General features: G+C 35.2%; 43 protein-coding genes and 2 CRISPR repeat arrays (2 of these 45 cut by a window edge). Of the genes, 39 read left to right on the top strand and 4 right to left on the bottom strand.

Annotated features, from left to right (window positions below):
• The 12 genes from EB239_RS01460 to EB239_RS01395 all read left to right on the top strand — a co-directional run.
• Positions 1 to 62, top strand: partial view of a 5'-methylthioadenosine/S-adenosylhomocysteine nucleosidase family protein gene (locus EB239_RS01460; protein WP_042835556.1) — the 3' end only. It extends 757 nt beyond the left edge of the window; 62 of the gene's 819 nt are visible here — the last part of the coding sequence; its start codon lies off the left edge, out of view; the stop codon is at positions 60 to 62.
• Positions 34 to 1,032, top strand: coding sequence for an SPL family radical SAM protein (locus EB239_RS01455; RefSeq protein WP_003870760.1), 999 nt, complete (start codon positions 34 to 36; stop codon positions 1,030 to 1,032). The genes EB239_RS01460 and EB239_RS01455 overlap by 29 nt, the downstream gene beginning before the upstream one ends.
• A gap of 586 nt (positions 1,033 to 1,618) precedes the next feature.
• The gene (locus tag EB239_RS01445; protein ID WP_003870761.1) at positions 1,619 to 2,203 is read left to right on the top strand and encodes a glutaredoxin domain-containing protein; all 585 of its coding nucleotides are present in this window, start codon (positions 1,619 to 1,621) and stop codon (positions 2,201 to 2,203) included.
• 91 nt (positions 2,204 to 2,294) lie between these two features.
• Positions 2,295 to 2,579, top strand: a complete 285-nt coding sequence (locus EB239_RS01440; protein WP_003868733.1) for a co-chaperone GroES — start codon at positions 2,295 to 2,297, stop codon at positions 2,577 to 2,579.
• Positions 2,580 to 3,034: 455 nt separating this feature from the next.
• Positions 3,035 to 4,447: a group II intron reverse transcriptase/maturase gene (gene ltrA / locus EB239_RS01430; protein ID WP_129545076.1), complete on the top strand. Its 1,413-nt coding sequence runs from the start codon at positions 3,035 to 3,037 to the stop codon at positions 4,445 to 4,447.
• Between the two features lie 231 nt (positions 4,448 to 4,678).
• Entirely contained in the window at positions 4,679 to 5,425 is a 747-nt protein-coding gene (sufC, locus tag EB239_RS01425; RefSeq protein WP_003871434.1) for a Fe-S cluster assembly ATPase SufC, read from the top strand.
• Positions 5,426 to 5,444: 19 nt separating this feature from the next.
• Positions 5,445 to 6,848 (top strand): Fe-S cluster assembly protein SufB, encoded by a 1,404-nt coding sequence (gene sufB / locus EB239_RS01420; RefSeq protein WP_003871433.1) that lies wholly within the window; start codon positions 5,445 to 5,447, stop codon positions 6,846 to 6,848.
• A 10-nt stretch (positions 6,849 to 6,858) separates the two neighbouring features.
• On the top strand, positions 6,859 to 7,908 hold the full coding sequence (gene sufD / locus EB239_RS01415; RefSeq protein ID WP_003871432.1) for a Fe-S cluster assembly protein SufD: 1,050 nt from the start codon (positions 6,859 to 6,861) through the stop codon (positions 7,906 to 7,908).
• Complete coding sequence (locus tag EB239_RS01410; RefSeq protein WP_003871431.1) at positions 7,905 to 9,134, top strand: cysteine desulfurase; 1,230 nt, start codon at positions 7,905 to 7,907, stop codon at positions 9,132 to 9,134. Before sufD ends, EB239_RS01410 begins: the two co-directional genes overlap by 4 nt.
• On the top strand, positions 9,131 to 9,544 hold the full coding sequence (gene sufU, locus EB239_RS01405; RefSeq protein WP_003871430.1) for a Fe-S cluster assembly sulfur transfer protein SufU: 414 nt from the start codon (positions 9,131 to 9,133) through the stop codon (positions 9,542 to 9,544). The genes EB239_RS01410 and sufU overlap by 4 nt, the downstream gene beginning before the upstream one ends.
• A 188-nt stretch (positions 9,545 to 9,732) precedes the next feature.
• Positions 9,733 to 10,488 carry a CRISPR-associated endoribonuclease Cas6 gene (gene cas6, locus EB239_RS01400; protein WP_003871429.1) on the top strand — a complete coding sequence of 252 codons (756 nt, stop codon included), beginning with the start codon at positions 9,733 to 9,735 and terminating at the stop codon, positions 10,486 to 10,488.
• Between the two features lie 19 nt (positions 10,489 to 10,507).
• Positions 10,508 to 12,250 carry a TIGR02556 family CRISPR-associated protein gene (locus tag EB239_RS01395; RefSeq protein WP_003871428.1) on the top strand — a complete coding sequence of 581 codons (1,743 nt, stop codon included), beginning with the start codon at positions 10,508 to 10,510 and terminating at the stop codon, positions 12,248 to 12,250.
• Between the two features lie 201 nt (positions 12,251 to 12,451).
• Here the strand turns inward: EB239_RS01395 and EB239_RS01390 are convergent, their stop codons facing one another.
• Positions 12,452 to 13,729: a transposase gene (locus EB239_RS01390; protein WP_003869920.1), complete on the bottom strand. Its 1,278-nt coding sequence runs from the start codon at positions 13,727 to 13,729 to the stop codon at positions 12,452 to 12,454.
• Between the two features lie 196 nt (positions 13,730 to 13,925).
• Here EB239_RS01390 and cas7b point away from each other — a divergent pair, with 196 nt between their 5' ends.
• Genes cas7b through EB239_RS01375 form a run of 3 tightly spaced genes read left to right on the top strand, consistent with a single transcriptional unit; the run spans position 13,926 to position 17,901 of the window.
• A complete protein-coding gene (gene cas7b / locus EB239_RS01385; RefSeq protein ID WP_003871405.1) occupies positions 13,926 to 14,837 on the top strand; it encodes a type I-B CRISPR-associated protein Cas7/Csh2 in 912 nt (303 codons plus the stop codon).
• 12 nt (positions 14,838 to 14,849) lie between these two features.
• The gene (gene cas5b / locus EB239_RS01380) at positions 14,850 to 15,563 is read left to right on the top strand and encodes a type I-B CRISPR-associated protein Cas5b (protein ID WP_003871404.1); all 714 of its coding nucleotides are present in this window, start codon (positions 14,850 to 14,852) and stop codon (positions 15,561 to 15,563) included.
• Positions 15,547 to 17,901 (top strand): CRISPR-associated helicase/endonuclease Cas3, encoded by a 2,355-nt coding sequence (locus EB239_RS01375; RefSeq protein WP_003871403.1) that lies wholly within the window; start codon positions 15,547 to 15,549, stop codon positions 17,899 to 17,901. The genes cas5b and EB239_RS01375 overlap by 17 nt, the downstream gene beginning before the upstream one ends.
• 181 nt (positions 17,902 to 18,082) lie before the next feature.
• Positions 18,083 to 22,380: direct repeats of the CRISPR family, unit length 30 nt; unit sequence GTTTTTAGCCTACCTATAAGGAATTGAAAC.
• Positions 22,381 to 22,531: 151 nt separating this feature from the next.
• Here the strand turns inward: EB239_RS01375 and EB239_RS01370 are convergent.
• Positions 22,532 to 23,752 carry an IS110 family RNA-guided transposase gene (locus EB239_RS01370; protein WP_003869923.1) on the bottom strand — a complete coding sequence of 407 codons (1,221 nt, stop codon included), beginning with the start codon at positions 23,750 to 23,752 and terminating at the stop codon, positions 22,532 to 22,534.
• 322 nt (positions 23,753 to 24,074) lie between these two features.
• A CRISPR array of direct repeats spans positions 24,075 to 24,638; the repeat unit is 30 nt; unit sequence GTTTTTAGCCTACCTATAAGGAATTGAAAC.
• Positions 24,639 to 24,753: 115 nt separating this feature from the next.
• Between EB239_RS01370 and EB239_RS01360 the strand changes: the two genes are divergently transcribed.
• From EB239_RS01360 to ltrA (EB239_RS01315), 8 genes are all read left to right on the top strand, one after another.
• Positions 24,754 to 24,999, top strand: coding sequence for a hypothetical protein (locus EB239_RS01360; protein ID WP_003871089.1), 246 nt, complete (start codon positions 24,754 to 24,756; stop codon positions 24,997 to 24,999).
• A 106-nt stretch (positions 25,000 to 25,105) separates the two neighbouring features.
• Entirely contained in the window at positions 25,106 to 25,603 is a 498-nt protein-coding gene (gene cas4 / locus EB239_RS01355; protein WP_003867574.1) for a CRISPR-associated protein Cas4, read from the top strand.
• Positions 25,600 to 26,592: a type I-B CRISPR-associated endonuclease Cas1b gene (gene cas1b / locus EB239_RS01350; protein WP_003871088.1), complete on the top strand. Its 993-nt coding sequence runs from the start codon at positions 25,600 to 25,602 to the stop codon at positions 26,590 to 26,592. The genes cas4 and cas1b overlap by 4 nt, the downstream gene beginning before the upstream one ends.
• Before the next feature lie 16 nt (positions 26,593 to 26,608).
• Positions 26,609 to 26,872, top strand: a complete 264-nt coding sequence (gene cas2, locus EB239_RS01345) for a CRISPR-associated endonuclease Cas2 (protein WP_003871087.1) — start codon at positions 26,609 to 26,611, stop codon at positions 26,870 to 26,872.
• Between the two features lie 120 nt (positions 26,873 to 26,992).
• Complete coding sequence (locus tag EB239_RS01340) at positions 26,993 to 28,918, top strand: NAD(P)/FAD-dependent oxidoreductase (protein ID WP_003871086.1); 1,926 nt, start codon at positions 26,993 to 26,995, stop codon at positions 28,916 to 28,918.
• A gap of 260 nt (positions 28,919 to 29,178) precedes the next feature.
• A complete protein-coding gene (locus tag EB239_RS01335; RefSeq protein ID WP_003871085.1) occupies positions 29,179 to 29,958 on the top strand; it encodes an MBL fold metallo-hydrolase in 780 nt (259 codons plus the stop codon).
• A gap of 454 nt (positions 29,959 to 30,412) precedes the next feature.
• Positions 30,413 to 31,825 (top strand): group II intron reverse transcriptase/maturase, encoded by a 1,413-nt coding sequence (gene ltrA, locus EB239_RS01325; protein WP_129545075.1) that lies wholly within the window; start codon positions 30,413 to 30,415, stop codon positions 31,823 to 31,825.
• Positions 31,826 to 32,324: 499 nt separating this feature from the next.
• A complete protein-coding gene (gene ltrA / locus EB239_RS01315) occupies positions 32,325 to 33,737 on the top strand; it encodes a group II intron reverse transcriptase/maturase (RefSeq protein WP_129545074.1) in 1,413 nt (470 codons plus the stop codon).
• Positions 33,738 to 33,818: 81 nt separating this feature from the next.
• Here the strand turns inward: ltrA (EB239_RS01315) and EB239_RS01310 are convergent, their stop codons facing one another.
• Positions 33,819 to 35,237 (bottom strand): amino acid permease, encoded by a 1,419-nt coding sequence (locus EB239_RS01310; RefSeq protein WP_003871550.1) that lies wholly within the window; start codon positions 35,235 to 35,237, stop codon positions 33,819 to 33,821.
• A 508-nt stretch (positions 35,238 to 35,745) separates the two neighbouring features.
• Here EB239_RS01310 and EB239_RS01305 point away from each other — a divergent pair.
• The 12 genes from EB239_RS01305 (at position 35,746) to EB239_RS01250 (ending at position 54,087) form a co-directional block, all read left to right on the top strand.
• Entirely contained in the window at positions 35,746 to 36,984 is a 1,239-nt protein-coding gene (locus tag EB239_RS01305) for an IS110 family RNA-guided transposase (RefSeq protein WP_201035670.1), read from the top strand.
• Between the two features lie 582 nt (positions 36,985 to 37,566).
• A complete protein-coding gene (locus EB239_RS01300; protein WP_003871326.1) occupies positions 37,567 to 38,007 on the top strand; it encodes an ACT domain-containing protein in 441 nt (146 codons plus the stop codon).
• Positions 38,008 to 38,018: 11 nt separating this feature from the next.
• Positions 38,019 to 39,275: a homoserine dehydrogenase gene (locus EB239_RS01295; protein ID WP_003871327.1), complete on the top strand. Its 1,257-nt coding sequence runs from the start codon at positions 38,019 to 38,021 to the stop codon at positions 39,273 to 39,275.
• A 3-nt stretch (positions 39,276 to 39,278) separates the two neighbouring features.
• Positions 39,279 to 40,334, top strand: coding sequence for a threonine synthase (thrC, locus tag EB239_RS01290; protein WP_003871328.1), 1,056 nt, complete (start codon positions 39,279 to 39,281; stop codon positions 40,332 to 40,334).
• Positions 40,324 to 41,250, top strand: coding sequence for a homoserine kinase (gene thrB, locus EB239_RS01285; RefSeq protein ID WP_003871329.1), 927 nt, complete (start codon positions 40,324 to 40,326; stop codon positions 41,248 to 41,250). Before thrC ends, thrB begins: the two co-directional genes overlap by 11 nt.
• Positions 41,251 to 41,366: 116 nt before the next feature.
• The gene (locus EB239_RS01280) at positions 41,367 to 42,740 is read left to right on the top strand and encodes a S41 family peptidase (protein WP_003871330.1); all 1,374 of its coding nucleotides are present in this window, start codon (positions 41,367 to 41,369) and stop codon (positions 42,738 to 42,740) included.
• A 397-nt stretch (positions 42,741 to 43,137) separates the two neighbouring features.
• Positions 43,138 to 49,095, top strand: coding sequence for a S8 family serine peptidase (locus tag EB239_RS01275; RefSeq protein ID WP_129545073.1), 5,958 nt, complete (start codon positions 43,138 to 43,140; stop codon positions 49,093 to 49,095).
• Positions 49,096 to 49,219: 124 nt separating this feature from the next.
• Complete coding sequence (locus EB239_RS01270) at positions 49,220 to 50,764, top strand: IS1182 family transposase (protein ID WP_318261421.1); 1,545 nt, start codon at positions 49,220 to 49,222, stop codon at positions 50,762 to 50,764.
• A gap of 148 nt (positions 50,765 to 50,912) precedes the next feature.
• Positions 50,913 to 51,995: a pyridoxal-phosphate-dependent aminotransferase family protein gene (locus EB239_RS01265; RefSeq protein ID WP_003870469.1), complete on the top strand. Its 1,083-nt coding sequence runs from the start codon at positions 50,913 to 50,915 to the stop codon at positions 51,993 to 51,995.
• Positions 51,996 to 52,008: 13 nt separating this feature from the next.
• Positions 52,009 to 53,610 carry a phosphoglycerate dehydrogenase gene (gene serA / locus EB239_RS01260; protein WP_003870468.1) on the top strand — a complete coding sequence of 534 codons (1,602 nt, stop codon included), beginning with the start codon at positions 52,009 to 52,011 and terminating at the stop codon, positions 53,608 to 53,610.
• A gap of 74 nt (positions 53,611 to 53,684) precedes the next feature.
• Positions 53,685 to 53,807, top strand: coding sequence for a hypothetical protein (locus tag EB239_RS14825; protein ID WP_003870467.1), 123 nt, complete (start codon positions 53,685 to 53,687; stop codon positions 53,805 to 53,807).
• Between the two features lie 121 nt (positions 53,808 to 53,928).
• Positions 53,929 to 54,087, top strand: a complete 159-nt coding sequence (locus EB239_RS01250) for a type II toxin-antitoxin system RelE family toxin (RefSeq protein ID WP_003870466.1) — start codon at positions 53,929 to 53,931, stop codon at positions 54,085 to 54,087.
• Positions 54,088 to 54,124: 37 nt separating this feature from the next.
• On the opposite strand, the gene EB239_RS01245 is transcribed toward EB239_RS01250, so the two are convergent.
• Positions 54,125 to 54,943, bottom strand: a complete 819-nt coding sequence (locus tag EB239_RS01245; RefSeq protein WP_003870465.1) for a histidinol-phosphatase — start codon at positions 54,941 to 54,943, stop codon at positions 54,125 to 54,127.
• A gap of 135 nt (positions 54,944 to 55,078) precedes the next feature.
• On the opposite strand from EB239_RS01245, the gene EB239_RS01240 reads away from it, so the two are divergent.
• From EB239_RS01240 to EB239_RS01225, 4 genes are all read left to right on the top strand, one after another.
• On the top strand, positions 55,079 to 55,384 hold the full coding sequence (locus EB239_RS01240; RefSeq protein WP_003870464.1) for a UPF0175 family protein: 306 nt from the start codon (positions 55,079 to 55,081) through the stop codon (positions 55,382 to 55,384).
• Positions 55,385 to 55,603: 219 nt separating this feature from the next.
• Complete coding sequence (locus EB239_RS01235) at positions 55,604 to 57,205, top strand: CTP synthase (protein WP_003870463.1); 1,602 nt, start codon at positions 55,604 to 55,606, stop codon at positions 57,203 to 57,205.
• Between the two features lie 105 nt (positions 57,206 to 57,310).
• Positions 57,311 to 57,592 carry a type II toxin-antitoxin system Phd/YefM family antitoxin gene (locus EB239_RS01230; RefSeq protein ID WP_003870462.1) on the top strand — a complete coding sequence of 94 codons (282 nt, stop codon included), beginning with the start codon at positions 57,311 to 57,313 and terminating at the stop codon, positions 57,590 to 57,592.
• Positions 57,580 to 57,671, top strand: partial view of a putative toxin-antitoxin system toxin component, PIN family gene (locus EB239_RS01225; RefSeq protein ID WP_003870461.1) — the start only. Its footprint extends 322 nt past the window's final position; the window shows 92 of its 414 coding nt (coding positions 1-92); it begins with the start codon at positions 57,580 to 57,582; its stop codon lies off the right edge, out of view. The genes EB239_RS01230 and EB239_RS01225 overlap by 13 nt, the downstream gene beginning before the upstream one ends.

The raw sequence follows: 57,671 nt of genomic DNA, 5'->3' as shown, positions 1-57,671 counted from the left end.
AGGTAAATAATAAAGAAGAAAGGAAGAAGGCTTTTGAAAAAATTCTCTCACATTTACGTTGAGAAGGAGGTACTTCCTAATCCTATAACGCAAAATATTTTAAAGAAATTTCCTAAAAGTAAAGTAGTGCTTATTGACAGATATAGTGAGGTTTTCAATAGACCTAATCAAAACTACCTTATACAAAAAGAAAGGCAAAATCTTATATTGGCCCAAAAAAGATATGATTTTATATATAAAGGTTCTAAGCTTTGTGAAGACTTTGGAAATATCAATTTTTACCATACATCAAATATATTCAATTGTATTTATGATTGTGATTATTGCTATTTACAGGGTATGTACCCTTCAGGACATCTTGTTATTTTTGTGAATATTGAGGACTATTTTAAAGAAATAGATAAACTTACACAGGACCAGAAGGTCTATTTAAGCATATCCTATGAGACGGATTTACTTGCTTTAGAATACCTTACAGGCTTTACTAAACAGTGGATTGAATATGCCAAAGGGAATAAAAACCTTGTAATAGAAATACGAACAAAAAGCGCCAATTTTTCTTCCGTAGAATTTATCGACATACCTTCTAATGTAATTTTCGCATGGACATTGTTGCCACAACCGGTCATCGATAAATATGAAAAACTAACACCTTCTCTCAGTAAAAGAATAGAAAGCATAAAAAGGGCCATATCAAAGGGTTTAAAAGTTAGAATTTCTATTGAACCAGTGATGTATATAGAAGGATTTGAAAAAATATATAAAAATTTTGTGGAATATGTTTTTTCAAAAATACCTAAAGAAGGTATACAAGATGTCAATATTGGAGCTTTTAGAATGGTAAAGGAGCAAGCTAAAAAAATAGAAAAATTAAAAGAATATTCTCCAATATTTTGCTATGATACGGTTTTGAAAGATGGAATATTTACCTATAAAGAGGCAGAATATTTTGAGGAATTTGTTTATAGAGAAGTAATAAAATATATTGAAAAGGAAAAAGTGTATGTATTAAACAAACTCCCCTCTAACTAAGGGGGGTCAGACTGTAGACAAACTTTCGTAAAGGAAATATTTTGCATAAGGAGCGACTTGTTACAAAGCGGCCCGGCACTCAAGTAAGTATGCTTGTCTTTTCTATTTTTGCTTTATAAACTTTCTTACTTGAGTGCCGGGAAACTTAGCAAGACCGAGGGTGGAGGCAGGGCCGAAGCCAAGGAGGGCGGAGGCGGGCACCTTAAGGCATGGATGCCACCTGACGTAGGTACCCTGCCGGAGCCCGAAGGTCGAGCTTTAGTTTTGTCGCTTTGGAACATCGGAGCGACGATGCAAAATATCTCCTTTGAATATTTTTTAACTTTGTCAACAAACTGACTCCCCTCTAACTAAGGGGAGTTTTTATCTGTCATTCTAAGAGCAGAGAGGCTCTTACTTAATTCAATAAGGAGGATTGTTAAAAATATCTTGATTTTTAAAATAGTTTTCCTTATAATATAAATTGCGACCCAATACTTATGGGGGGTAGCCGTAGTTTATAACGGTTTGTAATAAAAAGGAATTGCAATTTTGCTTATATAAATTTTTGATTTTGGATAACATAAATATTTAAAGAGGTGATTTGATGTTAGAGTTTATAAAGGATACTCAGCACTTTGAAGAAGTAAAAAATAAAGAAGAATTTTTTATGCTAATGTTTTATTCTAATTCTTCACAAAAGAGTCTTGAAGCTTTAGAGGTCATGAAGAAATTCAGTGAAGACAATCCTAAAGTGCCCGTTTATGTAGTAAATGCTTCTGAGATAAGAGATATTCATCCACAATATGGAATCAAAGTAGTGCCTTCAGTGATACTTTTCAAGGATAAAGAGCCCTGGCAGTTTGTATTTGGACTTCAAAGCAAAGAATATTATGAAAAACTTTTAGTTGTCGCTCCTTCAAAAGCTTCTGATGGGAAAGGTCAAAAGGCCCACAGAGTGACTGTTTACACCACTCCCTCTTGCCCCTGGTGCAATGCTACAAAGGCATATTTAAGACAACACAATATACCTTTTAGAGAAATAGACGTGAGCAAAAATCCAAGTGCGGCAGCAGAATTAGTAAGGCGGAGCGGCCAAAGAGGTGTGCCTCAGACGGATATTGATGGCACAATTGTAGTAGGGTTTGATAAAGCTAAGCTTAATAGATTGCTGGGAATTACTGAACAATAAGTTTTTGTTCTTGTACCTTTTCTTATAAGTGAGGTATAATAAATAATGTAATAATAGCGGTAAAAAATAATAAAAGAAAGGAGAAGGAGTTATGACAAAAATACAACCTATAAATGGCCATGCACTTATTAAATTGGAAAAAGAGCCTGAAGAGAAAAAGATAGGCGGAGTAATAATTCCCAAGACTGCTGAAGAAAAATTAAATCAGGGAGTAATTGAAGCTCTTGCAGCAGGTGCCTCCGATGAGCTTGCTGTAGGGGATAGGGTTATATATAAAGAGTTTTCAGGTACCAAGATAAAACACGAGGGAGAGGAATATCTCATAATTCCAGTAGATGACATACTGGCTAAGTTTGTGGAAGTTGACGAAATATAAGAAGTCGGGGAAATTGAAGTCCCGACTTCTTATATGTGCGCCCGGCATGGGCGATAACTAGGCGGTGAAAGTCCGCTGTGGGCTTGGTAGTGGGAACCACTAGCCAAGAGCAAGGGTGTCCATCGTGAGGTGGAATCTGAAGGAAGCTTAAGGCAAAATCTCGGTCTGATGAACAAGAACCAGATAAGAGGCTGAATTGGGATGGATGAGTTTGCGTAACAAAACGAAGTCCAACACTACCCGAATCCCATACAGTAAATCTGGCAGATATATGAGATGAAAGTTATCGTTCTTACCCGGGGAGGTCTCAAGGATAAGTCATGGAAGTAAAATCTGAAGTGACAACCCATGCAGTGATGTATGGCTGAACCTTGAGAAGTCAGCAGAGGTCATAGTACTTATCTAGACATGAATAGATAAGGAAGGACCGAACGTTAGGAGGTTTTGGAAATCTTATGGACTCGAAAGATATGCAGAGACTGCAGACAACTCAACAAAGAGGCTATCCGTTGAATAGAGAAATGGAATTTCAAAAGACAACGGAAGTGCATAGTATATCATCGGCGTCGGAAGATGGAAGAAACGAGGTACAAAGATATACCGGCAAGATGCTTGAAATGATAGTAGAACGAGGGAACATGGAAGCAGCATACAAGCGCGTTGTTGCAAATAAAGGAAGCCATGGAGTCGATGGGATGGGAGTAGATGAACTTCTACCGTATCTCAAAGAAAACTGGGCAACCATAAAACAACAACTGCTGGAGGGGAAATACAAACCACAACCAGTGCGAAGAGTAGAAATTCCCAAACCAGATGGAGGAGTAAGACTACTAGGAATACCTACAGTACTAGACAGACTAATACAACAAGCAATAGCCCAAATACTAAATAGAGTCTACAACCATACATTTTCTGATAGCAGTTATGGATTCAGACCAGGACGCAGTGCAAAAGACGCAATAAAAGCCGCAGAAGCATACATAAATGAAGGATACACATGGGTTGTAGATATGGACTTAGAAAAGTTCTTTGACAGAGTAAACCACGACATAATAATGTCCAAACTAGAAAAGCGGATAGGAGATAAAAGGGTACTAAAGTTAATACGAAGATACCTAGAATCAGGAGTAATGATAAACGGAATCAAAGTATCAACAGAAGAAGGGACACCCCAAGGATGGCCATTAAGTCCCCTATTAGCAAACATAATGTTGGACGAACTAGACAAAGAACTTGAGAAACGAGGGCATAAATTCTGCCGATATGCAGATGACTGCAACATATATGTAAAAAGCAGGTCTGCAGGAAACAGAGTAATGAAGAGCATAAAGAAATTCATAGAAAGCAAATTAAAACTAAAAGTCAACGAAGCAAAAAGTGCTGTAGATAGACCATGGAGAAGAAAATTTCTTGGATTTTCATTCTATACAAAAGAAAACGAAGTAAGAATAAGAATCCATGAAAAATCCATCAAAAGGTTTAAGGAAAAAGTAAGAGAAATAACCAATCGGAACAAGGGAATAAGCATGGAAAACAGAATAAAAAGACTAAATCAAATAACAACAGGATGGGTCAACTATTTTGGATTAGCAGACGCGAAAAGCATAATGAAAACCCTTGACGAATGGATAAGGCGAAGACTAAGGGCATGTATATGGAAACAATGGAAGAAGATAAAAACGAAGCATGATAACTTAGTAAAACTAGGAGTAGAAGAACAAAAAGCCTGGGAATACGCCAATACAAGGAAAGGCTACTGGAGAATATCCAATAGCCCAATCCTAAATAAGACTCTTACAAATAAATACTTTGAAAGCATAGGTTATAAGAGTTTATCCCAAAGATATCTAATTGTACACAATTCCTAATGAACCGCCGTATACCGAACGGTACGTACGGTGGTGTGAGAGGACGCTGAATAAAATAATTATTCAGCTCCTACTCGATTTTTATAGATAATTATTGACATATGTTTATTAAATGAAAATAATTATCAATTTTGTGTCTTTTTCTATTGATTTGGTTGTTTAGGTGGTGTATAATAGTATTGCTTGAGTATTCCTATTAAAATAGTCGGAATTAAAAAGGAGTTGTAAAAGATGAGAGAAACATTGTTAGAAATAAAGGATTTGCATGTAGAAGTTGAGGACAAATATATCCTTAAAGGGCTTAATTTAACAATAAAAAAAGGAGAAATACATGCAATTATGGGACCCAATGGTGGTGGTAAAAGCACATTGTGCAATTCCATCATGGGGAATCCTAAATATAAAGTGACTTCAGGACAGATTTTATTTGAAGGAGAAGATATAACAAATCTAAAAGTCAATGAAAGGGCAAAAAAGGGCATCTTTTTGTCTTTTCAGTACCCTGAAGAAATACCCGGAATAACAGTGGATAATTTTATAAGGACCTCTGTTAATATTGTGACAGGCCAAAATGTGTCGATGCTTCAATTTGCAAAAGACATGAAAAACACATTAGAGCTTTTAGACATGAAATCCGAGTACAGAAGTAGGTATTTAAATGTAGGTTTTTCTGGAGGGGAAAAGAAAAAAACTGAGATACTCCAGATGGCTTTTCTAAAGCCTAAACTTGTAATGCTTGACGAAATTGACTCTGGTCTTGATATAGATGCCTTAAAAGTTGTCGCGGAAGCGGTCAAAAAGCTAAAGACTGAAGAGATGTCTATCTTAATAGTCACCCACTACAACAGGATATTGGATTACCTTGAGCCAGATGTAATATCTGTTTTAATGGATGGAAAGATTGTAAAAAGTGGTGACAGGGACCTTGCAAAGATTCTTGAAGAAAAGGGTTATGACTTTGTGAGAAATGGCGTGTAACCCATAGGAGGCGAAAATAATGAAAAAACCAGATATAAAGGAAATAGATTTTAGCATATACGACGTCAAAGACAACGTAAAGTATGAGTATCAGACAGGTAAAGGACTTTCTAAAGAAGTTGTTTTAGAAATATCTGAGCAAAAGAATGAACCTTCCTGGATGAGGGATTTTCGATTAAAAGCCTTGGAGATATATCAAAAAATGCCTATGCCCACATGGGGTGTTGATTTAAGTCAACTTGACATAGATTCTATTATTGCCTATATACGCCCAAGTGCAAAAATGCAAAGGTCGTGGGATGAAGTTCCAGAAGAGATAAGGCGTACTTTTGAAAGGTTGGGGATTCCTGAGGCGGAAAGAAAAGCATTGGCGGGAGTAGGTGCTCAATACGACTCTGAAGTTGTATATCACAATATTAAAGAAAGCCTTACTCAACAGGGTGTCATATTTGAGGACATGGACACTGCAATAAAAAAATATCCTGACATAATAAAAGAGTACTTTATGACAAAAAACGTGACGCCTTATGATCACAAATTTGCAGCCCTTCACGCTGCAATATGGAGCGGAGGCACATTTGTTTATGTTCCAGAAGGGGTCAAAGTGGAGGTTCCACTTCAGGCTTATTTTAGAATGAATGCACCAGGAAGCGGACAGTTTGAGCACACTCTCATAATTGCTGACAAAGGCAGTGAAGTACATTTTATAGAAGGCTGTTCTGCACCACAGTATTCTGTTTCAAACTTACATGCAGGTTGCGTAGAACTTTTTGTAAATGAAGGGGCTCGCATAATTTATTCTACTATAGAAAACTGGAGTAAAAATACCTATAATCTAAATACAAAAAGGGCAATTGTTGAGAAAGATGGCATTATAGAGTGGATATCCGGCTCTTTTGGAAGCCACAAGACAATGCTTTATCCTGCTTCTATATTAAAAGGAGAAGGAGCAAAGGCGGAATACACCGGTGTGACTTTTGCTGCAAAAGGGCAGCATTTAGATACAGGTTCAAAAATGATACACTTAGCTCCTCATACTTCTTCAAAGGTTTTAGCAAAGAGTATATCAAAAGATGGTGGAATATCAAGCTATAGAGGACTTCTCAAAATAGGACCTAATGCGGAAGGTGCAAAGGCTTCTGTCCAGTGTGAAGGCTTGATGTTGGACGATATTTCAAGGTCTGACACAATGCCAGTAATAGAAATAGAAAATGACAATGTGGACATTGGTCATGAGGCGAAAGTGGGAAGAATAAGCGATGAACAGATATTTTACCTCATGTCCAGAGGTTTAAGCGAAGACGATGCAAGGGCTATGATTGTAAGAGGTTTTGTTGAGCCTATAGCTAAAGCTTTGCCATTGGAATATGCAGTGGAGATGAATAGGCTCATTAAACTTGAGCTGGAAGGCGCAATAGGATAGGAGTGAAAATATGTGTAAGAGAGTTAGTATGGAGGAAATACAACAGCCTTCTTATAAAGAATACACTTCAGCAGTAATAAAAGATTTGTCTCATGATACAGTAAAAATAAAAGAGACAAAGAAATTAGCTGGATTGCCGACAGAGATATTGGCTTTAAGGGATAAAGCTTTTGGTATAGAAGGCAAATTTATAAATATGGTAAAAGATTTTTACAATGCAGGTTTTCACATTGAGATTTCTCAAAACAGTAATGTTGAAAAACCTATAGTGATTGATTATATAACAAATGAACAAAATGACACATTGATTGATTATAACATAATTGAAGCGGAAGCTAATTCGCAAGTTACAATCGTTTTTGACTATAATTCAGGTACAAAAGGCTTTCACAATGGCATAACGCAGGTGATTGCAAAAGAAGGTTCTACTGTAAATATAGTAAAAATACAAAGATTGGGAGACGAATTCAACGACTTTGACAATAACCTTGTAATTGTAGGGAAAAATGCTATGGTCAACTGGTCAAATGTTGTGATAGGCTCGAAAGTAAGCGCTTTTGATGTGGCGGTATATCTTGATGAGGTAGGAGGTACCTTTACTTCCAAATCCATTTTTTTAGGTGTGGATAGTCAAAAATATGACATGGCTTATAAAGTATACCACCAAGCTCCTAAAACTACCAGCAGTGTGGACTTAAAAGGAGCCTTAAAAGGAAGTGCAAAGGCTACCTTTATAGGAAATATTGACATTAAAAAAGGTGCAAAAAAGGCAAAAGCTGAAGAAAATGAAACAGTACTTTTATTAGACAAAACTGTAAAATCCGTTGCAATTCCTGCTCTTTACTGCGGAGAAGATGATGTACAGGCAAACCACTCAGCCAGTGCAGGGCAAATAGATGAAGACAAACTCTATTATGTGATGAGCAGAGGCTTTAGTTTAGAAGAGGCAAGGCTTTTAATGGTTCAAGCCATATTAAATCCTGTTATAGACTTGATTCCTTATGACCCTGTAAGAGAAATCATCATAAAGGGTCATATAGGAAGGAGGATTATAAAGTGAAAAATATCGATATTGAAAGAATAAAAAAAGACTTTCCTATATTGAGTGTTAAGCCCCATGGAAAAAGGCTTGTATATCTTGACAATGCCGCTACAACACAAAAGCCAATTGAAGTAATAAAGGCTATGGATAAATATTATGAAGAGCTAAATGCCAATGTGTACAGAAGCCCCCATTATTTAAGTGTACTTTCAACACAAGCCTATGAAGAGGCAAGAGAAAGGGTAAAAAAATTTATAAACGCCAAAAAAGAAGAGTCTATAGTTTTCACAAGAAATACAACAGAGTCTATAAACTTTATAGCCTACACTTGGGGTATGAAGCATATAAACGAAGGAGACGAAATACTACTTACCATAGCTGAACACCACAGTAATATACTCCCATGGCAGATGGTAGCAGAAGCTAAAGGGGCAAAGCTTAAATATGTCTATCTTGATGAAAATTTTAGGCTTTCTATGAAAGACTTTAAAGAAAAAATGTCTGAAAAAGTAAAATTAGTTGCTGTGCAACACATGTCGAATGTTTTGGGAATAATAAATCCTGTGGAGGAGATTACACATATTGCCCACAAATACGGGGCAAAAGTATTAATAGATGGAGCACAAAGTGTACCTCATATGCCTGTTGATGTACAAAAGATAGATTGTGACTTTTTTGCCTTCTCTGGTCACAAGATGTTAGGACCTATGGGGATTGGGGTTTTATATATAAAAGAAGATTTACTTAAAGAGGTACCGCCATTTTTAAGAGGAGGAGAAATGATAGACGAGGTTTACGAGGACTATTCCACATTTGCACCTTCCCCTCTTAAATTTGAAGCAGGTACTCCTAATATAGAGGGAGCGTATGTGCTTATTTCTGCCATAGATTATATAGAAAAAATTGGGCTTACCAATATATATAAACACGAAGGCGAGCTTTTGGAGTATGGTCTTCAAAAAATGAAAGAATTAGACTTTGTAAAATTGTATGGCCCCAAAGACGCGAAGGAAAGAGGAGGAATAATTTCCTTCAATGTAGAAGGAGTTCATCCTCACGATGTTGCTACAATTCTCGATGAAGAAGGAGTTGCTGTAAGAAGTGGGCATCACTGTTGCCAGCCCTTAATGAGATACTTAGGCGTTCCTGCAACTGTAAGAGCAAGCTTTTATCTCTACAACGATTTTGAGGATATTGATGCCCTTGTGGAAGGACTAAAAAAAGTCAGGAAGTGGTTTAAATGAGCGATTTAAATCAGCTTTATTCTGAAGTTATAATGGAACACTATGAAAACTCCCCTCATAGGAGAGAGCTTAAAGATGCTACTCACAAAGAAAGGGGGCACAATCCTCTTTGCGGTGACGACATTACCCTTTATCTAAAAATGAATGGTGACATTATAGAAGACGCATCTTTTACAGGTCATGGATGTGCTATAAGCCAAGCTTCAACCTCTATGATGATAGACCTTATAAAAGGGAAAGACAAAAAAGAGGCCTTAAGGCTTGTTCAAGAATTTATAGACATGATACACAAAAAAGACGTAAATTTAGATGAATTAGGGGATGCACAGGTATTGCAGGGAGTATCTGACTTTCCTGCCCGTGTAAAATGTGCTTTACTGGCTTGGAAGACACTTCAGGAAATTTTGTAAAGAGAGAAAAGCTCAAAATGGGCTTTTCTTTTTTGTTTTATGGTTTACTATTTATTAAATAAATTTAGACAAAATCATTAAAAATTTTTTAAAAGTTAAGAAGGAAAAATGGGAATTAATGTAGAATTATATACACGTAAAACCAATATATCCATATCTTCACTGGAATAAATTTATGAGGTGTTATTATGAGAATTACTTTGGAATTTGTGGGAGAAAAAAATTTAGTATTGCCAATTCATTATAATTATATAGTTCAAGGCTTTTTGTATGACCTCATGGGGGACAGTGAGTTTGCAGCTTTTTTACATGATGAAGGATTTCAATATGAAAAAAGAAAATTTAAATTATTTACTTTTTCAAGAATTGAAGGGGAGTTCAAGATTTTAACAGATTCCAAAGGGCAGAAAAAAATAAGCATAAAACCTCCTTTTAAATTTACTGTTGCCTCTCCTTTAGATGAATTTATATTTGATATTTCAAAAAATGCGTTAAAAAAGGAGTATTGCCATTTTAATGGTCAAAAATTTATTTTGAATTCACTCAATATAGACAATCCTCCTGTTTTTAAAAATAAAGCAAGGATAAAATTTATTTCTCCAGTTGTGATGTATACTACTTTAAAGGATGGTGACATAAAGTATACTTATTATTATTCCCCTTGGGATGAAAAATTTTCTCCTCTTTTACTTAATAATCTGCTTAAAAAGTATGAATTAGTATACAAAATAAAAGCGAAAGATCCATATTTTAAGCTTTATCCCTTATCAGAAAAGGAAGATAGGAGATATTCAAAGATGATTAAATACAAAAATGTTTATGTGAAGGGATGGATGGGTATATACGACGTAGAAAGCAGTCCTGAATTATTAGAACTTGCTTACTATACAGGTTTGGGTGCAAAAAACTCCCAAGGATTTGGGTGTTTTGAGATAATTGGGTGAAAGAAAGGAGGGAGAGAGGATGATAACAGCAATAAAAGAGTTAGGGGAGATGGTGTTAAAATCTCAAAACAAAACTTTGCTGGACGTACTTATAGAAAATCCAAATCAGGATGGTAGATACTCTAAAATAATTGCTATAAATTTCATTGTAAAAGAAGATGAGATTGAATATGAAGGAATTAGACTTGAAGAGTATGACGATTCAAAAATAAGTAGATACATTTTTACAGATACAGGTGGTAATGCTCCTGGATATACCCCTGCTGCAAAAATAACAGAAGTGCCAAAAACATTTAATGGCAAAATAAAAAATTGGTTTAATAAGGTGCTAAAAGACAAGTCAATAAAAATCGATGAAAAAGATAGAGCTTTTCTTGAAAGAATAAAAGACATATTAGAAGAAAAAAGTGATGAAATTATCAAAGAAGCAGAGAAAATTCGAGGAGATTTTCCCAAAAAAGAAGGATTATCTCTTATACTCAAATTTAATGTAGATGGAGAGTACAAATATATTGGTGATTTTAATGTATTTAGAGATTTAATGTTACAATTAGACAGTCAAAAGTATCAGGAAATTTATGCAGAAGATAAAGTATGTTCAATTTGCGGACAAAAGAAAGATATTGTTTTTGGTACAGTTGATACATATAAATTTTATACAATTGACAAACCAGGATATATTGCAGGCGGCTTTAATGAAAAAGAATCATGGAAGAACTATCCTGTATGTGCAGAATGTAGACTTGCTTTAGAAGAAGGAAAGAGATACCTTGAAAATGAGCTTACTTTCAGATTTTATGGTTTGGAGTATCAGTTAATACCTAATTTCATTATAGGAAAAGAATTTGTAAGAAAAGAAGTACGAGAAATATTTGAGAGTTCGGAAAGACTTTTGTCTCTTAAGAGAGAAGTAAAAAAGAGATTTATTGGAGATGAAGATGAGATATTAGATTACCTGGCTGATGCAGAAGATTCTATGACTGTCAATTTGTTGTTTTTAAGAAAATCAAATTCAGCAGAAAGGATATTGCTTTTAATAGAAGATGTGTTTCCTTCTCATTTGAGAGAAATTTTTAATGCGAAAGAACAAGTAGATGAAATTTTTGGAAATAGTTTTACTTTTAAAAATATAAGAAGCTTTATGTCTAAATCTGACTCAAATAAAAGGGATAATGATTTGGACGGTTATTTTCTCGATATAACTGATAGGATTTTTAGAGGAAGGCCAGTGGATTTGGGATTTTTATACAACCTTATAATGAAAAAAATAAGAGAAGAGTTTGTGAAGGATGGTTATTATAAAGCTGCAACTGCAGATGGGTTAATGACGATAGCTTTTCTTGAAAAAATGAAATTGATAAAAATGGAGGTTATCCCAATGGAGGAAAGAATATTTGATAGCTTTTTTGCCAAATATGGTCCTACTTTTGAAATGCCTTTAAAAAGAGGACTTGTTCTTTTAGGGGCTTTAACAGAACTTTTATTGAGAAAACAGTACTCAGATAGAGAAGCTAAGCCTTTCATGAAAAATTTAAAAGGATTAAAAATGGATGAAAAAGACATAAAAGGTCTTCTTCCTAAAGTGCAAAATAAACTTGAAGAATACGATTCTTTTGACAAAGGTAAAAGACTCTTAGCGAAAGAAGCTTCTGATTATCTTCTCTTAGCGGGAGATAATTGGAATATGTCTGTTGACGAAATAAATTTTTACTTTGCTTGTGGTATTAATTTAGCTGATGAATTGACAAGTATTATTTATTAGGGATGTGCAAAATTAATTAAAATAATCATAATCAAAAACCAAAATATGTATTACATACAATATATAGTAATCAACACTGACAATCAAACATAAAGGAAGTGGTAAGGGAAAAGAAAAGACAAAAAGAGGAGCTAAAAAAGGGCATAAATATCCTGTAGAAGTCAAATGTTAAAAAATGGCATGAAATAGATTCAATAAAAATTAGGCCGATTGCATCAAAGCAACAAGAGATCTAAACTCATCAAATTTACCCAGTTTAATAGCTACAATAGCGACAGTAAGCAAAGTAATATGGCCAAAAGTATTAAGGTTGCTGACAGAATTAATATTTCTAACATAAGCTTTTTCAAAATCTAGAGCTTTAAAGCGGGAATTATATCTTTCTGATTCAATCCTCAATTTATAGACAGCCTTAAAATATAGGGAGTCTCTATTAATAGAGGACCTATAATCAGAAGATATAATAGCATACTTAGTACAGCCTCTATGCTTTTTGCCATTAAAATATTTAGGATGCTGAATAGGGCAGGCAGAGTCATCTTTAGAATTACAGAACTTGCAAACAAATTTTTGCTTAATAAAACCATCAAAATATTGCTTGCCATCTTTGAGCATTTTAATACCTGCTTCACAAACCATATAACCATCATCAGTCAGTGGGGGATTTTTAGAATTACGCTTGTTAAGAGGAATAAAACAATGACCATGGAGAGTATCTCTAACAAAATTATAAACTCTCTTAACATCATACCCCTTATCGGCAATAAAATTAACATACTTAAGGTTAAACCACTTATTAGTCTTCTCAAGCAAAGATAAAGCGGCTTCAAAATCAGGGGCATCAGCGGGGGTAGTAGTTTCAGCGATGGGTAAACCAGAGATAGCATCAACAATAATGTGATTTTTATAGCCCCAATAAAACTTATAGCGTTTATTAGAAGAATCGTTAGAAGCAGAATAAACGCCTAATTTACAATCCTTATCTGACTTAGGCTGATTATCTTTAGAGAATTTATTTTTAGAAAAAGACTTAGGGTTATTTAACTTAGTGTTAGCTTTAATAGGGGTAGAATCCATGGAAATAAACTCACCGGAGATAATACCCATATTTTTGAGGATATTGACCTGATTTTGAAAAATAGAGGTCAAATAATCATGAGAGAAGTCATTAATAAAACGGCGAAAAGTCCAATAAGAAGGAAGAGGTTTAGAAATGTCGAAGCCACAAAGATGAGCAATGATAAGATTATTGCGGAGATAATCTAAAAGGTCAGAAATTGTGCCGAATCTTTCAGCTTTCATGACAATAAAAGCTCTAAAAAGTGCATGGTGAGAATAACCCTTACGGCCAGGACTAGAGGAAGGGAATTCAGGTATTGAAGACAGGTCAAGATTTTCAAACATAGAAGAATAGAAATCAATTTTAGACTGAGAGGTAAAGAGTTCAGGTATATTTAAAAGCAATTGAAGCTGGTACATGTAGAATTTCCTCCTTCTTAAAAAATTTTTTATAGTGTATATATAATAATTCGACAAATGGGAGGGGAAATCCTACATAAAAGATAAAAAATTCAAGAGTGATAGGAAAAAAGTATGTCTGTAGAATGGCTTAAATTAAGGCTTCTGAATTTTGCACAAGTCTATTATTTATAAAAAAGAAGGGGAGGAAAAATAAATGGAAAATGTTATTAAAAATCGTGCAGAGATTTTATTTCTCTATGATGTGAGCTTTGCAAATCCTAATGGCGACCCGGTGGATGAAAACAAGCCGCGTATAGATGAAGAAACGGGAATAAACATAGTGACAGATGTAAGACTTAAAAGGACGATAAGGGATTATCTTGCTTATTACAAAGGCAAAGAAGTGTTTATAATTGAAACAAGAAAAGAGGATGGAAAACTAAGGACAAAAGAAGATAGGATAGGGGATTTTGGTAAAGATGAAGATATAATTGCCAGGTGCATTGATGTAAGGCTATTTGGAGCAACAACTGCAGTAAAAGACAAAGTAATGACCCTCACTGGCCCAGTACAATTCAAATATGGCAAATCTCTTCATAAGGTAGATTTAATGTATATAAAAGGTACAACAGTTATGCCATCTGGAGAGGGTAGAGGGCAAGGAACATTTACAGAAAAATACATATTACCCTACTCATTAATTGCTTTTTATGGGATTGTTAATGAAAATGCTGCAATAAATCAGAATATACCTTTGACAGTTGAAGATGTTGATTTGATGTTAGAAGGAATGTGGAATGGTACCAAAAATTTAATGTCAGGTTCAAAAATGGGACATATGCCAAGATTATTAATAGAAGTGGTATACCAAGAGAACAACTATCAAATAGGTGAGCTTGAAAAACGCATAAAATTTGTGCATGAGATGGAAGACGAAGAAATAAGAGATATACAAGATGGCAAACTCGATATAACAGAACTTGTGGCAGTGCTAAAACAAAACCAAGAGAAAATAAAATTGATAAAATACATTTACGATTATAGAGTTACATTTACATGTAATGGAGAAGAATGTACATTAGAGAAAGCTTTGGAAGGATTAAACATTCAAAAACTCCAATATTAAGGGGATATAGAGATGAAGACTTTAGTTTTTGATGTGTTCGGGGACTATGGACATTTCAGAAAATACTATACTACTTCTTCCCCGCTTACTTTTTCCTTTCCACCACCCCCAACTGTCAAAGGCATGTTGGGGGCGATAGCGGGGATTGACAAAAAAGAATATCTCAAAGTTTTTTCAGAGGAAAACTGCAAAGTTGCTATCAGGATATTGAACCCTATTAAAAAAATCAGATTGGGACTGAATTTAATAAATACAAAAGGGAATTACTGGATACCTTATAAAGCTAAAAATCATGAGGCGAGAACGCAAGTGAAGACAGAATTTGTAAAAGATGCAGCGTATCGGATTTACTTTATGCATAAAGATAATGATTTATTTGAAGACATAGTGGAAAAAATAAAAAATCGCCGAAATGTGTATACTTTGTCTTTAGGGTTAAGTGAAATGATTGCTGATTATAAGTTTATAGGGGTATATGAAGCAGAAGAAATAGAAAATGCAGAAGTAGATATTTTATCAGTACTACCATTTCAATCTATTGTAGAGGACAAAATTTATTTTGAAAATGGCAAAAAATATTTTAAAGAAAAGATACCTGCAGGTATGAATGAAGATAGGGTTGTTTTAAGTTACGAAGATGTTTTATATGAAGTAAATGGACAAAGCATAAAGTGTCATGTAAAGAAATGTTGGGAGGTTAAGGGTGAACATGTCATCTTTTTCTGAATTATACTCCCATCCTGACAAATTTTTAGAAGACCATCTCATCAATACTTCTAAAATAATTAGAAGCTACTTTAACGAAAAAAAGGTGGCGATAATAGATAAAGAGACTTTCTTAAAAACAGCTACTATAATTTCTTTATGCCACGACTTTGGAAAAGCGACAAATTATTTTCAAAAGTATTTGTTTACTGAAAACGAGAAAGAGAGAAATAAATTAAAAACAATGGAAGAAACGCACCATTCTTTATTATCTGCAGTTGTAGCCTTTTATTTGGTTAAAAATGAAATAAATGCTCAGGATAGAAAGGGGATATTGTTTCCTTTTATAGCTTTTTTAATTGTTAAAAATCACCATGGAGATTTAAAAAATGTTTTTAATGAAGTTATATTAGATGATAAAGAGTTAGAAGTACTTAAAAAACAGCTTAACAGTATAGATGATGAAAAATTACAAGTATTAAATGGAAAGCTTAGAAATGCTGGCTTAAATGAAAATTTGACTAAATCAGCGATAAATGATTATATTGATAGTATTAATTCTGAATTAAGAAAAATCAAAAGAGAATTAAGAAGACTTAAAGAGGAGCAAGATGTTTCTATATATTTATTATTAAACTTTTTGTTTTCTTTACTTGTTGATGCCGATAAAACTGAAGTTGTTGTTGGAATTGACAATATAAAACGGCCGGAAATAAAGTTTGAAGAGCAGCTTGTAAAAGAGTATAAAGCATCTTTTCCAGATAAAGAAAGTAAAATTAATTTATTGAGAGAGGAAGCCTATAAAGAAGTATTAGAGAAGGATATAGATATTAAACAAAAAATAATGTCTATCAATCTTCCTACAGGCCTTGGCAAAACGTTGACTACAATTGCTTTTGCGATGAAATTATGGGCCAAATTGTATAAAGAAACCGGTGTAAAATATAGAATTATTTATTCTTTGCCATTTTTAAGTATTATAGAACAAAATTCTAATGTGCTTGAAGATTTGTTAAGATATAATGGAATTCAACCAGATACAGAAATAATATTGAAACATCATCATTTGTCAGATATAAGATATACTAAAAATAATACTGAATTTGAAGATGAACAAGCCAAAATATTGATAGAAGGATGGAATTCAGAAATAATAATAACTACTTTTGTTCAATTTTTTCATACATTAGTGTCTGAAAAAAATAAAACTTTGAGGAAGTTCCACAGATTAGCGAATTCTATAATTATACTTGATGAAGTCCAATCAATACCATTTAAATATTGGCTTTTGACAAAAGAACTTTTAAAAGCGGTTGCAAATGAATTAAATTCATATATAATTTTTGTAACTGCTACTCAGCCGTTAATATTTAGAGAAGAGGAAATTTATCCATTAGTAGCCAAGACTAAATATTTTACTCAAATGGATAGGGTAGAAATTATTCCCAAATTGAGTCGAGATATTACCTTAGAAGAGCTAAGCGAAATGTTTGATTTAAATGATGGTAAAAGCTATCTTTTCATACTAAATACTATAAAATCTGCTCAACAATTTTATAATATATTAAGGGCTAAGATACCTAATGATGAAATAATTTACATGTCAACACATGTAGTACCTATGGAAAGGTTGGAAAGAATAGAAAAAATAAAAGAAGGTAAGATAAGGTTTGCTGTAACGACTCAATTAGTAGAAGCAGGGGTAGATATTGATTTTGATGTTGTTGTAAGAGATATAGCACCTCTTGATTCTATTAATCAATCAGCAGGAAGGTGCAACAGGAACTGGAGAGGAAAAGGAGAAGTCTATGTTGTATCATTGATAGATGAAAAAGGTCAAAAATATTCAAAATATGTTTATGATAAAATATTACTTGGCATAACGCGTGAAATACTAAGTAAATATGATACTATAAAAGAGCAAGAACTTTTGAAGATTATAGAGAAATATTATCAAGAAGTATCAGAGAGAATGTCCTCAAATGAAGGAAGAGAGCTATTAGATGCTATATACACATTGAGGTATGATAGCGAAGATGGAAATATGTGTATTTCCAAATTTGAATTAATTGAAGATGACTATTATAAAGTAGATGCATTTATTGAATTGAATGATGAAGCTAAAGAATTGTGGCATAAGTATGTTGAGCTTAAAGACATAAAAAATCTATTTGAAAGGAGAAATATTTTTAATCGATTTAAAGCTGACTTTTATAAATATGTAATATCAATACCTGCAACAGTGGAAAATATGCCTCCTGATATTTGGGGTTTTAAGTATGTAAATTATGATAGTTTAAATGATTATTATGACAAAGAAACAGGTTTTATAACAAAAGGAGTCACAAGTATATGGTAACAAATTTGTCGTCGATCCCCAATAAGGCAAAAACACCTGGGGATAGACGACATTTTTATTTTTCTGATTTTCATAAAGTAATTGATTTTATTGGACAATATGGTATAATAAAGTCAAGATACTTGACAGAAATTAAAAAATTGTAAGGTGTATAATGTGCTATTTATGCATGTTAGAATGAGTTTTTAGCCTACCTATAAGGAATTGAAACTAAAAGACATAAATATGTATAATGCCCCGTTATTGTGAGTTTTTAGCCTACCTATAAGGAATTGAAACTCTCTTTCAATTTCAAATACATGAAAAGCTCTGTTGTTTTTAGCCTACCTATAAGGAATTGAAACATCTCAATTCCAATAGGCTGATTAGTTTCATTAAGAACGTTTTTAGCCTACCTATAAGGAATTGAAACATAAGTTCATTTGCTATTGCTGCCGCAAGATGTGTTTGTTTTTAGCCTACCTATAAGGAATTGAAACTCTTTAAGCCTTTCTAAAGCTCTTTTATGTATGCGGTTTTTAGCCTACCTATAAGGAATTGAAACCTTTTCTCAACTCCCTTTGTGACTTTTTCTCGTGCGTTTTTAGCCTACCTATAAGGAATTGAAACAGATGAATTTCGCTAAAAGATTAGCAACACTTAGAGTTTTTAGCCTACCTATAAGGAATTGAAACGCCACATTAAACGGTATATCTTTTAATAATTCCGCCCAGTTTTTAGCCTACCTATAAGGAATTGAAACGCAAGAAACAGAAGCAATTTGTGAAGCTGGCGAGGAGTTTTTAGCCTACCTATAAGGAATTGAAACGAATACAACCCTAAACCCGAGAGAGAGGAGGTACAATCGTTTTTAGCCTACCTATAAGGAATTGAAACTCAAAATTTATGTCTTCCCATGTTAAGGCTAATAATTGTTTTTAGCCTACCTATAAGGAATTGAAACCTTGGTTCGATGTAATTCCCTTCTTTATAATCCACTGTTTTTAGCCTACCTATAAGGAATTGAAACCCATATCAGGAGCTCTTTTCCCAATCTCATATAACGAGTTTTTAGCCTACCTATAAGGAATTGAAACCAGCACAGCACTACACCTCACCATTACCGTACATTGCGTTTTTAGCCTACCTATAAGGAATTGAAACCTTTTGCTTGTTCTTCTACTTTTGCAAAACTTAGTGCGTTTTTAGCCTACCTATAAGGAATTGAAACTGTGATAAAACAGGAAATAGAGTACGATGGAACGCTAGTTTTTAGCCTACCTATAAGGAATTGAAACCAGTTTGAAACAGCTTGAACGCAAGCTTATGAATATCGTTTTTAGCCTACCTATAAGGAATTGAAACTTGCCCAGCTTCGTGGCCAGGACACAATGGAAGTCACCGTTTTTAGCCTACCTATAAGGAATTGAAACTCTTGTTGAGGTACTGGATGGCCTGGCTAAAGGCTTCGCCAAGTTTTTAGCCTACCTATAAGGAATTGAAACACAGCAGCGGAGGCATGGGGTGAAGTAATGTCTGCTGGTTTTTAGCCTACCTATAAGGAATTGAAACTAAAAACTTGCCCTCCTAAAAATATCCTTTATCTTGTTTTTAGCCTACCTATAAGGAATTGAAACGTTGGCGGTCTTAGCAATAACAGCGGCAACGAGACAACGTTTTTAGCCTACCTATAAGGAATTGAAACCCAACTTCGTAGATTAGAATTAAGCCTTCCTTATGTGTTTTTAGCCTACCTATAAGGAATTGAAACGCATCTGCATCAGCGATTTTCAATTGCTCTTCTAAAGTTTTTAGCCTACCTATAAGGAATTGAAACTGGAAATACTTTTGAGACTTACACAAGAAGAGGTGGGTTTTTAGCCTACCTATAAGGAATTGAAACTACTGTAGAAGAACAACAGGAAGAAGCAAAAGAAGAGTTTTTAGCCTACCTATAAGGAATTGAAACATCTTAGCCTCTGCCAGATGTCCGTGGATAGTTTTGATGTTTTTAGCCTACCTATAAGGAATTGAAACCTGCGTGCCAGGATGGTTTCAGCAGTTTTAATTTGTGTTTTTAGCCTACCTATAAGGAATTGAAACTATTGGCCGTGAATGCATCTGCCTGCCCCTGGAGCGTTTTTAGCCTACCTATAAGGAATTGAAACTCTTTTTCCAATCGATTGTGTTGTAGATAATTGCAAGTTTTTAGCCTACCTATAAGGAATTGAAACACAGCAAACTTGCTTACAAGGAACATAATGAGAAAGGTTTTTAGCCTACCTATAAGGAATTGAAACTCAGCTGTGCAAATCTAAAGCTTTTGTTGTGTATCCAGTTTTTAGCCTACCTATAAGGAATTGAAACCCAGTTTCTATATAGTGATAGCCGACTCCGGTTTTGGTTTTTAGCCTACCTATAAGGAATTGAAACTGTGATATAATTATATTGGTGTGTTTTTCTGTGCCTTTGTTTTTAGCCTACCTATAAGGAATTGAAACAGAGTATAAGAAACAGGGATATGGTGTGATAAAAGTAAGTTTTTAGCCTACCTATAAGGAATTGAAACCCTCCAGCCATTTCTAATGCTTTCTTTGCAATGTAAGGTTTTTAGCCTACCTATAAGGAATTGAAACTGTTCTTGTATTTTTCTAATCTCTGCCGCCTCTCTTCGTTTTTAGCCTACCTATAAGGAATTGAAACTTCCTCTATCTTTTCGTACCCTTCTTTTTCTGCTTGTTTTTAGCCTACCTATAAGGAATTGAAACAGATCTCGTAGCTGCTCTATTTCACGTTTTATTTTGTTGTTTTTAGCCTACCTATAAGGAATTGAAACCTATTTTTTTTATCATAAGCATAGCCCCCTTAAAACGTTTTTAGCCTACCTATAAGGAATTGAAACTCCAGTTGCTCTAGTTCCTGAGCAAGAGCTTCAAGGGTTTTTAGCCTACCTATAAGGAATTGAAACGAGAGTTTTTTCTCTGCTGCTTTTTTAAGTTCGGACGGTTTTTAGCCTACCTATAAGGAATTGAAACCCCCATCCGACAGTTACCTCGGTCAAGCTACGTCTCGTTTTTAGCCTACCTATAAGGAATTGAAACATTCTAACTTTTCTTGTTTTTCACTCATCCGTTTGTGTTTTTAGCCTACCTATAAGGAATTGAAACAAAGAAGGATGGACAACTCTACATAACCTAATCGACGGTTTTTAGCCTACCTATAAGGAATTGAAACCAGTACACCGCAAGGTCTCTGGCATCCATAGCTAATTCCGTTTTTAGCCTACCTATAAGGAATTGAAACTTCTTTACCTCCTAACAATTTATAAAGTCTATGCAACGTTTTTAGCCTACCTATAAGGAATTGAAACTTAGCAGCGCTTATCTTTTGCTGCTGAAAATATTTTGTTTTTAGCCTACCTATAAGGAATTGAAACAACAATACTTTTGTTTTTGTCATTTCTGTTTGTGCCTGTTTTTAGCCTACCTATAAGGAATTGAAACCAAACAACGGCACAGCAGCGGAAAGCGTAACGATTGGTTTTTAGCCTACCTATAAGGAATTGAAACTCTCTTGAATATTATCAACATACTTCTTGGCTTCATGTTTTTAGCCTACCTATAAGGAATTGAAACTCACTTTGGATACTTCGCTTGGTATCATCAATGCGAGTTTTTAGCCTACCTATAAGGAATTGAAACGAAAATGGGTAGTATCAGAGGTACTCCCTATTATTCGAGTTTTTAGCCTACCTATAAGGAATTGAAACGGTAATTCTCTGTAAATCTCTGATTCTAATTCCTCTGGTTTTTAGCCTACCTATAAGGAATTGAAACCCGCCTCTATCGCTCTGTTCCATACAGCCTCTCTGGTTTTTAGCCTACCTATAAGGAATTGAAACTTTGAATCCCACCTTGCATAAATAATCTGTGACTGCGTTTTTAGCCTACCTATAAGGAATTGAAACGGATTGGAGTACAATTTTTTTCACCTCGGCCAAATATGTTTTTAGCCTACCTATAAGGAATTGAAACAGTTCTATGTCTTTTAGCCAATCTTCTAATTTTTGCATGTTTTTAGCCTACCTATAAGGAATTGAAACTGGATGTAGTTTTGTAATTTTACTGCGTTTGCACTAGGTTTTTAGCCTACCTATAAGGAATTGAAACTATTCTTCTTCGTCTTCTTCTTCGTCTAAGCCTTCAGTTTTTAGCCTACCTATAAGGAATTGAAACTCTTCTTTTGTCGTGCTATAATATTTTTGTAAGGCTTGTTTTTAGCCTACCTATAAGGAATTGAAACTTGCCTGATGCTGACTATCAGATAGCGCTACAGCCAGTTTTTAGCCTACCTATAAGGAATTGAAACTAAGGTCCAACAGGGAACAATGTATATTCTCGAATAGTTTTTAGCCTACCTATAAGGAATTGAAACTTTTCATAATTAAATACTTGAGGCAAATTTGCCATTGTTTTTAGCCTACCTATAAGGAATTGAAACACTAAAGCTACAAACGAAATTGCCAAGGCAAGTATTGTTTTTAGCCTACCTATCCTGAAAATAGTGTCTCTCAAAAAGGCAACAAAAAACTAAACCCATACCGATGTAAAAATATGGGATAAATAAATGGTTAATAAAGTTAAATTAAAAGTTAAGACACTGCAGATTCGACCGTGACCTTAAGGCCTAAAGACTCTAGCTTTTTTAAAGATTGACGAATAATCATATTACGCTTTTTCTCTTCATAATAAGTAGGACCTAATTCAATATATGGTTGCTTTTGCTTGAGAATATGATAAACTATAATTAAAATGCTATGTGCCACTGCAACTGCTGCACGGTTTGCTCCTCTTCGAGCAGCGATGCGGTGGTACTGACTTGAAAGATAAGTATCTTTTGCCCTTGAGGCAGCTCTGGCAGCTTCAATAAGAGAGCTTCGCAATTTTTGGTTACCTTTTCGAGTTCTTGCAGACTTTTGTTTACCAGCACTTTCATTATGACCTGGACACAACCCTGCCCAAGAACACAAATGGGCAGCAGAGGGGAACTGTTCCATATTCGTGCCGATTTCGGCTATTATTTGTTCTGCAGTTCTTCTTCCGACTCCAGGGATTGTATCCAGCAGTGCCAGGTCTTTTTCAAAAGGGAGCATTCGATTTTTAATTTCTTCGTCTAATTTTGCTATTTCTTCATCAAGGTAATCAATATGTCTAAGCTGTATTTCCAGAAGCATCCTTTGGTGATGATTGATCAAGCCTTTTAAAGCGCGTTTTAGTTCATCCATTTTATTTTTTAGCTTGCCTTGAGAAAGCTCAGCCAGGGTTTCGGGATTTTCTTCACCATTTATAATAGCCTCAAGTATAGAACGACTGGATGCCCCGTTGATATCAGAGACTACCGAAGACAGTTTGATATTAGCTCCTTCTAAAACCTTTTGTATGCGATTAAGTTCTCTTGATTTTTCTTCAATGAGGCTTTTTCTATAGCGGACAAGTTCGCGAAGCTCTCTTTGTTCACGATCTGGCACAAAGCTGCCTTGCAAAAGGCCATGTTGCAAGAGACTTGCTATCCACTCAGCATCTTTTACATCGGTTTTTCTACCAGGGACATTTTTAATATGCTTAGCATTGACGAGTAGGATTTTAATGCTCTCAAGCTCAAGTAGATTGTAAATAGGTTTCCAATAAGAGCCGGTACTTTCCATAGCAACAACAGAACAACCTTTAGCTTTAATAAATTCTTTTAATGCAATAAGGTCATCGGTCATAGTTGAAAAAGTGCGGATTTCTTTACCTTCTGGTGTTATTATACAAGCTACGACATTCTTTTTATGGACATCTAATCCGCAAACGTGAGAGTAAACTAAATCCATGAAAGAGCCAACTCCTTTTTTAAAATTTGAACGATAGCGACTGTAAAATTGAAGAGCTGGTGCAACAACCATAAGGGGTTATTCTATCCTGCGTGCTTCCCGTAAAGGGAGCAACAATCTGTGGTGCACCTGGTCGTTGGAGTCTGTCTATGAGTCGGGCTCAAAGCACCAAGGTAAGAACGACCTTTCTTCACCAGCCGCTGTACTGATTATATCATCAAAAAAGGACATTTTCATCCTCTGCTGGTGCCGCATTTGCGGCATGGGAGTCTATAAGGAATTGAAACCCAAATCAATATCGAATTCCTTGCAGGCATTAATTGTTTTTAGCCTACCTATAAGGAATTGAAACTCTGGAGGCCACTTCTGTCCTACAGCAAAAAAATTCAGTTTTTAGCCTACCTATAAGGAATTGAAACTCTCGTCGCATATTTCTGCCCAGCTCTTGCCGTATATAGTTTTTAGCCTACCTATAAGGAATTGAAACTATTAATTGCTGGCAAACCCATTATTGCTCAACCTCCGTTTTTAGCCTACCTATAAGGAATTGAAACTGAAGGGATACTGTGGATGTTGAAGAATAGCTAATCTGTTTTTAGCCTACCTATAAGGAATTGAAACTGTAGATGAAAGATTAAGTGAGGATGAAGCATTAGAGTTTTTAGCCTACCTATAAGGAATTGAAACACTGCAAGGTATCAGTTTGTTACTCAAAATGATATACGTTTTTAGCCTACCTATAAGGAATTGAAACTACCTATAATACTTCTCTTTATTACCTATCTTTTCGTTTTTAGCCTACCTATAAGGAATTGAAACTCCATTAGTTCAAAATTTAACCACACTTGATTAAAAGGTTTTTAGCCTACATATGATGAATTGTACAAATAATTTACTAAAATTTTTTAATTAAATTTTTATTGCGAATAATTGTAGTACAAAGTAATTTAAACTTCGGGTAATTTTAAATAGGAAATTAATAAGATATGAAGGTGATTTAAGTGTATGATACTTATTCATCGCTGGAGGAGTTTATTGAGGATTTGAGTAAGGTGGGGGAAATAGGGTTTGAGTATGGAGGAAAAGATTATTCACTTTTGTATTATGACAAAATCTATATTTGTGAATATAATAAGCCAGAAACAGAAAAAAAGTATGATACAATCGAGGAATTTTTAAATGAATTCAAAATTGACGATATACCGATTAAAGAATTGGCTGCAAAAATTAATGTATTTGCACATTAAACTTTTTAAATAGTCTTAAAAGGTATATTATGATTTTTTATATTTATAAAAAAAGCCAATTTATGCAAATATTTATAAAATTAAAATTTAATCTATAGGTGATACTATGGAATTTGAGGTTACAGGGGCATTGATGCAAAGCTATACCATTTGTAAAAGGCAAGTTTGGCTTATGGCACATCAGATAGTGCCTGACCAAGAACATCCTTATATTGAAATAGGTAGGCTTATTGATGAAAATTCTTATCAAAGGGATAGAAAAAAGATTCATTTTGAAAATGTGGTATTAGACCTTGTGAGAATGGAAAAAGATAATATTTTAATTGGCGAGGTAAAGAAAAGTTCAAAAGCGGAAGATAGTGCTAAAATGCAACTTTTATTTTATCTCTACAAGTTAAAGCAAAGCGGAATAACTGCAAAAGGGCAACTTTTTTTTCCAGAAGAAAGGAAGAGGGAAGTAGTAGAACTTACACCAGAATTTGAAAGAGAAGTTATAAAGGCAATTGAAGAAATTAAAGATATAGTATATAAAGAAAAGCCACCTGCTTTTATAAAAATTCCATATTGTAAAAATTGTGGGTATAAGGAGTTTTGTATGTCATGAAAAAAACGATTTATATTTTTTCAGATGGGGAATTAAAAAGAAAAGATAATACTCTATTTTTTGAAGGAGAAAATGGAAGAAAATTTATACCAGTAGAAAATACTTCTGAAATAATGGTTTTTGGAGAAGTAAGCCTTAACAAAAGACTTCTTGAGTTTTTAACACAATCAGAGATTATACTTCATTTTTTCAATCATTATGGATATTATGTAGGGTCTTATTATCCAAGAGAACATTTAAACTCAGGCTATATGATATTAAGACAAGCTGAGCACTATAATGATGGAAGTAAAAGGCTTTATCTTGCTCAAAAATTTGTCGAAGGAGCTTATAAGAATATAAGGCAAGTTTTGAAATATTATTCAAATAGAGGCAAAGATTTGGAAGATGTCATTTATTCCATAGAAAAATTAGGGGAGAGCGTTGATTCAACTTCCACAATAAATGAATTAATGGCAATAGAAGGTAATATTAGGGAATATTATTATAAGGCTTTTGATGAGATAATTCAAAACCCAGATTTTAAGTTTGACTTTAGAAGCAAAAGACCACCTCAAAATTTTTTGAATACATTGATAAGCTTTGGAAATTCTTTGATGTATACGACAACTTTAAGTGAAATATACAAAACCCACTTAGACCCGAGAATAGGTTTTTTGCATGCGACCAATTTTAGACGTTTTTCTTTAAATCTTGATGTTTCAGAGATTTTTAAGCCTATCATTGTAGATAGGACTATATTTACCTTGCTTAGCAAAAAAATGGTTACTAAAGAAGACTTTGAAGAAGATGCAGAAGGATTATTACTTAAAGAAAAAGGGAAAAAAGTATTTGTGCAGGAATTTGAAGATAAGCTTGCTACAACTATTAAACACAGGAATCTTTCTAACAATGTTTCTTATAGAAGACTTATAAGGTTAGAGCTGTATAAATTGGAAAAACACTTGATTGAAGAAGAACAGTACAAGCCTTTTATTGCACAATGGTAAATTTAGGTGATAAGATATGTTTTTAATTTTAGTATACGATGTGAATGAAAAAAGGGTCAATAAAGTTTTAAAGACTTGCAGAAAATACCTTCATTGGGTCCAAAATTCTGTTTTAGAAGGCGAAATATCAGAAGCCAATCTTAAAAAACTAAAAATAGAGCTTTCAAGAATAATAGACAAAGATGAGGATTCAGTTATTTTTTATATTTTACGGACTACCAAATATTCTGAAAGAGAAATCCTTGGGCTTAGAAAAGGCGGAGAAGACATAATTATATAAAATTTACATTTCAGAGCAAACAAAGACAAAAATTTAACAAAGCAGGAATTGACTATTTTATGTCGAATTTAATAATTATGAACATTATTTTAAAATACACTGTACTAAAGGAGTGATATAATGGAGCTTACAAAGCCAGTAAAAATAGGTAATTTAAATTTAAAAAATCGGGTAGTAATGGCGCCTGTTAAAACTGGTTATGCTACATCAGAGGGACAGGTTACAGAGGACCTAATTCAATATTATGTCAATAGAGCAAAAGGGGGAGTAGGTTTAATTGTTTTAGAATCAGCATATGTAGACCTTTCAGGGAAAGAAATTCCGCGTCAATTAGGTATTTATGATGATTCAATGGTAGAGGGGCTTCGCCACCTTATTACCCCCATACAGGAGGCTGGTAGCAAAGTCGCAGTCTACATCAACCATGCGGGGCGGATAGCAAATCCAATGGTAACTAAATTACCCCTTATCGCACCTTCTCCAATAGCTTGTCCAACTATTGGAGTTGAACCACAAGGAATACCTCATGAGGACATAAAGAAATGGCAAAATACTTACGTAAAAGCTGCTGTCAGAGCTTATGAAGCTGGTGCAGATGCATTGGAAATTCAATTTGGACATGGTTATCTCATTCACCAGTTTTTGTCACCTCATACTAACAAAAGAGAGGATGAACATGGTGGCAGTTTTGAGAATAGAATTCGCTTTGGGATGGAAATATTAGATGAAATAAAGAAAGAGATAGGTGCTGATTTTCCAATTATTGTACGCATTAGTGCTGATGAATTTGTGCCAGGAGGTTGGACATTAGAGGATGCGATCCGTTTGGCTAAAGCATTAGAAGATAAAGGTGTTGCTGCTATTGATGTTTCTTTAGGAAGTAGCTGTGAGTCTGGTGCTATTACATTGCAAACTTTGGGAACGCAAAAAGGATTGGCATGGGAATTTGCTTCAAAAATAAAAGAACAGGTCAATATTCCTGTTATCGCTGTCGGGCGAATCAATACGCCAGAATTGGCAGAAGAAATATTGGTATCAGGCAAAGCTGATTTAGTTGCTCTTGGACGTCCTTTGGTGGCTGATCCGCTATTTGTAGAAAAGGCTATCTCAGGACGCAGCAAGGAAATACGCCGTTGTGCTGCTTGTCACCAAGGCTGTTTAGATGAATTAAGAGCAGGACGCCGTTTTGGTTGTAATTTCAACCCATCAGTTGGCAAGGAGGAGGAAATCGAAATACAAAAAGCACCTCAACCTGGAAAGAAAGTATTTATCATTGGTGCTGGACTTGCAGGCTTGGAAGCAGCTTATACTGCTGCTGCAAGAGGACATAAAGTATACATTTATGAGGAAAAAGGAGAGATCGGAGGTCAAGTTTTGCCCGGTTCTGTTCCTCCTCACAAAGAAGAATTGAAAGGCATCGTGGAATACTATAAAGAGGTACTTCCAAAGGTTGGTGTCACTTTAAATCTTAATCATAAAGTTACAGCAGAAGAAATAGCAAAATGGGAGGCTGACGAAGTCGTCTTTGCGACAGGAGGACAGCCAATTGTACCACCTATTCCCGGACTTAAAGAATACGGCTTTTTGACAGCTGTGGAAGTATTAAGAGGAGAAAAACAAGCAGGCGATAAAGTTGCTATAATTGGTGGCGGCTTGATAGGCATGGAAACTGCTGATTATCTCTCAGAACAAGGCAAAAAGGTAATGGTTATTGAGCTTTTGGAGGAAGTAGCAAGAGACATGGGAGTTTTTGAGAAGATTCTCATTATGAAGCGCTTAAAAGAACGAGGTGTTGAAATTTATGTAAAAACTCGTTTAAAGGAAGTAGGAAAGGCCCTTTTGGTGGAGACACCTGAAGGGGAAAAAGAGCTGCCACTTCCCGATACTATAGTTTTAGCCGTAGGTTTAAAACCAGATCCTTCGCTTTACGAAGAGGTTAGTAAGATTTTACCACAAGAAAAGCTTCATGTTATAGGAGATGCTAAAGAAGTGAGAAAGATTGTCCACGCTATTTCTGAGGGACGTAATTTAGGTCTTTCCCTATAAGAGGGGTTATTCCCCTCTTATATTTTTAAATTATCAACTTATCCACAAATGCATGTGAATATGTTGATAATTTAATGTTGAAAGTCTTTCTGCTAGAATTATGAGGAATTTTTGAGCTATGAAAAATTTGCACACAGATCGAATGTGAATAATTACTTTTCCTTTAAAAAGAAAATTTCTTCACTTGCCTTAGAAAAATTGTTATAATTAATTGTGATAGCAAAAGAAAGGGGGATACCCGCAATGCGGGTATATTGGCTATGAAGTTTTGTTCCTTGAGGTCAGGAAGCAGTGGAAATGCTATTTACATAAATCATAAAGATGTACATATACTTGTTGATGCGGGTTTAAGCGGTAGAACAATTGAAAAAGCATTACTTAACATAGGGATAAACCCTAAAAGTCTATCTGCCATTCTTATAACTCATGAGCATAAAGATCATATTATCGGAGCCGGGGTACTTTCAAGGAGATACAATATACCTATATATGCCAATAAAGCTACATGGGAGGTAATGGAGAAAGACATAAAAGAAATTTCCGAAAAAAACAAACTCTATTTTACCACAGGAGAAGAATTTGAAATTGGGGATGTAAAAATAATGCCCTTTAAAAAGTCTCATGATGCCGTGGAACCGGTAGGTTTTTCCTTTAAATGTGGAGATAAAAAAATTTCCATTGCTACTGATTTAGGATACATGACGAGAGGTGTTGCAAATCATCTTATAGGTTCCGATATAGTACTTTTAGAAGCAAACCATGATATAGAAATGCTTATCAATGGTTCATATCCATGGCCTCTTAAAAAAAGGATTTTATCTAATTTAGGGCATCTTTCTAATGATGCTGCAGCAGACACTCTCATGAAGCTGTTTAAAATGAAAGCGATAGGAATAGCTTTTTTAGGCCATTTAAGCCAAAATAACAACAGACCAGAACTTGCCTTTGCGACTGTTACAAATGTACTTAAAAAATCAGGAGTAAAATTTGAGGTGCGTATGGCTTTAAGAAATATTGAAAGTGATTTAGTAGAAATATAAACAGGGCCTATTTTGCGAGGCCCTGTTTTTGTATGTGCGCCCGGCATGGGCGATAACTAGGCGGTGAAAGTCCGCTGTGGGCTTGGTAGTGGGAACCACTAGCCAAGAGCAAGGGTGTCCATCGTGAGGTGGAATCTGAAGGAAGCTTAAGGCAAAATCTCGGTCTGATGAACAAGAACCAGATAAGAGGCTGAATTGGGATGGATGAGTTTGCGTAACAAAACGAAGTCCAACACTACCCGAATCCCATACAGTAAATCTGGCAGATATATGAGATGAAAGTTATCGTTCTTACCCGGGGAGGTCTCAAGGATAAGTCATGGAAGTAAAATCTGAAGTGACAACCCATGCAGTGATGTATGGCTGAACCTTGAGAAGTCAGCAGAGGTCATAGTACTTATCTAGACATGAATAGATAAGGAAGGACCGAACGTTAGGAGGTTTTGGAAATCTTATTGACTCGAAAGATATGCAGAGACTGCAGACAACTCAACAAAGAGGCTATCCGTTGAATAGAGAAATGGAATTTCAAAAGACAACGGAAGTGCATAGTATATCATCGGCGTCGGAAGATGGAAGAAACGAAGTACAAAGATATACCAGCAAGATGCTTGAAATGATAGTAGAACGAGGAAACATGAGAGCAGCATACAAGCGCGTTGTTGCAAATAAAGGAAGCCATGGAGTCGATGGGATGGAAGTAGATGAACTTCTACCGTATCTCAAAGAAAACTGGCCAACCATAAAACAACAACTGCTGGAGGGGAAATACAAACCACAACCAGTGCGAAGAGTAGAAATTCCCAAACCAGATGGAGGAGTAAGACTACTAGGAATACCTACAGTACTAGACAGACTAATACAACAAGCAATAGCCCAAATACTGAATAAAGTCTACAACCATACATTTTCTGATAGCAGTTATGGATTCAGACCAGGACGCAGTGCAAAAGACGCAATAAAAGCCGCAGAAGCATACATAAATGAAGGATACACATGGGTTGTAGATATGGACTTAGAAAAGTTCTTTGACAGAGTAAACCACGACATAATAATGTCCAAACTAGAAAAGCGGATAGGAGACAAAAGAGTACTAAAGTTAATACGAAGATACCTAGAATCGGGAGTAATGATAAACGGAATCAAAGTATCAACAGAAGAAGGGACACCCCAAGGAGGGCCATTAAGTCCCCTATTAGCAAACATAATGTTGGATGAACTAGACAAAGAACTTGAAAAGAGAGGGCACAAATTCTGCCGATACGCAGATGACTGCAACATATATGTAAGAAGCAGGTCTGCAGGAAACAGAGTAATGAAGAGCATAAAGAAATTCATAGAAAGCAAATTAAAACTAAAAGTCAACGAAGCAAAAAGTGCTGTAGATAGACCATGGAGAAGAAAATTTCTTGGATTTTCATTCTATACAAAAGAAAACGAAGTAAGAATAAGAATCCATGAAAAATCCATCAAAAGGTTTAAGGAAAAAGTAAGAGAAATAACCAATCGGAACAAGGGAATAAGCATGGAAAACAGAATAAAAAGACTAAATCAAATAACAACAGGATGGGTCAACTATTTTGGATTAGCAGACGCGAAAAGCATAATGAAAACCCTTGACGAATGGATAAGGCGAAGACTAAGGGCATGTATATGGAAACAATGGAAGAAGATAAAAACGAAGCATGATAACTTAGTAAAACTAGGAGTAGAAGAACAAAAAGCCTGGGAATACGCCAATACAAGGAAAGGCTACTGGAGAATATCCAATAGCCCAATCCTAAATAAGACTCTTACAAATAAATACTTTGAAAGCATAGGTTATAAGAGTTTATCCCAAAGATATCTAATTGTACACAATTCCTAATGAACCGCCGTATACCGAACGGTACGTACGGTGGTGTGAGAGGACGCTGAATAAAATAATTATTCAGCTCCTACTCGATGTGCGCCCGGCATGGGCGATAACTAGGCGGTGAAAGTCCGCTGTGGGCTTGGTAGTGGGAACCACTAGCCAAGAGCAAGGGTGTCCATCGTGAGGTGGAATCTGAAGGAAGCTTAAGGCAAAATCTCGGTCTGATGAACAAGAACCAGATAAGAGGCTGAATTGGGATGGATGAGTTTGCGTAACAAAACGAAGTCCAACACTACCCGAATCCCATACAGTAAATCTGGCAGATATATGAGATGAAAGTTATCGTTCTTACCCGGGGAGGTCTCAAGGATAAGTCATGGAAGTAAAATCTGAAGTGACAACCCATGCAGTGATGTATGGCTGAACCTTGAGAAGTCAGCAGAGGTCATAGTACTTATCTAGACATGAATAGATAAGGAAGGACCGAACGTTAGGAGGTTTTGGAAATCTTATGGACTCGAAAGATATGCAGAGACTGCAGACAACTCAACAAAGAGGCTATCCGTTGAATAGAGAAATGGAATTTCAAAAGACAACGGAAGTGCATAGTATATCATCGGCGTCGGAAGATGGAAGAAACGAGGTACAAAGATATACCGGCAAGATGCTTGAAATGATAGTAGAACGAGGGAACATGGAAGCAGCATACAAGCGCGTTGTTGCAAATAAAGGAAGCCATGGAGTCGATGGGATGGAAGTAGATGAACTTCTACCGTATCTCAAAGAAAACTGGGCAACCATAAAACAACAACTGCTGGAGGGGAAATACAAACCACAACCAGTGCGAAGAGTAGAAATTCCCAAACCAGATGGAGGAGTAAGACTCCTAGGAATACCTACAGTACTAGACAGACTAATACAACAAGCAATAGCCCAAATACTAAATAGAGTCTACAACCATACATTTTCTGATAGCAGTTATGGATTCAGACCAGGACGCAGTGCAAAAGACGCAATAAAAGCCGCAGAAGCATACATAAATGAAGGATACACATGGGTTGTAGATATGGACTTAGAAAAGTTCTTTGACAGAGTAAACCACGACATAATAATGTCCAAACTAGAAAAGCGGATAGGAGATAAAAGGGTACTAAAGTTAATACGAAGATACTTAGAATCAGGAGTAATGATAAACGGAATCAAAGTATCAACAGAAGAAGGGACACCCCAAGGAGGGCCATTAAGTCCGCTATTAGCAAACATAATGTTGGATGAACTAGACAAAGAACTTGAAAGGAGAGGGCACAAATTCTGCCGATATGCAGATGACTGCAACATATATGTAAAAAGCAGGTCTGCAGGAGACAGAGTAATGAAGAGCATAAAGAAATTCATAGAAAGCAAATTAAAACTAAAAGTCAACGAAGCAAAAAGTGCTGTAGATAGACCATGGAGAAGAAAATTTCTTGGATTTTCATTCTACACAAAAGAAAACGAAGTAAGAATAAGAATCCATGAAAAATCCATCAAAAGGTTTAAGGAAAAAGTAAGAGAAATAACCAATCGGAACAAGGGAATAAGCATGGAAAACAGAATAAAAAGACTAAATCAAATAACAACAGGATGGGTCAACTATTTTGGATTAGCAGACGCGAAAAGCATAATGAAAACCCTTGACGAATGGATAAGGCGAAGACTAAGGGCATGTATATGGAAACAATGGAAGAAGATAAAAACGAAGCATGATAACTTAGTAAAACTAGGAGTAGAAGAACAAAAAGCCTGGGAATACGCCAATACAAGGAAAGGCTACTGGAGAATATCCAATAGCCCAATCCTAAATAAGACTCTTACAAATAAATACTTTGAAAGCATAGGTTATAAGAGTTTATCCCAAAGATATCTAATTGTACACAATTCCTAATGAACCGCCGTATACCGAACGGTACGTACGGTGGTGTGAGAGGACGCTGAATAAAATAATTATTCAGCTCCTACTCGATCTTTATTTTAGCTGTTGCTTTTCTTGAGCTAGTTTGCTGTGATGTCTGCCGTATGAGAAGTAAATAATCAATCCTATTATAAGCCATACTATAAGTCTTACCCATGTCTCCCATGGGAGAGATGCCATCAAAGCACCTACAAATATAATTGCCAAAAGAGGTGTCCATGGTACACCAGGTGCTCTGAATTTTCTTGGCAAGTCTGGCTGTGTATATCTTAGTACTATAACCGAAATGGATACAAGTACAAATGCCAGCATAGTTCCTATATTAACAAGTTCTGCTATAATTCCTATTGGTAAAAAGCCTGCCACTAAAGAAGTTGCTATTGCTATAAGATATATAGCCAAAGTAGGTGTTCTAAATTTTGGATGAAGCTTTGAAAAAGCAGGTGGAAGCAATCCATCACGGGACATTGCAAAAATTATTCTTGTAGAACCATATGTCATAACCAACAAAACTGTCGTAATACCTGTTAAAGCACCAATGGATACAAGGCCCCTTGCCCAGTTCAAACCTATTATGTTAAGAGCTTTAGCAACAGGTGCTGGGTCATTTAACCGGGCATACGAAACTACACCAGTGAGTATTGCAGCAACAGCTATATAAAGAATAGTGCTAATGCCGAGAGAACCCAATATTCCTATTGGTAAATCTCTTGCAGGATTTTTTGTTTCTTCAGCTGCGGTTGAGACTGCGTCAAAACCTATATAGGCGAAGAAGACAATTGCTGCACCTGTAAAAACCCCTTTCCATCCATAAGGCATGAATGGATGCCAGTTTACTGGTTTTACGTGCCATACTGCAACTACTATGAAGAAAAGTACGACAAATACTTTAAATGCAACTGCTATATTATTGACAGTAGCACTTTCTCTTGTACCTATATATACAAGTGCAGCCACTAATAATAAAATGCCTATTGCCGGCAAATTTATAAGTCCTCCTGGACCTTGCCAAGCAGAATGAGCTGCCCAATCAGGAATATTTATTCCTATACTTGCAAGAAGGTTAGTAAAATAACCGGACCAGCCCAAAGCTATTGCTGGAAGTGCAAAGACGTATTCAAGTATTAAGTCCCATCCTATGATCCACGCAAAGATTTCTCCTAATGCAACATAGCTGTAGCTATAAGTTGAACCTGCAATTGGGAACATTGATGCGAATTCTGCGTATGAGATTGCAGCAAAAGCACAAGCCAAACCAGCCAACACGAAAGAAAGTATAATAGCAGGTCCCGCATGTTCTGCTGCAGCAACCCCAGTTATAACGAAAATACCAGTACCTATGATTGCGCCAATACCTAATGCAACAAGGTCAATTGCTGTTAATGATTTTTTTAGTTTGTATTGTTCGCTTTCTGTATCAGCTAATATCATTTCCAAAGTTTTCTTCCTAAAAAGTCCATTTGAATTTGTCATTAAGCTACCTCCTCGTATAATTAATTTTAAAGACAATAAATTTGTCTCACTTCTTAAAAATTTAATAAAGCGCATTCATAACTGGAAATCTTTAATATTCTCATCTTGTCTAAAATCTTATCTATTGCCATGAATCCGTAATATTGCGCAATATGCAGGATTCATGGCGCGGCCGTCTCATCTTTTTTCGGCCTTATTATTTACTTTTGAGATAACTTGTAGCATTATTATACTGTAAAGTTAATGTGGGACAGGCTTTCGTCCTCCATGCGGCTTGACCGCTCTTTAAAGTGTGGTCCCTACACCAGATTTGCCTTTTCTTACGCGAAATCTGCTTTGTCATATATAAGCCCCTGGCAGCAGAGGATTCAGGCTTATATATTAAGAGCTAATTGCGAGGTTGCTACATAATCTGGTTGCTAGGGTTATCTCAAATTAACTTTTACTTGTACTTACTTTATCAATTTTGAAAGGAGGTGTAACAATCTTGAATAAGCTTTTTGTTGGTATGGATGTAAGCCTGAATGATGTCAAGGTTCATATTCTCGACCAGGAGGGTAATGATGCTTCCTCTCGTTTTTCTGTAGAAAATAACCCTCATGGTTGTGATGTTATAGTTTCCCGTATCTTGGAGTGTTGTAATAAATACAATATCCAAAAGGTCTTTATTGGTTTGGAATCTACTTCAGTCTATGGCTGGCACCTCCAGTATTATTTGGCTGATCATTCTGCTCTTAAGCCTTATCAACCTTCTATTACTACTTTTAATGCTAATATTATTAATGCTTTTAAAAAGTCTCTCGGCAATTTACCTAAAAATGACTGGATTGATGCCTTTGCTATTGCTGAAAAACTGAGATTCGGTAGACTCCCCAAATCTTGTTCTGTAGATTTTAGATATCTTGCTCTCCAGAGGCTTACTCGCCATCGCTTTCACATTGTTAATAGTATTGTTAGAGAAAAAAATTATTTCCTCAGCAATTTGTTCCTTAAGTTTAGCGGTTTGTGCCAAAATAAAGTCTTTAGTAATAATTTTGGAGCAACTGCTACTGAAATATTTAATGAGTTTTTCACCCTTGATGATATTGCGGCTCGACCGCTTGATGAGCTTGCCGGCTTTTTGGTTGACAAGAGTAAAGATCGCTTTGATGATCCAGAAGCTACAGCTAAATTGCTTCAAGAGGCTGTTCACAAGTCTTATAGAATTAATGCTACTGTAGATGATTCTTTAAACTTTGTTATCAAGTCTTGCTTTGATAATCTACAGTCCCTTGAAAAACAGAAGAAAGCTGTAGAAAAAGCCATTATTAATGAGGTAAAAGGATTTAACAATGAATTCCTTTGTCTTACCTCAGTAAAAGGTATTGGCCCAACCATCGCAGCCGGCTTAATATCTGAGATAGGCGGAATTTCAAGGTTTGATAATGATAATGCCCTTGCAAAGTTTTCCGGCCTTTATTGGTCAGAGTACCAGTCTGCTGATTTTAAAGCGGAGGACACATATCTCAAGCGTACTGGTAATGAGTATCTCAGATATTATTTTATTCAAGCAGCTGACCAGCTCAGGAAGTATTTACCTGAGTTCTCACAATACTATGCCCGCAAATTTAAAGAAAGCAAAACTCACAAGCATAAACGTGCTCTTGTATTGACTGCACGTAAAACTGTAAGGTTAGTCTTCGCTCTGCTGCGCGAAGAAAAACTTTATAAATCCCCAATAATGAAAGGAGATGATTGTATAAGTTAACATATTATCCCATAACCATATTTTACATTAATTTCCATCAGCTTATTGCGTGATGGTTAGCTTTGCTATGCCCTTTTTTAGGTTATTTTATTAAATTTTTTTTTTGAATTTTTTTTATCACCCTCTTGACATATTACCGAAATACTTATAGCAACTATTAAACAAAATTTTGTAAACAAAAACCGTATGCCCCCTTTTTCTAATATAGAAGATAATAAAAAAGTATAAAATAAAAAATTTAAAACTTTAAAGTGATAATATATTACTTTACTATTATATTAAAACAAAACAATAATATATTCAACATTCTTTTCAAAATACTGGTTAAAGAAAAAATTGCAAATTTAAAACTAATAAATTGCAAAATTGACTAAATAATTATTTTAAAAAGCGGAGAAACACGCAATTTAACAAACAATTTATGCAGTTATTAGTTAATTATAGAGCATATTTTTAGTTTCTGTCAATTGCTTTTTTGTTTAGTAAACGTAAACTGCTATTGATTTTTATAATTTAATGTGATAATATGTATTCTATATATGGAATAATGTTTATGCAACAAAAACAGTGGAGGTGAAATTCATGGGAGAAGATGGGAAACTCTATATAATAAGAGAAGAAATCCTTTCGGACTCTCTTAAAAAGACTTTAAAAGTGAAAGAATTATTAGAATCGGGCAAAGTGAAAACCATCAATGAAGCAGTAAAACAAGTAGGCATATCTCGCAGTGCTTTTTACAAGTATAGAGATTATGTTTTCCCTTTTTCTAAATTTAGCAAAGGGAAAATCATAACTTTATCTATGGTATTAGAGCATATGCCAGGAGTGCTTTCTTCTATTCTTGACGTTGTGGCAGATGCGAGGTGCAATGTTGTTACTATAAATCAAAGTATACCTTCGATGGGGGTTGCGAGCGTAACTATTTCTATTGATACCCAGTACATGGAAATGAGTTTGGAAAATTTCCTTGAGAAACTATCCAGTCAAAACGGAGTTAGGAAAATAGAAATTTTAGGAGAATAAGGGGGATATGAATGAAAATAGGACTAATGGGGCTTGGAACAGTTGGAACAGGCGTAGTTCATTTAATCAACCAAAACGGCAAAAACATTGAAAAAAAGATAGGGGAGAAAATCGAGATAAAAAAGATACTTGTGAAAGACCCCAATAAAAAGAGGACACCCCTTGCAGAAGGAAAAATAACTTTTAATGCAGATGACATTTTAGAAGATGAAGAAATAGATGTAGTAGTAGAAGTGATGGGGAAAGAACATCCCGCTCTGGATTATATTATAAAAGCTCTCAAAAGTGGTAAGCACGTCGTCACTGCCAACAAAGAAGTCATAGCAGTTCACGGTAAAGAGCTAATAAAACTTGCGACAGAAAATAAAGTTAGTCTTCTCTATGAGGCCTCAGTTGGTGGTGGTATTCCCATCATCAGGCCATTAAAACAATGTCTTGCAGCAAATAAAATATACGAAATCAAAGGAATATTAAACGGAACTACAAATTATATATTGACAGAAATGAAAGAAAAAGGTTTAGACTTTGAAGAAGTTTTAAAGGAAGCTCAGCAAAAAGGTTATGCAGAAGCAGATCCGACAGATGACGTGGAAGGTTTTGATGCGGCAAGAAAACTTGCCATACTATGCACTTTAGCTTTTAACAAATTCATTTTGCCTGAAAAAATTTACACAAAAGGTATAAAGTCTATTTCTAAATTTGACATAAAATATGCAGAAGAATTGGGGTACAATGTAAAACTTATAGCTTACGCAAAAATTGATGAAAGAGACAGTTTAGAAGCATGGGTACATCCTGTCATGATAAAAAAAGACAATCCTTTAAGCGGGGTAAATGGGGTCTTTAACGCTATTTTAGTTGATGGAAATGCAGTAGGGGAAGTTATGTTTTATGGGCAAGGTGCAGGTATGATGCCTACTGCCAGTGCAGTTGTTGCGGACATAATGGATGTAAAAAACCATATTGTAATTCAAAATGGGTGCGAAGATGCAGACCTTCTTCCTATTGTGGATACTGTATCCAAATATTATATAAGGCTCATAGCCTTTGATAAACCTGGCGTAATGAGCAAAATTACTGGTATATTAGGAGACAAAGGAATAAGTCTTTTGTCGGTAGTACAAAAAGGGGTTTTAGGGGATACTGCGGAGATTGTTTTGATCACTCATATCGCGAATACAGGGAAAGTATTTGAAGCCCTGGAAGAAATACAAAATCTGAGGGAAGTAGAAAGTATAGAAAGTGTCATAAGAGTAGAGGGGGAATAGTCAATGGGGTGGGAAGGCCTAATAAAAGCTTATAGAGAGTTTATGCCTAAAATAAAAGAGGAAAACATAGTTACATTAAAAGAAGGCAATACACCAATTTATGAGGCTGTAAATCTTCAAAAACTTTTTCCAGGCATAAAAATATATCTGAAATACGAAGGGTTAAACCCAACAGGCTCTTTTAAAGACAGGGGTATGACTGTAGCAGTGTCGCAGGCAAAAGAAGAGGGTTCTAATGCAGTTGTGTGCGCTTCAACAGGGAATACTTCCGCTTCTGCCGCCGCCTATGCAGCAAAGGCAGGGCTCAAGAGCATTGTACTTATACCTGGCGGCAAAATTGCTTTAGGAAAGCTTGCTCAAGCCATTGCTTATGGTGCTAAGGTTATTGCTATAGATGGAAACTTTGATGATGCTTTGAGGTTAGTTAGAGAGATTTCAAAAAAATTTCCCATAACGCTGGTGAATTCTATAAATCCTTATAGGTTAGAAGGACAAAAGACAGCTTCTTTTGAAATATGTGACGAACTTAAAGATGCTCCTTCCTATGTTGCGCTTCCTGTGGGGAATGCAGGGAATATAACAGCTTATTGGATGGGCTTTAAAGAATATTATAATGCGGGGAAAATAAAGAAACTTCCTAAAATGTTAGGTTTTCAGGCAGCTGGGGCTGCACCTATAGTTGAAAACAGAGTAATTGAAAACCCTGAGACTATTGCAACAGCGATACGAATAGGTAACCCTGCTAGCTGGGAAAAGGCTGTCGCTGCGAGAGATGAGTCGGGTGGACTCATTGACAAAGTTACAGATGAAGAAATACTGGAGGCTTATGCGCTCTTAGCCAAGAAGGAAGGTATTTTTGCAGAGCCTGCTTCAGCAGCTTCTATTGCAGGGGTTATTAAGAAATACAAGGAAGGATTTTTTAAAGAAGGAGAATCTGTTGTTTGTGTTTTAACGGGAAATGGATTAAAGGATCCAGATACTGCTGTTAAATTAGGTGGAGAGATAAAAACGATAGAGGCGAATCTAAAAGCATTGGAGGAAGTTTTATATGGAGAGTGACATGGTAAAAGTGAGAATTCCCGCTTCTTCAGCAAATTTGGGACCGGGTTTTGACTGCATAGGAGTGGCACTAAATTTGTATACAGAAATTTCTATGGGATTTATAGAAGAAGGGCTCTTGATAGAGGTTTCAGGAGATGACTATAAAGAAATAGAAACAACTGAGGATAATCTCGTCTATAAAGCGGCTAAAAGAGTTTTTGAAAAAACTGAGACACAATATGAGGGATTAAAAATAGAGATAAGAAATGGTATTCCCATAGGCAGTGGTCTTGGAAGTAGTGCGGCGGCGGTAATTGGTGGGATGTTAGCAGCAAATGAACTTGCAGGAGGTATTTTAACATCCCAAGAGATTTTAAACCTTGCAGCTTCCATGGAAGGACACGCCGATAATGTAGGTCCTGCTCTAAATGGTGGATTAAATATAACTGTTTTTGACGGGGTAAGTACTTATTATGTAAAAAAAGAATTAGAAAATGATTTAAAATTTATCACTTTTACTCCAAAAAAAGTTTTAAAGACGGAAATAGCAAGGAGTATATTGCCCAAAAAAGTAGATTTTAAAGATGCTGTATTCAATACAGGTAGGTCTTCTCTTTTGACAGCTGCTTTGTTTAGTGGAAGGTACGATTTGTTAAAGATTGCCTCTCAAGATATGCTCCATCAAAAATACCGCTCTAAACTTATACCTGAAATGTATGCCTGTTTTGAAAAAGCTTTAGAAGCAGGTGCTTATTCTGCTTTTTTAAGTGGAGCAGGTCCTACAATTATGGCTATTTGCTCGGAAGATAAGGTAGATACAGTAGTAGAAGGAGTAGGAAGTGTGTATACTAGCATGGAGATAGATTATAGAGTATATAAACTCCATTGTGAAAATAACGGTGCTCAAGTTTCAAAGGTTTCTCTATCAGTATAGGGAAACCTTTGAAACTTTATTATGTGATAAATTTTTATGATTAACCAATGTGATATAATTAAACTGTAGTAGCGAAGAAATTATAACTTAATATATTAGAAATGGAGGTATATATTGTGAAAAGATTTTTGACGCTAATTTTGACATTTTTAATTGCTGCAAGTCTTGCTTTTACTGTTCCAGTACATGTTTTTGCTGAATCTTCAACGCAAACCACGACAGATCAACAACTTTATGATAACCTTGCAGACATTGGTTCCATTATGAAGTATATAACAGATAATTACATTGGAGATGTGACGTACGATCAACTCAAAGAAGCAGCTTTAAAAGGAATTTTTTCAAGCCTTGATGAATATAGTACATATTTTACAAAAGAAGAGTTTAAAGATTTTACCAAAAATACTTCCGGAACTTTCAGTGGGACAGGAATGGTCTTGACTGAAAAGGACGGAAAAATTGTTGTAACTTCCGTTTTAGAAGGTTCGCCTGCTGAAAAAGCTGGAATCAAAAGTGGTTATATTATAAAAGCAGTAAACGACAAAAGCGTTGAGGGAATGAATATAAACGACGTAGTAAATATGATAATTGGAGAAGAAGGCACAAAAGTAAAGGTCACTTTTGACGTAGGAGGTTCTATAAAAGAATTTGAGCTTACGAGACAAATAATTCGGGTCAATCCAGTTTCTTATAAAATAATCGATGGAGTTGGGTATATAAAAATAGGAGAATTTAATGAAAATACCACATCTAATATAGCAAATGCCCTCACGTATATGGATAATAACGGCATAAATAAAATCGTCCTTGATTTAAGAGATAATCCCGGTGGACTCCTTACAGAGGCGGTAAGCGTTGCAAACTTTTTTGTTCCAAAAGGAGCTGTATTGACTGTAGAGACAAAAAATGGAGAAAATGAAATATATTATTCTTATCTCAATAATCCTAAGTATAAATTAGCAGTTTTAATTAACGGCAATACTGCTTCTGCAGCTGAAATATTAGCAGGGGCTATACAGGATACCAAAGCGGGTACATTAGTGGGAGAAAAATCTTTTGGAAAAGGGACTGTCCAATCAGTAGTGCCATTGCCAGATGGAAGTGGTTTTAAGCTTACAATTGCAAGGTATAAACTCCCTTCAGGCAGATATATTGACAAACAAGGCTTGAAACCGGATATATATGTGGTAAATACTCAATATACTCCTTCAATTAAATTTAATGGCACATTGAGGGTAGGTTCCAGAGGAAATGATGTGAAAATTTTACAGAAGAATTTAAATATATTGAAGTTTAATGCGGGCCCAGAAGATGGTATTTTTGGACCTAAAACGGCGAACGCTGTAAAAGAACTGCAAAAGAAAGCGGGATTAACTCCGACAGGGGTTTTTGATAAAAACACTTATGATGCATTGGTTAAACTGCTTGAAGAATTAAACAATAAGGATATTCAATTAGATAAGGCAATAGAAGTGCTAAAGAAAATGTAACAAGCTACATGCTTTGCATGTAGCTTTCTTAATTTTATAAAATGAATAATTTCTTGCAAAGAGTGTGTTTTATAAATAAAAAATTTTATTTTTCCAGAGAAGGAAAAATGTAATTTATGTAGAATAATATTGAATATGAAATTTATGCAACATTAAATAGTAATCATTCAAATAGCCAAGCAAAAGATATACAAAGGATTAGTATATTATATTTTAAATAAAATGTCTCAAATTCAACAATAATTACAAATTTTATTTATAATTATTAAACATATGCTATCTAAGGGTTTATTCCCTTGGATTATAGATATTTCATAAAATGGGGGGATGAAGGGGAGAAAATTGTATCTTTTTGTCGAAACATAAGGAAGATGAAAAACAAGGGGGTTAAGATTTTATGGGTAAAAGGTTTTTAGTTTTTCTGATTGCATTTACATTGGTATTTAGTGCTTTTAGCTCTTTTGGTTATTCTCAACAAATGCCATCATCAGATAACCCAAAACTTACGTTAGATTCGCTAAAAATCGATTATAATCTTGTAAAACAGATTGCTAAAGATAATTTTAAAGAAACTGCTAAACCCTATCAAAGCAAGTCAAAAGTTGTGGAACAATTTGGAGAAGAGATGCAAAATTTAAGAGATGGTTCCAAGCAAGAGATTGAAAAATATAATCCTGATGAAACTGTACGAGTTATTGTGGAATTAGAAAAGGATAGTCTTGCTTCTTTTGCATTAAAGTCTAACAAGACTCTCAAAACTTTGACGCAAAATGAAAAAACGACTGTTTTAAACAAAATTACTCAAGAACAAACTCAATTAAAAAGCGTATTGAGCAAAAATTTCAATTTTAAACCAAGACATACATATAAAACTGTTTTGAATGGCATAAGTGGCGAGGTAAAAGTTAAAGACATAGAAAAAATTAAAACATTGCCTGGAGTAAAAGATGTAAGAATTGTAAATGAGTATTTCCTTGACATGACAACAGCAATCTATTCAACAAATGCACCAACCGTGTGGAATGACTTGGGATATAAAGGTGAAGGAATGGTTGTTGCTATAATTGATACAGGAATAGACTATAGACATCAAGATATGAAGATTACAGATCCCACAAAAGTGAAGTTGACAAAGGAAAAAGTAGAAGAAATAGCGAAGGAAACTGGAAAACCTTATAAATATTTCACAGATAAAGTGCCGGTTGGTTGGAACTGGGCAGACAACAATGATCAAATTATAGATATTGGTGCTACACAGTCAATGCACGGACAGCACGTTGCAGGTATAGTTGCAGCAAATGGCAATATTAAAGGCGTTGCACCTGAGGCGCAGCTTATAGCTGAAAAAGTATTTTCAAATAACCCTAATTTTGCATCTGCTTTTTCAGACGATATAGTAGCAGGTATTGACCACGCAGTCGCTTTTGGAGCAGATGTCATAAACATGAGCTTAGGTTCAACAGCAGGTTTTGTCCGTCCAGATGACCCTGAGCATCTGGCGATAAAAAATGCTGTTGACAATGGCGTAATAGTTGTCGTTTCAGCTGGTAACTCCAGTTATTCGACGAGCGCAGAATTTTATCCATATGCAATGGATCCAGATATAGGAACTGTCGGCTCGCCTGGATTGTGGCTTGATGCTATTCAAGTGGCTGCTTCTATAAATCCTGGACTTACAGGAAAAAGCTTTTCTGTAAATCCTGCTCCACAAGATTTTGACAGAGTAGTATATTCTGTAGGAAGTCCTACAGACCATGACCCTATTGACCCTGCAGATGTCTTGAAAGGAGAATATGAGGTAGTATACTGTGGATTAGGTAGACCCGAGGATTTTCAAGGTAAAGATGTAGTAGGTAAAGTTGCCCTTATTTCAAGAGGTTCTATTACATTTAACGCAAAGACGATAAATGCACAAAATGCTGGTGCTGTAGCTGCAGTAATTTTCAATAATACTACAGGAACAATTTCAATGGCATTAGGAGAAGGTACGAAAATTCCTTCTGTGTCTATTTTAAGAGATGCAGGTCTTGCAATTAAAGCTTTGTTAGATCAAGGGCAAAAAGTCACAGTAAAATTTGATGGTGTTATAGGAACAAATAAATTAGGAGTTCCTCCGGGAGACAATGTAACAGACTTTTCATCCTGGGGCGTTACACCAAGCTTTGACTTTAAACCGGAAATAATGGCACCTGGCGGTGGAATATATTCAACACTTAACAAAGATTCCTACGGTTTGATGAGCGGTACATCTATGTCATCACCTCATGTGGCAGGTGCAATGGCGTTAATTGCTGAAGCTCTTAAAGATAAAGTATCTAAAGGTGAATTAACTTTCAAAGATGGCAGAGACTTTGTTGAAATGGCTAAAATAATGGCTATGAATACAGCCAAAGTTATAATTGATACAAACGACAATGCTGCTCTTTATACAGGTAAAATCTTAAGAAGTCCTAAGCCTTATTCACCGAGACAACAAGGGGCAGGTATGATTCAAATAGATAAGGCAATCAAGACACCTGTGACAATTACAGATGCAAATGGAAAAGCAGGTATTGCCCTTGGCAGTATTGGAAATAGTGCGACCTTTACCTTGACTCTTAAAAATCATAGCAACAGTGATGTTACGTATACCTTAAAGGACGAGTATGGAGTTTTGACAGATTATGTTCTTTGGGGATTTAACTTTGCTGAAACAACAACCCTTACAGGGGCGACAGTTAAATTTGATAAAGATACTGTGACAGTGCCTGCGAACGGACAAGCGACTGTCAATGTTACATTGATAATTCCTCAAAATGCTCCACAAAATATTTTTGCGGAAGGATTTTTAAGCTTTATTCCAGAAGATAGCAATCTTCCCAAACTAAGCGTACCTTATATAGCTTTTTATGGAAGTTGGGATGAACCGAGAATTATAGATTCACCTCTTTGGGAAGATGACACTTATTATGGACTTACAGGTATGGCAGGAGTTATAGATGAAGATTTGTATTTCTTAGGTAACTTGGGACGCGAGGAAGAAAAAACTGATCCATCTACAATTGCCATATCTCCTAATAACGATGGTGTATTTGATTTTGCACAGCCAGTGCTTTCATTTATGAGAAATGCAAGAGAATTTAAAGTAAGCGTTGTAGACAGCAATGGAAATGTAATAAGAGAAATATCCCAAGAGGAATATTTAAGAAAGAACGTAGCAGAGACATCCAAAGCTCAGATTTCTGATTCTTGGATATGGGACGGCAAAGCATTTAACCCTGCGACAGGAGAATTTGAAGCAGTTCCTGATGGACAATATTATATGCGCTTTGAATCTAAGATAGATTATCCGAATGCTAGAACCCAAGTTCTTCAAATGCCTGTTAAAGTCGATACAATATTGCCTGAAGTTATGATAAATGATGGCTATGTCGATCAATATGGATATTTAAACGAAAATTACATTTCAAACGGAAAAGCAACAATGGCGTGGGCAGGTAGTGATAAAGGTTCGGGTATAGAGTCCTATATTCTAGTTACGGGGAAAATTGACCCTGTGACACTTAATGTCACAAATATTGAAGCAAAATCACTGCCAAGTGATGCTGTTTCAGCAGAAGTCCCTCTTCCAAACCGCTATACATTTATTGCTGTACTTGGTGTAGACTATGCAGGAAATATTTCTGATATAACACCAAAGAATGAATGTATTGCATTTAACCAAGAAATAAAAGACAATTTTGGACCTGTAATTACTGTAAAAGAACCTCAAGTAGCACAAATATTTAATACAAGAGATATTGTTGTTTCAGGAACCATAGAAGATGAGACGACATTTATGGGTGAACTCTATATTAATGATGAAAAAGTAACGGTCAATCCAGACAATACTTTCTCAACGACAATACATTTTTACAGTGATGGAAAGAAAGAGATAAAATTCCTTGCATTTGATAATTTGTATAATGCAGACGACCCTTCAACATATGAACACAAGACAGAATTTGCAATACCCATTTATATAGATACTACAAAACCCGAAATTACTTTAAATGTAGATAATTTCAAAGGCTTTATTTCACCTGAAGGAGTAAGCCTTACAGTAGCAGGCAATGTGTACGATACAGGATTTGGATACAAACTGTTTATCAATGGCAACAATATACTTAACAAAGAAGCTGATGATTACACAACATTTAATGATAACTTTATTGCCAGAGTACCTCTTAACGTGGGAAATAATATCATTTCGATAAGTGCAGTAGATGTGGCAACAAATAAAGCCGAAGTTACAGTAGCTGCAAATGTGTATACTTCAGATATACAAAATTACGTTACAATAACCTACAATGGAACACAAAAGACAATACAACTTGCAAAAGTCACGCTTGACTCACTTAATGCTAATCCAAATCCACTTTATATACCGGTTGGGGGAACAGGCAAAATAACCGTTAATGCAATATATACAGACGGTACAACAAAAGATATAACAGATAAAGCAGTGTTTGAATCTGTATATGGGGACATTGCAAAAGTAGAGGGTAATGGAATTGTAGTTGGAATGAATCCAGGTGAGACTACAATAACTGCCACATATGATAGTAAATCTGTTGATATAAAAGTTGTAGTTTCAGAAGCTGTACCATTGGGGATAAGTGTTGACCCGCCATCAATAACAGTTCCAGCAGGCAAAGCAATGCCAATTGCAGTTTATAATCATTTCTCAGATGGCAGTCAAGTAGATGTGACAAATTACACTAAATTTATAATTGCAAATCCGCTTATTGCTGACTACACTATGGGAGTTGTAAAAGGCCTTTCTAAAGGAAGCACTGTGCTTACTGCCGTGTATAACAATAGTGCGTTAAATGTTCCAATTACAGTAACAGACCCAGTTCTTGAAAATATACAAGTTCAACCTTCTTCTATTGAAATAAAAGTGGGAGAAACTACACAAATAGAAGTTACAGCAAACTATTCTGATGGCACAACAAAAGACGTGACAAAAGATGCTAAATATAATTTTGATCCAAATATAATTACAGTAAACCAAGGGCTTGTTAAAGGGGTTAAAGCAGGCAGTACCACAATTGAAATAAGTTATGACGACAAAACTACATCTGTCAATGTTACAGTAAAAGAAGTACCTTCTTCTGGCGGAGGCGTAGGTATTACACCTATTATACCCCCAGTGACTCCACCTGCAAGCACTGAAGAAACAGCAAAGCCAACTCAAGAAGTATCACAAGGCAAAGTAGTTGTAGAAAATAACACAACAACACTTACAGTAGACGAAAACAAAGTGGCAAAAGACATAAAAGACACTTCAAAGAAAGAAATACAATTTGACTTAACAAATATAGGAACTACACCTCAAAAAGCATTAGAAATACCTGTAACTGTACTTAATTTAATAGCAGAGAACAACAAAAACGTAGTAGTAAAATCAGACGAAGTAGCTCTTCAATTTGATGCAAAAACTTTGGGAGTATCACAAGAAGCAATTGACCTCATAAACAAAGCAGGAACAATAAAACTTAACATACACAACAAAGGCAAAATAACCGCATCATCTTTCGAGCCAATAACAAGCGCCTATGACATAACAATAAAAGCAGGAGACAAAGACATAAAAATAGGGTCACCAGTAAAAATGACATTTAACATAAAAGGTGGAAAAGACATAAGAAAAATAGGAGTATACTACTTAAACGAGAAGACAAATCAATGGGAATACGTAGGAGGAAAAATTGACAAAGGAACAAACACAATAACCTTTGAAGCCAAACACTTCTCAACCTATGAAGTCTTTGAATACAACAAAGAATTCAAAGACGTAACAAAAGACAATTGGGCATATGACGTAGTAAATGTCCTTGCATCAAGGCACATAATAAAAGGAGTAGACAGTGAAACATTTGTACCGAACGCAAAAATAACAAGAGCAGAATTTGCAGCATTAATGATAAGGGCATTAGGAATAGAAGAAGAGCCATACAAAGGAGAATTCAATGACGTAAAAGAAGGAACATGGTATGCTAACGCAATAGAAGCAGCATACAAAGCAGGGATAATGTTAGGAGACGGCAAGAATATGAGGCCGGATGACCCAATAACAAGAGAAGAGATGACAGCAGTAATAATGAGGGTATACGGAAAGCTTGCAGAGTACAAAGAGGACAGTATAGGGAATACCACTTTCAGTGATAACAACAAGATAAGCGAATGGGCAAAGAATGTAGTAGCGAATGCAGTAAAACTTGGAATAGTAAGAGGATATGAAGATAACACTTTCAAGCCAAAAGACAACGCTACAAGAGCAGAGGCAGCAGCTATGCTTTACAGAATTTTAGAGAAAACAGGAAACATATAAGATGGAGCTAAAGAAAAATGCGCCCTAACGGGCGCTTCAGACTGTTGACAAAATATCGGGAACCCGTTATTATGAGAAGGGTTCCTTGTTTTTTTATGAAGCAAAAGAGGAGAGGAGAAGAAAGATGTTATCAAAGAAACAGGATGCCAGACATCAAATAGAATTTGTAAGCATAGATCAGTTAGTTCCAAAAGATCACCTTTTAAGGAAGATAGAAAGAGTTATAGATTTTAGTTTCATATATGATTTAGTAAAAGACAAATATTCCGAAGATCACGGCAGACCAAGCATAGATCCAGTAGTATTAATAAAAATCCTGTTTATTCAGTATCTTTTTGGCATACCCTCAATAAGGAGGACAATATCAGAGATAAAAACAAATGTGGCATATAGGTGGTTTTTAGGGTATGGGCTAACAGAAGAAATACCTCATTTTTCAACATTTAGCCAGAACTACATAAGAAGATTCAAAGGGACAGACATATTTGAGAAAATATTTACGAAGATTTTAGAAGAAGCAATAAGGCATGGGCTAGTAAATGCGGAGGAAGTATTCATAGATTCAACCCATGTAAAAGCAAGTGCCAACAAGAAGAAATACACCAAAGAAATAGTAGAACAAGAAGCCAGGACTTATCAAGAAAAACTAGAAGAAGAAATAAACAAAGATAGAGAAGCTCATGGCAAAAAGCCATTAAAGAAAATCAAGAAAATAAAGACGAAAGAAGTGAAAGTAAGCAAAACAGACCCAGATAGCGGAATGTTAAACAAAAACGGAAAAGAAAAATGTTTTGCATATTCTTTTCATACAGCCTGCGATAAAAATGGATTTGTATTAGGAGTAAAAGTAACAGCTGCAAATGTCCACGACAGTGTAATGTTTCAAGAAGTATTAGAAGAAGTTGAAAAGAGAGTAGGAAAACCGAAAGCAATAGCAGTAGACGCAGGCTATAAAAATCCGTACATATTAAAGACAATATTTGATAAAGAAATAATACCAGCAGTGCCGTATACAAGACCAATGACAAAAGATGGTTTCATGAAAAAGCAGCAGTACGTATACGATGAATATTATGACTGTTACATATGCCCACAAAATGAAATATTAACATATGTTACAACCAATAGAGAAGGATATAGAGAGTACAAATCAAATCCAGAAAAATGTAAAAATTGTCCTTTAAGAGAAAAGTGTACCCAAAGTAAAGACTACACAAAGAGGATATTCAGGCACATATGGGAAGGATATGTAGAAGAAGCAGAACACCTAAGGCATACACCTTATTGTAAGGAAGTATATGAAAGAAGGAAAGAGACAATAGAGAGAGTATTTGCTGATATGAAAGAGAAGCATGGTTTGCGATGGACAACATTAAGAGGAAAAGAAAAACTGTCCATGCAAGCGATGCTTGTTTTTGCTGCCATGAATTTAAAGAAAATGGCAACATGGTTATGGAGGAGGGGCAAGAGCCCTTTGGGTACTTTGAATTTTTATCCATTATTTGGAGTTTTAAAGAAAATTTTATCCAGATACATACAGCCCCTGTTTTCGGAAATAGGAAAACAGGGGCTTAAATTTTGCTTTGTCAACAAACTGATGCGCCCTAACGGGCGCTTTCTTTTTATTTTATTATTATGGATAATTTTTAATAATTCTTACCTTTCGTGATAATATATTTTTTCATTTTTGCATATCAGTAATCGATATTTTTTTAACAATGTCCACTTTGCGTGGACAAATGTATTTTTTGCTATTGCATTTTTTACTTTATTGATTTATCATATTAAATATATATCTAGTAACAGGGAGTGATAAGATGAAAGAGATGACATTGATGACACCGGGGCCTACAATGGTACCGGAAGAGGTAAAAAAAGTTGCTGGTGCACAGCCATTACACCATAGAACGGAAGAATTTTATGAATTATTTTCTAATCTCAATAGAAATTTAAAAGAAATATTTAAAACTAAAAATGAAGTTATAACTTTGACCTCATCAGGAACAGGTGGAATGGAAGCTGTCATTGCGAATTTTTTTTCCACCGGTGATAAAGTATTAGTAGCCAGTATAGGTTACTTTGGAGAAAGGTTTTATGATATAGCAAAAGCTTATGGCCTTGATGCAGAACTTCAAGACTTTGGCTGGGGAAACGCCGTAGACCTTAACGTATTAGAAGACAAATTAAGAAATGGTAATTACAAAGCCCTTTTAGTCACTCATAATGAAACTTCTACAGGAGTTACAAATAATGTAAAAGAAATTGCAAAAATTGCTAATAAATACGGGGTGGCAATTGTCGTTGATGCTGTAAGCTCTTTAGGCGGTATACCACTTGAAATGGACGAATGGGGTATTGATGCAGTAATAACCTGTTCTCAAAAATGCCTTATGTCGCCTCCTGGACTTAGCTTTGTTGCTTTAAGTGAAAGAGCATGGAAAATGGCTGAAACTTCTAATCTTCCAAAATATTATTTTAACTTAAAAAAAGCAAGAGAAGGCGTTTTAAAGCCCAACCCCGATACTCCTGCTACTCCTGCTGTTTCCATAATAATGGCTGTAGCAAAAGCGACAAATATGCTTTTAGAAATGGGACTGGATAATGTATACAAAAGGCAAGCCGACTATGGAAAAAGAGTGAGAGAATACGTAAAGAGCCTAGGATTAGAGCTACTGCCGGAAGAAGACACAGCTTCTGATTTAATAACTGCCATAAAAGTTCCTGAAAAATACAAAGCATCAGAAATTATAAACTATATGAAAGAAAAACATGGGGTATTGATAACAGGAGGACAAGGACCTTTAAAAGGGAAAATTATAAGAATAGGTCATATGGGTTATGTGACTGAAGAAATGCTTATTAAAACTCTTGAGGCGTTGAAAGACGCAATAGAGGGGTAAGGAGGGATATAACTTGAGGATAATTGTCACAGAGAAAATATCAGAAAATGGCATTGAATATCTAAAAAAACACGCTGACGTAGACGTGAAAACTAATATTTCAAGAGATGAGCTTTTAGAAATTATTAAAAATTATGATGCTATTATTGTTAGAAGTGCTACAAAAGTGGATAGAGAACTCATCGAAAAAGGTGAAAGATTAAAAGTCATAGGTCGTGCGGGAAATGGCGTTGACAACATTGATGTAACAGCAGCTACTGAAAAAGGAATCCTTGTTGTAAATACTCCTGCTGGAAATATCGTTGCTGCCGCGGAATTGACCATTGGTCTTATGCTGGCTATAGCCAGAAATATACCACAGGCATATCATGCTGGCCTTAATGGAGACTTTAGAAGGGATAAATTCAAAGGCGTTGAATTGAACGGAAAAACTGTAGGCATAATAGGTTTGGGTCGAATCGGTTCCCTTGTTGCTGCAAGGTTGGCAGCATTCAACATGAGAGTAATTGCTTACGACCCTTATATGCCTGATAGCCGTTTTGAAAAATACGGTGTGGAAAAAGTTACTTTAGATGAATTGCTTCAGCAATCAGACTTTATAACAATTCACCTCCCGAAAACGGAAGAGACCAAAAAAATGCTCAGCGAAAAAGAGTTCAAAAAAATGAAAAAGGGAGTTAGAATAGTAAATGTCGCACGAGGAGGCATCATTGATGAAAAAGCCCTTTACAATGCCATTAAAGAGGGCATTGTAGCGGCAGCAGGATTAGACGTTCTTGAAGTAGAACCCAAATATAATGTAGAACGACAAGATTTTAACAATCCACTTCTTGAACTGCCAAATGTCGTTTTTACGCCTCATATTGGAGCTTCAACTTATGAAGCGCAAGAAAACATAGGTATATCCATTGCGCAAGAAGTAATCTCGGCTTTAAACGGTAATCTGTACGGAAATATAGTAAATTTACCCGGGGTAAAATCCGACGAATTTTCACAGCTCAAACCTTATATGAAATTGGCTGAAGCCATGGGAGCATTTTATTATCAAATAAATGATACTCCTGTTAGATTAGTTGAAGTGATATATAGAGGAGAAATTTCGAAAACTAATACAGATATTGTTACTCTCTATGCTCTTAAAGGCTTTTTAAAGCCTGTATTAGAGGAGGATGTAAGTGTTGTAAATGCAAAATTAAGGGCAAAAGAAATGGGAATAGAAGTTGTAGAGGGTAAAATCGAAGAAATAAACCACTATTCAAGCCTTATCATTCTCAAGATTACAGATACCAATGGCAAAACAACACAATTTGCAGGAACCACATACGGAGAAGAAGTGAGGATTGTAGAGTATATGGGACATAAAGTAAATTTTGAACCTACGGAGTATATGCTATTTGTCAAGAATAAAGACATACCAGGGGTTATAGGTCACATAGGGAATGTGTTAGGAGACTTTGGCATAAACATCTCTACCATGCAAGTAAGCCCAAATAAAAATGATGGAACAGCATTAATGATTGTAAGCACAGACAAAGAAATCCCTGATGAAGCAGTAGAGTCTCTAAATAAATTAAATAGCATAATAAAAGCAAGAGCAGTTAAAGGATTGATATAGAGATATGGATTGTTGTCAGAATATTGTAAAGATGATATAATATATGTAAAGTAAATTTTATTAAGGTGATAAAAATGCAAAATAGTAGCATGATAAAAAAATTAAATGAAATTATAGATTCTTTAACGGAGAAGGAAATTGCTGAAGCGATTGACTTTGCTGAGTATCTTAAAGAGAAAAAAAGAAAGAGCTTATAAAAAAATTTAACGATTGGGATAAATCTTTAGAAGTAGAACAAATGACCCATGAAGAGGAAAAATTGTTAAAAGAAAGCGAGGGAGAATATATAACTTTAGAAGAAGCAAAGAAGGCAGTAAGTTGCCTTTTGAGGGAGATATAAAAAAACTAAAAACATCTAAAAAGGAGCGTTTATATAGGTTAAGAGTTGGAGACTATAGATTGATTTTTGAGATTGACAACGTAGATTTTGCTATTAAAGTGAAAGCTTTTGATACAAGAGGAGATATATATAAATAAATAAAATGAAAAAGGAGCAAGGTCTTTCTTGCTCCTTTTAGATATTATAGGGTAGTTTTTTTCTCCCTTCAAAATAATAAAGAGTATTTATCCCGTATGATTTTACATAAGCATAAGCTTTGTCAAAATCTCTTGCCACATCGTAAGGATTATGGGCATCAGAATTTACTACAATAGGTATATTATATTTCTTGATCATTCCCATTATTTCTTTTGAAGGATAGATTTCTCCTACGGGTTTTCTAAGCCCTGCCGTAGAAACTTCAATTACTATACCTGTTTTAGAGATTTCCTCAATATTTTGCCTTATTTTATCAAAAGTATAAGGCTTTGCCCTAAATCCAAAAATTTTTACAAGGTCAATATGCCCTATAATATCGAAGAGACCTGTTTTAGCCATTTTTTCAATTATATTAAAATACTCAAGATAAACCTCATCAGTATCACGACTTTTCCACTCTTCTATAGATTCTTCAAGGTCTATTCCCCAATCTTCAATCCAATGAACAGACCCTATAACATAATCCCATGGATAAGGTTCAAGAAATTCTTTCAATTCTTTTTCTTTTCCGGGGAAGTAGTCTGCCTCTATACCTAATTTTACAGGTAGTCCCATTGCTTTTGCTTCCTTTATCAATTCAACATAATTAGAAATGCTTTGGTCCATGTAACTTTTTATCCATTCTCCTCTGAAACCGTCACTTTTATAAGCGCTATATCCTTCTTTAAATCTATGTCCGTGTTCAGAAATGCCAATCTCAACCAGACCTTTACTTAAACCAGAATCTATAAACTTCTTAAGCCATTCTATAGTATAAGGGCCGTTTTCTATGTGGACGTGATAATCTGCAGCCATATTTTTCCTCCTTTTCAATAAGATAAAGTTTTGAGATTTTAATATCTTACAACATTATAATATTTTGCAAAAACTAATGCAATTTGTGTTATAATAATTTAAAGTGATTGATTTAATTTGTGAGGTGATTAATTTATGGAGGAACAAAAAACTATAGAGTTAAAAATACCTATACAATTGTTTACAGAAATAAATGCATTTTCTTCTTTTGTAAAATCGGATAAAATATTAAGAGAAGCTCTTGCAATTGGCCTATATGTGGAAAAAGTAATAAGCTTAGGAAGAGCTGCAGAATTAGCAGGTTATAATTTAGTTGATTTTATGAAGTTATTAAACAATAATGGAATTCCGGTTATAAATTATACTGAAGAAGATTACGAAATGGATCTACAAGCAATAGAAAAATATAAGGAGCTTATTAGAATTAATAAAAAGCAATAATGCACTCTTTACAATCACTTTAAAATCCTATATAATAAATAAGTATTTATTTTCACGAGGTGCTTTTTTATGTACTGGCGGTATTGTAAAAAATCAAAAAATTTATTTAAACTTAAAGGGATACGAGTCTCTATTTTTCCAAAATAGAGATTTTTTTATGGGTTATAAACCATTAAAAATTAATCATAAAAAACGATAATACACTTAAGAGGTGAGATAATGGCGAAATATATTTTTGTAACAGGAGGAGTTGTATCCTCTCTTGGTAAAGGCATAACTGCTGCATCATTGGGAAGGCTTTTAAAAAGTCGCGGCATATCAGTTGCTATTCAAAAATTTGACCCTTATATAAACGTAGATCCCGGCACAATGAGTCCATACCAACATGGTGAAGTTTTTGTTACAGAAGATGGGGCGGAGACAGACTTAGACCTTGGCCATTATGAGAGGTTTATAGACATTAACCTTACCAAAAATAGCAATGTAACTGCAGGTAAAGTGTATTGGTCTGTCATCACAAAAGAGAGAAAAGGGGATTATCTTGGTGCCACAGTGCAAGTGATACCTCACATAACGAACGAAATTAAAGAAAGAGTATACAGAGTTGCAAAAGAAAAAAATGTGGACGTAGTAATAACAGAAATTGGCGGAACAGTAGGAGACATAGAAAGCCTTCCTTTCCTTGAAGCTATAAGACAAGTAGCAATTGAACAAGGTAAAGACAATGTTATGTTTATCCACGTCACATTAGTACCTCATCTTGGTAATACAGGGGAATTAAAAACAAAACCTACTCAACATAGCGTTAAAGAATTAAGGTCAATAGGTATTCAACCGGATATGATTGTATGCAGAACAGAACTTTCTCTAACGCAGGACTTAAAAGAAAAAATCGCTCTTTTTTGCAATGTAGATGTAGAAGCGGTGATAGAGAATAGAGATGTAGAATCAATTTATGAAGTACCATTGGAATTCGAAAAGCAAAAAGTAGATGAATATGTGCTAAGAAGATTAAATTTGCCCCTTGGCCAATCGGATTTAAAAGAGTGGAGAGAATACGTGGAAAGAGAAAAGAACCCCACAAGACAGGTAGAAGTAGCTTTGGTGGGAAAATACGTTGACTTACACGATGCTTATATAAGCGTTGTAGAAGCATTAAAACATGCGGGAGTTTATCATAGAGCTGCTGTAAATATAAGATGGGTAAATGCTGAGCATGTAAATGATGAGACAGTGGAAAAACTTTTAAAGGGAGCAGACGGTATATTAGTGCCGGGAGGATTTGGTGATAGAGGCATTGAAGGCAAAATAAGGGCTATCCAGTATGCAAGGGAGAACAAAATTCCTTACCTTGGATTGTGCCTTGGGATGCAGTGTGCTGTAATAGAATTTGCGAGAAATGTAGCAGGACTAAAAGGAGCTAATTCTACAGAGTTTGACCCGGATACTTCCCATCCTGTAATAGACCTCATGCCTGAACAAAAAGACATAGATGAAAAAGGCGGCACAATGAGATTGGGAGTGTATCCTTGTAAAGTAATTGAAGGAACAAAAGCTTATGAAGCCTATAAAGACGAATTAATTTATGAAAGACATAGACATAGGTACGAATTCAATAACCAATATCGGGAGCTTTTAACCTCAAAAGGCCTTGTGCTTTCAGGTCTTTCTCCTGATGAGAGGTTGGTTGAAATGATAGAATTAAAAGACCATCCTTATTTTGTGGCATCCCAATTCCACCCAGAATTCAAGTCAAGACCTTTAAAACCTCATCCATTGTTTAGAGATTTTATAGGAGCAATGTTAAAAGACAAGGAATAAGGGCTGGTGAATATCCAGCCCTTAAATTTTACTTGATAGTTATGAACAAAAAAGCTATAATATATCTAGAAATTAATTTTAAAATTAATCTGGAGGTGAAAACAAATGGAAGAAGTCATTGGAGTAGACAAATTAAGGCCCAAATTGGGTGAATATTTAGAAAAAGTAGAAAAAGGCGATGTGATAATAGTTTCTTCTCGATCTGAACCCAAAGGAGTTATAATAAGTTATTCTATGTACAATCAATTAAAAGAACTTGAAAAGAAGGCAAAACAATTAGAGATTATGCAAATTTTAAACGAATTTAGAAGTAAAGCCGAAACAGCAGGCTTATCTGAAGAAGACGTACAAAAAGAGATAGAGGAAGCACGAAAATGCGGGCAGTAATTGATACTAATGTTTTAATTTCAGCTTTTATTAGCAAAAAAAGCTATCCTGCAAAAGTTATTGATTACTGGGTCTTAAA

It is taken from the genome of Thermoanaerobacter ethanolicus JW 200 (assembly GCF_003722315.1).
In the GTDB taxonomy this organism is placed as follows: Bacteria; Bacillota; Thermoanaerobacteria; order Thermoanaerobacterales; family Thermoanaerobacteraceae; genus Thermoanaerobacter; species Thermoanaerobacter ethanolicus.
Note: the sequence above shows the minus strand (reverse complement) of the source record. Positions and strands in the feature narration are given on the sequence as shown.

Coding starts and splice junctions, on each gene's coding strand:
- thrB (WP_003871329.1), top strand. CDS start 40,324: ATGGAGAGTGACATGGTAAAAGTGAGAATTCCCGCTTCTTCAGCAAAT.
- EB239_RS01440 (WP_003868733.1), top strand. CDS start 2,295: ATGACAAAAATACAACCTATAAATGGCCATGCACTTATTAAATTGGAA.
- EB239_RS01265 (WP_003870469.1), top strand. CDS start 50,913: ATGAAAGAGATGACATTGATGACACCGGGGCCTACAATGGTACCGGAA.
- cas6 (WP_003871429.1), top strand. CDS start 9,733: ATGAGAATTACTTTGGAATTTGTGGGAGAAAAAAATTTAGTATTGCCA.
- cas1b (WP_003871088.1), top strand. CDS start 25,600: ATGAAAAAAACGATTTATATTTTTTCAGATGGGGAATTAAAAAGAAAA.
- EB239_RS01300 (WP_003871326.1), top strand. CDS start 37,567: ATGGGAGAAGATGGGAAACTCTATATAATAAGAGAAGAAATCCTTTCG.
- EB239_RS01370 (WP_003869923.1), bottom strand. CDS start 23,752: ATGGATTTAGTTTACTCTCACGTTTGCGGATTAGATGTCCATAAAAAG.
- EB239_RS01270 (WP_318261421.1), top strand. CDS start 49,220: ATGTTATCAAAGAAACAGGATGCCAGACATCAAATAGAATTTGTAAGC.
- EB239_RS01375 (WP_003871403.1), top strand. CDS start 15,547: ATGTCATCTTTTTCTGAATTATACTCCCATCCTGACAAATTTTTAGAA.
- EB239_RS01230 (WP_003870462.1), top strand. CDS start 57,311: ATGGAAGAAGTCATTGGAGTAGACAAATTAAGGCCCAAATTGGGTGAA.
- sufB (WP_003871433.1), top strand. CDS start 5,445: ATGAAAAAACCAGATATAAAGGAAATAGATTTTAGCATATACGACGTC.
- sufU (WP_003871430.1), top strand. CDS start 9,131: ATGAGCGATTTAAATCAGCTTTATTCTGAAGTTATAATGGAACACTAT.
- cas7b (WP_003871405.1), top strand. CDS start 13,926: ATGGAAAATGTTATTAAAAATCGTGCAGAGATTTTATTTCTCTATGAT.
- EB239_RS01295 (WP_003871327.1), top strand. CDS start 38,019: ATGAAAATAGGACTAATGGGGCTTGGAACAGTTGGAACAGGCGTAGTT.
- thrC (WP_003871328.1), top strand. CDS start 39,279: ATGGGGTGGGAAGGCCTAATAAAAGCTTATAGAGAGTTTATGCCTAAA.
- ltrA (WP_129545076.1), top strand. CDS start 3,035: ATGGACTCGAAAGATATGCAGAGACTGCAGACAACTCAACAAAGAGGC.
- EB239_RS01245 (WP_003870465.1), bottom strand. CDS start 54,943: ATGGCTGCAGATTATCACGTCCACATAGAAAACGGCCCTTATACTATA.
- EB239_RS01340 (WP_003871086.1), top strand. CDS start 26,993: ATGGAGCTTACAAAGCCAGTAAAAATAGGTAATTTAAATTTAAAAAAT.
- EB239_RS01235 (WP_003870463.1), top strand. CDS start 55,604: ATGGCGAAATATATTTTTGTAACAGGAGGAGTTGTATCCTCTCTTGGT.
- EB239_RS01390 (WP_003869920.1), bottom strand. CDS start 13,729: ATGTACCAGCTTCAATTGCTTTTAAATATACCTGAACTCTTTACCTCT.
- EB239_RS14825 (WP_003870467.1), top strand. CDS start 53,685: ATGCAAAATAGTAGCATGATAAAAAAATTAAATGAAATTATAGATTCT.
- EB239_RS01240 (WP_003870464.1), top strand. CDS start 55,079: ATGGAGGAACAAAAAACTATAGAGTTAAAAATACCTATACAATTGTTT.
- EB239_RS01395 (WP_003871428.1), top strand. CDS start 10,508: ATGATAACAGCAATAAAAGAGTTAGGGGAGATGGTGTTAAAATCTCAA.
- sufD (WP_003871432.1), top strand. CDS start 6,859: ATGTGTAAGAGAGTTAGTATGGAGGAAATACAACAGCCTTCTTATAAA.
- EB239_RS01310 (WP_003871550.1), bottom strand. CDS start 35,237: ATGACAAATTCAAATGGACTTTTTAGGAAGAAAACTTTGGAAATGATA.
- sufC (WP_003871434.1), top strand. CDS start 4,679: ATGAGAGAAACATTGTTAGAAATAAAGGATTTGCATGTAGAAGTTGAG.
- cas5b (WP_003871404.1), top strand. CDS start 14,850: ATGAAGACTTTAGTTTTTGATGTGTTCGGGGACTATGGACATTTCAGA.
- EB239_RS01305 (WP_201035670.1), top strand. CDS start 35,746: ATGGATGTAAGCCTGAATGATGTCAAGGTTCATATTCTCGACCAGGAG.
- EB239_RS01445 (WP_003870761.1), top strand. CDS start 1,619: ATGTTAGAGTTTATAAAGGATACTCAGCACTTTGAAGAAGTAAAAAAT.
- cas4 (WP_003867574.1), top strand. CDS start 25,106: ATGGAATTTGAGGTTACAGGGGCATTGATGCAAAGCTATACCATTTGT.
- EB239_RS01275 (WP_129545073.1), top strand. CDS start 43,138: ATGGGTAAAAGGTTTTTAGTTTTTCTGATTGCATTTACATTGGTATTT.
- ltrA (WP_129545074.1), top strand. CDS start 32,325: ATGGACTCGAAAGATATGCAGAGACTGCAGACAACTCAACAAAGAGGC.
- EB239_RS01335 (WP_003871085.1), top strand. CDS start 29,179: ATGAAGTTTTGTTCCTTGAGGTCAGGAAGCAGTGGAAATGCTATTTAC.
- cas2 (WP_003871087.1), top strand. CDS start 26,609: ATGTTTTTAATTTTAGTATACGATGTGAATGAAAAAAGGGTCAATAAA.